This window comes from Ensifer adhaerens (assembly GCF_001270265.1).
Taxonomy (GTDB): Bacteria; Pseudomonadota; Alphaproteobacteria; order Rhizobiales; family Rhizobiaceae; genus Ensifer; species Ensifer adhaerens_B.
The window spans coordinates 1-55,788 of the sequence record NZ_LGAP01000009.1; the positions used below are offsets into that span (position 1 = coordinate 1).

General features: G+C 62.6%; 52 protein-coding genes and 1 tRNA gene (1 of these 53 only partly in view). 22 read left to right on the plus strand and 31 right to left on the minus strand.

Annotation, left to right across the window (positions count from 1 at the left end; genetic code table 11):
• Positions 1-241 precede the first annotated feature (241 nt).
• A complete protein-coding gene (locus tag AC244_RS15345) occupies positions 242-1,126 on the minus strand; it encodes a DMT family transporter (protein ID WP_053249701.1) in 885 nt (294 codons plus the stop codon).
• Between the two features lie 207 nt (positions 1,127-1,333).
• On the opposite strand from AC244_RS15345, the gene AC244_RS15350 reads away from it, so the two are divergent.
• Together AC244_RS15350 and AC244_RS15355 are read left to right on the plus strand one after the other, a co-directional pair.
• Positions 1,334-2,632, plus strand: coding sequence for an adenylosuccinate synthase (locus tag AC244_RS15350; protein ID WP_053249702.1), 1,299 nt, complete (start codon positions 1,334-1,336; stop codon positions 2,630-2,632).
• A 63-nt stretch (positions 2,633-2,695) separates the two neighbouring features.
• Positions 2,696-4,924 carry a hypothetical protein gene (locus tag AC244_RS15355; RefSeq protein WP_053249703.1) on the plus strand — a complete coding sequence of 743 codons (2,229 nt, stop codon included), beginning with the start codon at positions 2,696-2,698 and terminating at the stop codon, positions 4,922-4,924.
• Between the two features lie 85 nt (positions 4,925-5,009).
• Here the strand turns inward: AC244_RS15355 and rpoH are convergent, their stop codons facing one another.
• Positions 5,010-5,915, minus strand: a complete 906-nt coding sequence (rpoH, locus tag AC244_RS15360; RefSeq protein WP_053249704.1) for an RNA polymerase sigma factor RpoH — start codon at positions 5,913-5,915, stop codon at positions 5,010-5,012.
• Positions 5,916-6,112: 197 nt separating this feature from the next.
• Entirely contained in the window at positions 6,113-7,153 is a 1,041-nt protein-coding gene (locus AC244_RS15365) for an RluA family pseudouridine synthase (protein WP_053249705.1), read from the minus strand.
• A gap of 29 nt (positions 7,154-7,182) precedes the next feature.
• On the opposite strand from AC244_RS15365, the gene AC244_RS15370 reads away from it, so the two are divergent.
• Together AC244_RS15370 and AC244_RS15375 are read left to right on the plus strand one after the other, a co-directional pair.
• Positions 7,183-7,566: a hypothetical protein gene (locus AC244_RS15370; RefSeq protein WP_053249706.1), complete on the plus strand. Its 384-nt coding sequence runs from the start codon at positions 7,183-7,185 to the stop codon at positions 7,564-7,566.
• A 4-nt stretch (positions 7,567-7,570) separates the two neighbouring features.
• A complete protein-coding gene (locus AC244_RS15375) occupies positions 7,571-8,407 on the plus strand; it encodes a TrmH family RNA methyltransferase (RefSeq protein WP_053249707.1) in 837 nt (278 codons plus the stop codon).
• A gap of 122 nt (positions 8,408-8,529) precedes the next feature.
• Here AC244_RS15375 and AC244_RS15380 read toward each other — a convergent pair whose 3' ends face one another.
• Both AC244_RS15380 and AC244_RS15385 read right to left on the minus strand, forming a co-directional pair.
• Positions 8,530-9,711 carry a hypothetical protein gene (locus AC244_RS15380; protein ID WP_053249708.1) on the minus strand — a complete coding sequence of 394 codons (1,182 nt, stop codon included), beginning with the start codon at positions 9,709-9,711 and terminating at the stop codon, positions 8,530-8,532.
• A 261-nt stretch (positions 9,712-9,972) separates the two neighbouring features.
• Complete coding sequence (locus AC244_RS15385; RefSeq protein WP_053249709.1) at positions 9,973-10,560, minus strand: DUF1134 domain-containing protein; 588 nt, start codon at positions 10,558-10,560, stop codon at positions 9,973-9,975.
• Between the two features lie 277 nt (positions 10,561-10,837).
• Between AC244_RS15385 and chpT the strand changes: the two genes are divergently transcribed.
• Positions 10,838-11,491 carry a histidine phosphotransferase ChpT gene (gene chpT, locus AC244_RS15390; protein ID WP_053249710.1) on the plus strand — a complete coding sequence of 218 codons (654 nt, stop codon included), beginning with the start codon at positions 10,838-10,840 and terminating at the stop codon, positions 11,489-11,491.
• 265 nt (positions 11,492-11,756) lie between these two features.
• A complete protein-coding gene (locus AC244_RS15395; RefSeq protein ID WP_025424707.1) occupies positions 11,757-12,119 on the plus strand; it encodes a response regulator in 363 nt (120 codons plus the stop codon).
• Between the two features lie 307 nt (positions 12,120-12,426).
• On the opposite strand, the gene ctrA is transcribed toward AC244_RS15395, so the two are convergent.
• A complete protein-coding gene (gene ctrA, locus AC244_RS15400; RefSeq protein ID WP_025424706.1) occupies positions 12,427-13,128 on the minus strand; it encodes a response regulator transcription factor CtrA in 702 nt (233 codons plus the stop codon).
• Between the two features lie 441 nt (positions 13,129-13,569).
• Here ctrA and AC244_RS15405 point away from each other — a divergent pair, with 441 nt between their 5' ends.
• Positions 13,570-13,920 carry a hypothetical protein gene (locus tag AC244_RS15405; RefSeq protein ID WP_053249711.1) on the plus strand — a complete coding sequence of 117 codons (351 nt, stop codon included), beginning with the start codon at positions 13,570-13,572 and terminating at the stop codon, positions 13,918-13,920.
• Positions 13,921-14,085: 165 nt separating this feature from the next.
• Here the strand turns inward: AC244_RS15405 and AC244_RS15410 are convergent, their stop codons facing one another.
• Positions 14,086-14,367, minus strand: coding sequence for a GNAT family N-acetyltransferase (locus AC244_RS15410; protein ID WP_053249712.1), 282 nt, complete (start codon positions 14,365-14,367; stop codon positions 14,086-14,088).
• A gap of 259 nt (positions 14,368-14,626) precedes the next feature.
• Positions 14,627-14,902, minus strand: coding sequence for a DUF1153 domain-containing protein (locus AC244_RS15415; protein WP_003527546.1), 276 nt, complete (start codon positions 14,900-14,902; stop codon positions 14,627-14,629).
• A gap of 487 nt (positions 14,903-15,389) precedes the next feature.
• On the opposite strand from AC244_RS15415, the gene AC244_RS15420 reads away from it, so the two are divergent.
• From AC244_RS15420 to AC244_RS15430, 3 genes are all read left to right on the plus strand, one after another.
• Positions 15,390-16,139 (plus strand): helix-turn-helix transcriptional regulator, encoded by a 750-nt coding sequence (locus AC244_RS15420; RefSeq protein ID WP_053249713.1) that lies wholly within the window; start codon positions 15,390-15,392, stop codon positions 16,137-16,139.
• A gap of 285 nt (positions 16,140-16,424) precedes the next feature.
• The gene (gene mnmA, locus AC244_RS15425) at positions 16,425-17,621 is read left to right on the plus strand and encodes a tRNA 2-thiouridine(34) synthase MnmA (RefSeq protein ID WP_053249866.1); all 1,197 of its coding nucleotides are present in this window, start codon (positions 16,425-16,427) and stop codon (positions 17,619-17,621) included.
• Positions 17,622-17,755: 134 nt separating this feature from the next.
• A tRNA-Met gene (locus AC244_RS15430) sits at positions 17,756-17,832 on the plus strand.
• 131 nt (positions 17,833-17,963) lie between these two features.
• Here the strand turns inward: AC244_RS15430 and AC244_RS15435 are convergent.
• The 5 genes from AC244_RS15435 to AC244_RS37515 all read right to left on the minus strand — a co-directional run bounded on the left by AC244_RS15435 (position 17,964) and on the right by AC244_RS37515 (position 20,672).
• The gene (locus AC244_RS15435) at positions 17,964-18,212 is read right to left on the minus strand and encodes a hypothetical protein (protein ID WP_053249714.1); all 249 of its coding nucleotides are present in this window, start codon (positions 18,210-18,212) and stop codon (positions 17,964-17,966) included.
• Positions 18,213-18,245: 33 nt separating this feature from the next.
• Complete coding sequence (locus tag AC244_RS15440) at positions 18,246-18,671, minus strand: hypothetical protein (RefSeq protein WP_053249715.1); 426 nt, start codon at positions 18,669-18,671, stop codon at positions 18,246-18,248.
• A 138-nt stretch (positions 18,672-18,809) separates the two neighbouring features.
• On the minus strand, positions 18,810-19,202 hold the full coding sequence (locus tag AC244_RS15445) for a DNA adenine methylase (RefSeq protein ID WP_053249716.1): 393 nt from the start codon (positions 19,200-19,202) through the stop codon (positions 18,810-18,812).
• Entirely contained in the window at positions 19,199-20,260 is a 1,062-nt protein-coding gene (locus AC244_RS15450) for a DMT family transporter (protein ID WP_053249717.1), read from the minus strand. The genes AC244_RS15445 and AC244_RS15450 overlap by 4 nt, the downstream gene beginning before the upstream one ends.
• 265 nt (positions 20,261-20,525) lie before the next feature.
• Positions 20,526-20,672: a hypothetical protein gene (locus AC244_RS37515; protein WP_202596076.1), complete on the minus strand. Its 147-nt coding sequence runs from the start codon at positions 20,670-20,672 to the stop codon at positions 20,526-20,528.
• Between the two features lie 420 nt (positions 20,673-21,092).
• Between AC244_RS37515 and AC244_RS15455 the strand changes: the two genes are divergently transcribed.
• On the plus strand, positions 21,093-21,533 hold the full coding sequence (locus AC244_RS15455; RefSeq protein WP_053249718.1) for an acetyltransferase: 441 nt from the start codon (positions 21,093-21,095) through the stop codon (positions 21,531-21,533).
• A gap of 33 nt (positions 21,534-21,566) precedes the next feature.
• On the opposite strand, the gene AC244_RS15460 is transcribed toward AC244_RS15455, so the two are convergent.
• From AC244_RS15460 to hutF, 6 genes are all read right to left on the minus strand, one after another.
• Complete coding sequence (locus AC244_RS15460) at positions 21,567-22,151, minus strand: HutD family protein (RefSeq protein WP_053249719.1); 585 nt, start codon at positions 22,149-22,151, stop codon at positions 21,567-21,569.
• Complete coding sequence (locus AC244_RS15465) at positions 22,148-23,635, minus strand: HAL/PAL/TAL family ammonia-lyase (RefSeq protein WP_053249720.1); 1,488 nt, start codon at positions 23,633-23,635, stop codon at positions 22,148-22,150. The genes AC244_RS15460 and AC244_RS15465 overlap by 4 nt, the downstream gene beginning before the upstream one ends.
• Complete coding sequence (locus AC244_RS15470) at positions 23,628-24,455, minus strand: quaternary amine ABC transporter ATP-binding protein (RefSeq protein ID WP_053249721.1); 828 nt, start codon at positions 24,453-24,455, stop codon at positions 23,628-23,630. The genes AC244_RS15465 and AC244_RS15470 overlap by 8 nt, the downstream gene beginning before the upstream one ends.
• A complete protein-coding gene (locus tag AC244_RS15475) occupies positions 24,448-25,305 on the minus strand; it encodes an ABC transporter permease (protein ID WP_053249722.1) in 858 nt (285 codons plus the stop codon). The genes AC244_RS15470 and AC244_RS15475 overlap by 8 nt, the downstream gene beginning before the upstream one ends.
• Positions 25,306-25,467: 162 nt before the next feature.
• Positions 25,468-26,502: an ABC transporter substrate-binding protein gene (locus AC244_RS15480; RefSeq protein ID WP_053249723.1), complete on the minus strand. Its 1,035-nt coding sequence runs from the start codon at positions 26,500-26,502 to the stop codon at positions 25,468-25,470.
• A 34-nt stretch (positions 26,503-26,536) separates the two neighbouring features.
• Positions 26,537-27,910, minus strand: a complete 1,374-nt coding sequence (hutF, locus tag AC244_RS15485) for a formimidoylglutamate deiminase (protein ID WP_053249724.1) — start codon at positions 27,908-27,910, stop codon at positions 26,537-26,539.
• A gap of 137 nt (positions 27,911-28,047) precedes the next feature.
• On the opposite strand from hutF, the gene hutC reads away from it, so the two are divergent.
• A complete protein-coding gene (gene hutC / locus AC244_RS15490; protein ID WP_053249867.1) occupies positions 28,048-28,791 on the plus strand; it encodes a histidine utilization repressor in 744 nt (247 codons plus the stop codon).
• Positions 28,792-28,854: 63 nt separating this feature from the next.
• On the plus strand, positions 28,855-31,782 hold the full coding sequence (locus AC244_RS15495; RefSeq protein WP_053249725.1) for an aminotransferase: 2,928 nt from the start codon (positions 28,855-28,857) through the stop codon (positions 31,780-31,782).
• Between the two features lie 26 nt (positions 31,783-31,808).
• On the opposite strand, the gene AC244_RS15500 is transcribed toward AC244_RS15495, so the two are convergent.
• Genes AC244_RS15500 through AC244_RS15520 form a run of 5 tightly spaced genes read right to left on the minus strand, consistent with a single transcriptional unit; the run spans position 31,809 to position 36,929 of the window.
• Positions 31,809-33,083: an aspartate aminotransferase family protein gene (locus tag AC244_RS15500; RefSeq protein WP_053249868.1), complete on the minus strand. Its 1,275-nt coding sequence runs from the start codon at positions 33,081-33,083 to the stop codon at positions 31,809-31,811.
• Between the two features lie 41 nt (positions 33,084-33,124).
• Positions 33,125-33,946, minus strand: coding sequence for an N-formylglutamate amidohydrolase (locus AC244_RS15505; RefSeq protein ID WP_053249726.1), 822 nt, complete (start codon positions 33,944-33,946; stop codon positions 33,125-33,127).
• A gap of 15 nt (positions 33,947-33,961) precedes the next feature.
• Positions 33,962-35,308 carry a glutamine synthetase family protein gene (locus AC244_RS15510; protein WP_053249727.1) on the minus strand — a complete coding sequence of 449 codons (1,347 nt, stop codon included), beginning with the start codon at positions 35,306-35,308 and terminating at the stop codon, positions 33,962-33,964.
• Between the two features lie 36 nt (positions 35,309-35,344).
• Positions 35,345-36,007, minus strand: coding sequence for an isochorismatase family cysteine hydrolase (locus tag AC244_RS15515; RefSeq protein ID WP_082366867.1), 663 nt, complete (start codon positions 36,005-36,007; stop codon positions 35,345-35,347).
• A gap of 40 nt (positions 36,008-36,047) precedes the next feature.
• Positions 36,048-36,929, minus strand: a complete 882-nt coding sequence (locus AC244_RS15520) for a MurR/RpiR family transcriptional regulator (protein WP_053249728.1) — start codon at positions 36,927-36,929, stop codon at positions 36,048-36,050.
• A 178-nt stretch (positions 36,930-37,107) separates the two neighbouring features.
• On the opposite strand from AC244_RS15520, the gene AC244_RS15525 reads away from it, so the two are divergent.
• The 4 genes from AC244_RS15525 to AC244_RS15540 all read left to right on the plus strand — a co-directional run bounded on the left by AC244_RS15525 (position 37,108) and on the right by AC244_RS15540 (position 41,938).
• Entirely contained in the window at positions 37,108-38,985 is a 1,878-nt protein-coding gene (locus AC244_RS15525; RefSeq protein ID WP_053249870.1) for an ABC transporter permease subunit, read from the plus strand.
• A 35-nt stretch (positions 38,986-39,020) separates the two neighbouring features.
• The gene (locus tag AC244_RS15530) at positions 39,021-40,184 is read left to right on the plus strand and encodes an ABC transporter substrate-binding protein (protein ID WP_053249729.1); all 1,164 of its coding nucleotides are present in this window, start codon (positions 39,021-39,023) and stop codon (positions 40,182-40,184) included.
• Between the two features lie 103 nt (positions 40,185-40,287).
• The gene (locus tag AC244_RS15535; protein WP_152975967.1) at positions 40,288-41,025 is read left to right on the plus strand and encodes an ABC transporter ATP-binding protein; all 738 of its coding nucleotides are present in this window, start codon (positions 40,288-40,290) and stop codon (positions 41,023-41,025) included.
• Positions 41,026-41,050: 25 nt separating this feature from the next.
• Positions 41,051-41,938: a branched-chain amino acid ABC transporter permease gene (locus AC244_RS15540; RefSeq protein ID WP_234716944.1), complete on the plus strand. Its 888-nt coding sequence runs from the start codon at positions 41,051-41,053 to the stop codon at positions 41,936-41,938.
• A 232-nt stretch (positions 41,939-42,170) separates the two neighbouring features.
• Here AC244_RS15540 and AC244_RS15545 read toward each other — a convergent pair whose 3' ends face one another.
• Complete coding sequence (locus tag AC244_RS15545; RefSeq protein WP_053249730.1) at positions 42,171-43,181, minus strand: amino acid ABC transporter substrate-binding protein; 1,011 nt, start codon at positions 43,179-43,181, stop codon at positions 42,171-42,173.
• 106 nt (positions 43,182-43,287) lie between these two features.
• Positions 43,288-46,344 (minus strand): aminotransferase class III-fold pyridoxal phosphate-dependent enzyme, encoded by a 3,057-nt coding sequence (locus AC244_RS15550; RefSeq protein ID WP_053249731.1) that lies wholly within the window; start codon positions 46,342-46,344, stop codon positions 43,288-43,290.
• Positions 46,345-46,424: 80 nt separating this feature from the next.
• On the opposite strand from AC244_RS15550, the gene AC244_RS15555 reads away from it, so the two are divergent.
• Complete coding sequence (locus AC244_RS15555; RefSeq protein WP_053249732.1) at positions 46,425-46,907, plus strand: Lrp/AsnC family transcriptional regulator; 483 nt, start codon at positions 46,425-46,427, stop codon at positions 46,905-46,907.
• Positions 46,908-46,919: 12 nt separating this feature from the next.
• Here AC244_RS15555 and AC244_RS15560 read toward each other — a convergent pair whose 3' ends face one another.
• On the minus strand, positions 46,920-47,861 hold the full coding sequence (locus AC244_RS15560) for an AraC family transcriptional regulator (protein WP_053249733.1): 942 nt from the start codon (positions 47,859-47,861) through the stop codon (positions 46,920-46,922).
• An 84-nt stretch (positions 47,862-47,945) separates the two neighbouring features.
• Complete coding sequence (locus AC244_RS37165) at positions 47,946-48,089, minus strand: hypothetical protein (protein WP_161807872.1); 144 nt, start codon at positions 48,087-48,089, stop codon at positions 47,946-47,948.
• On the opposite strand from AC244_RS37165, the gene AC244_RS15565 reads away from it, so the two are divergent.
• Positions 48,082-49,131: an NAD(P)-dependent alcohol dehydrogenase gene (locus AC244_RS15565; protein WP_053249734.1), complete on the plus strand. Its 1,050-nt coding sequence runs from the start codon at positions 48,082-48,084 to the stop codon at positions 49,129-49,131. The genes AC244_RS37165 and AC244_RS15565 overlap by 8 nt on opposite strands.
• Before the next feature lie 56 nt (positions 49,132-49,187).
• Here the strand turns inward: AC244_RS15565 and AC244_RS15570 are convergent, their stop codons facing one another.
• Complete coding sequence (locus tag AC244_RS15570) at positions 49,188-49,652, minus strand: Lrp/AsnC ligand binding domain-containing protein (protein ID WP_053249735.1); 465 nt, start codon at positions 49,650-49,652, stop codon at positions 49,188-49,190.
• A gap of 22 nt (positions 49,653-49,674) precedes the next feature.
• Entirely contained in the window at positions 49,675-50,838 is a 1,164-nt protein-coding gene (locus tag AC244_RS15575) for a M20 aminoacylase family protein (protein ID WP_053249736.1), read from the minus strand.
• Between the two features lie 164 nt (positions 50,839-51,002).
• On the opposite strand from AC244_RS15575, the gene AC244_RS15580 reads away from it, so the two are divergent.
• The 3 genes from AC244_RS15580 (at position 51,003) to AC244_RS15590 (ending at position 54,378) form a co-directional block, all read left to right on the plus strand.
• Positions 51,003-52,100: a D-alanyl-D-alanine carboxypeptidase family protein gene (locus AC244_RS15580; protein WP_053249873.1), complete on the plus strand. Its 1,098-nt coding sequence runs from the start codon at positions 51,003-51,005 to the stop codon at positions 52,098-52,100.
• Between the two features lie 12 nt (positions 52,101-52,112).
• On the plus strand, positions 52,113-53,267 hold the full coding sequence (locus tag AC244_RS15585) for a CobW family GTP-binding protein (protein WP_053249737.1): 1,155 nt from the start codon (positions 52,113-52,115) through the stop codon (positions 53,265-53,267).
• Positions 53,268-53,697: 430 nt separating this feature from the next.
• On the plus strand, positions 53,698-54,378 hold the full coding sequence (locus AC244_RS15590; protein ID WP_053249738.1) for a response regulator: 681 nt from the start codon (positions 53,698-53,700) through the stop codon (positions 54,376-54,378).
• Between the two features lie 99 nt (positions 54,379-54,477).
• Here the strand turns inward: AC244_RS15590 and AC244_RS15595 are convergent, their stop codons facing one another.
• Positions 54,478-55,788 carry the 3' portion of a sensor histidine kinase gene (locus AC244_RS15595; protein WP_152975968.1) on the minus strand. Its footprint extends 183 nt past the window's final position, so the window shows 1,311 of its 1,494 coding nt (coding positions 184-1,494); its start codon lies beyond the right edge, outside the window; its stop codon occupies positions 54,478-54,480.

Below are 55,788 nucleotides of genomic sequence, written 5' to 3' on the forward strand. Positions count from 1 at the left end.
GCGATATCCGCTCCCACTGCTCGTCCCGAAGGATCAGACGATCCAAAACACCCATGACTGCCTCCAAAAGACAGTCTTGAATCTGATTTGCTCACCCTTGGAAATCCCAAGAGTCCACACGACCTAGCCCCAGGAAGAAAATCTGGTCGGACAGAAACATGCATCTGCTAATCAAGCCTTAAGGGGCCTCCCCAGGTCTAGGGATTGCATTGGCAAGGCTTCACTACGCAGACGCGCACGGTCAGTGCTTGGGCCGGCCCTTTTCGGCGATGGTGATGCCGCCGAGAACAAGCAGCAGGGCGATGAAATGGAAGGTATGGAATGTCTCGCCGACCAGCATCACCGACAGCAACGTGCCGAAGACCGGGATGGCATTGATGAAGAGGCCAGCCCGGTTGGCGCCGATCATCTCGACGCCGCGCACATAAAGCACCTGCGACATCAACGACGGGAAGATGGCGGCATAGAGCACGATAACCCAGCCGGTCATATCAGGGGCGATCGCCGTGCCGTTGCCGATTTCCCAAAAGAGCAGCGGAATGGCGCTGATGAGGGCGCCAAAGGCGGGTGCGGCGATAAAACTCTGCCAATGCATCGTGGGCTTCCAGCGCAGTGCCACGGTGTAAGCGGCATAAACGATGCAGGCCGCAATCATCAGGGCGTCGCCGAAGTTGAATTCCAGCTGCAAGAGGCTGGCGATATCGCCGTGCGCGGCGGTGATCAGCACGCCGAGCAGCGTCACGGTGAAGCCGATCACCTGGGCGATCGAGGCGCGGGTCCGAAACAGCATGAAATTGAACAGGAAGATCAGCATCGGAATGCCGGCCTGCAGGATGACCGCGTTGATCGCGCTCGTATATTTCAGCGCGGAATAGAGCAGGGCGTTGAAGGTGGTGAAGCCGATCGCCCCATAGGCCAGCAGCTGCAGCCAGTGTTGCTTGATCTTGTCCCAGTCGCGACGGATCTGCGGCGTCATCAGCACGAGGATGACGAGGAGCGCAAACACCCAGCGAAGGGTTGTGAGCATCATCGGGCTCACATGCCCGACGGCCATTTTTCCGGCCACGGAATTGCCGCCCCAGAAGAGTGCTGTAACGCAGAGATAGAAATAGGCCCTGGAATTCACGGTGCTGCAACCTGCTGGGATGACGGGGATCGATTGCCGCGAGGGCGGGAGAGACGCCAGATATAGGCGCTAAATCCAGCGCTTGTCATGCAAAAAGGGCGGAACGCCCGTCATAACGGGGTCGCTTTCCCGGAGACAACACAGTATAGATGCGCGGGTTTTGAGAACAGCGCAACCCTACTTGCGCCCGTCAACAGGAAGAGAATTATGACGAATGTCGTGGTGGTCGGATCCCAGTGGGGTGATGAAGGCAAAGGCAAGATTGTAGATTGGCTCTCGGAACGCGCGGATATCGTCGTGCGCTTTCAGGGCGGTCACAACGCCGGCCATACCCTGGTGATCGACGGCGTCAGCTACAAGCTGTCGCTGCTCCCGTCCGGCGTCGTGCGTCCCGGCAAGCTCGCCGTCATCGGCAACGGCGTCGTCATCGACCCGCATGCGCTGATCGCCGAGATCGACAAGCTCGGCAAGCAGGGCGTCACGATCACCCCGGAGAACCTGCGCGTTGCCGACAACGCCACGCTCATTCTCTCGCTGCACCGCGAACTCGACGGCTTCCGCGAAGACGCCGCCTCCAACAGCGGCACCAAGATCGGCACCACCCGCCGCGGCATCGGCCCGGCCTATGAAGACAAGGTCGGTCGCCGTGCGATCCGCGTGATGGACCTTGCCGATCTCGAAACCCTGCCGGCCAAGGTCGATCGCCTGCTGACGCACCACAACGCGCTGCGTCGCGGCCTCGGCGAGCCGGAGATCAGCCATGATGCGATCATGCTCGAACTGTCTTCGGTTGCCGACAAGGTGCTGCCGTTCATGGACACCGTCTGGGTGCTGCTCGACAAGGCGCGGCGCAAGGGCGCGCGCATCCTGTTCGAAGGCGCACAGGGCACATTGCTCGACATCGACCACGGCACCTATCCGTTCGTCACCTCGTCCAACACCGTTGCCGGCCAGGCAGCTGCCGGTTCGGGCATGGGTCCTGGCTCGCTCGGCTACATCCTCGGCATCACCAAGGCCTATACGACGCGCGTCGGCGAGGGACCGTTCCCGACCGAGCTGCATGACGAGATCGGCCAGTTCCTCGGCGAACGCGGCCACGAGTTCGGCACGGTTACCGGGCGCAAGCGCCGCTGCGGCTGGTTCGATGCGGCGCTCGTGCGCCAGTCGGTTGCCGCCAACGGCATCACCGGTATCGCCCTGACCAAGCTCGACGTGCTTGATGGCCTCGATGAACTGAAGATCTGCGTCGGATATACTCTCGACGGACAGCAGATCGACCATCTTCCGGCAAGCCAGGCGCAGCAAGCTTCGGCAAAGCCAGTCTATATTACACTCGAAGGCTGGAAGGAATCGACTGTCGGCGCACGCAGCTGGGCAGATCTTCCGGCACAGGCGATCAAGTATGTTCGCCAGGTCGAAGAACTCATCGGTGCACCGGTGGCTCTTCTTTCCACCAGCCCGGAGCGGGACGACACAATACTTGTGACGGACCCCTTTGAGGACTAGTGTCGGCGGACTGACATTGCGTCGTGATCGCAAACACATGCCTGAGCGTATGAGAAAGTTCTGATGGCGGATTTTGTTGCAGTTATTCGCAGGACCGTTGACGGCCTGTCGGAAAACACACCTGAAATGCGGGATAAGGTCTACGAGAAGGCGCGCGCCGCCGTGCGTCGCCAGCTCGAGAACATGAATCCGCGTCCGTCGGACGATATGATCAATCGTCAGCTGGCGAAGCTCGAAAACGCGATCGGGGAGGTCGACAGCGAATATGCTGAGGCCCTCCCGGCGATCGACCGGGTCGAGCCAGAGGCTGAAGTTGTGGAAGCGGCCGAGCCGGTGGCGGCGGAGCCGGAACCGGTGGAAGCTGTCGAACAGGTCGCGGCTGAGAGCGAGCCGGCGCCGGAAGCCGTCAGCGATGCCGAGCCGGCTTATGCCGAGAGTGGTGAGCAGGCGGACGACTATGCCGAGCCCCTGCCGGTCGAAGCACCGGCTGACGCCGAGGTAGCAGCCGAACAGGTCGAAGCCGCCGAGGAGCAGCCCGTGACGACCTGGGAGCCGCCCGTCGAGGACGAGCTGCCGGTCGCTGCGCAGGCGCACGACGAGGAAATCGTCGCGGCCGCCGAGCCTGTGGCTGAAGATGGCTATGACCACGCTCCGGTTGCCCCGGCAATCGAGCCTGAACCCGAGCCTGTTCAGGAAGTGACGTGGGATGCGCCCGCTGCCGAACCTGCCGCAGAGACGCCGGCGCGCTCGGAATGGGAACTGCCCGACTGGGAAGACACGAAGCCCGCTCACGCGCCTGCCGCGCTGGATGCAAGACCGGCCGACGTGGTTGACGATGCCGGCACGCCTGAGCTTCTGGGCATGCATCCGGTCGAGGCAAAGCCTGTAGAAATCGAGCCGGCGGCGCCGAAGGCGGATGCCAGCCGTTCGTGGTCGTTCGACGACGACGATCCCTTTGCCTCGATTACCGAACGTCCCGCGCAGAAGGCCAGCGACGCCGAAATTTCCGATTGGTCATGGCCGGTCGAAAAGACATCGCCGGCGCCAGCCGCAGGCCCGGCCGAGACCGCAAGCCAACAGGAGCGTGCGGGTACGGCCTGGGATCACATCGACGATCTTCTCGGTCTGGAAGGTGGTGCGACCACGGCGGCGGGAGCCGCAATGGGCAAGGATGCCGATCGCGGCATCGAGATGCCAGCAGCTGCCCCTTCGCGCCCCACGTCTTACCGCACGACACCGAAGCCTTCGCGCTTCAGCGTCAAGCGCCTGGCGATTGCCGCCGGCCTGCTGCTCGTGCTCGGTGGCGGCGGATTTGCCTACTGGCAGAACCGGGAAGCGGGCAATGCCTGGATCTCCGGCATGGTGGCATCGATAACGTCGGCTGTTTCCGGCAACGGCGAGACACCCGCGGAACAGAGCACGCCCCCGGCGCAGACCGGCGAGACCGCGACGCAACAGCCCGGCGCGCATGACGACACGGCTGTCCCTGACAACGCGTCGACGAAATTTACCCAGCGCCTGCTTGCCGATGGCTCGGAAACGGATGATGGCCCAGCTGTCCTGAACGGTGAAAGTGCCGCACAGGAAGGCAAGTCCGTCGCGCCGCAGACCGAAGCTGGAAAGCCGCAGGAAAATGCTGCCGGCACGCCAGGTGCCGAAGCCGGAACGCCTGCCGCAGGCCAGCAGCCCGGCGCACAGCCGGCGCAGCCGGATGTTGCTGTTGCCAACGGCGAGAAGATGTTCCTCTATGAAGAGCGGCTCGGCCAATCCTCTCCGACGGCCATTCCGGGAACGGTCGCCTGGTCGGTCAAGGAGGAGTCTCCGGGTGGCGACGCCAAGCCGGAACCGGCAATCCAGGCTCAGATCACCGTCCCGGACCGCGGGCTGACGGCTCTGATGACGATCAAGCGCAATGCGGATCCGTCCCTGCCGGCGAGCCACGTGGTCGAGTTCGTCTTCTCGCTGCCGCAGAACTTCGAGGGCGGCGCCATCGACGGCGTGCAGCGTGTTTCGATGAAGCGGACGGAGCAGGATCGCGGCGATGCGCTGATCGCAGTGCCCGCCAAGATCACCGACGACTTCCACATGATCGCGCTCAACGACTTTGCCGAAGCCGTCGGCAGCAACACCGAGCTGCTGCGCAGCCGCGGCTGGATCGATATCCCGCTGACATACCGCAATGGCCGTCGCGCACTGCTGACGCTCGAAAAGGGCCAGAGCGGCAACGAGGCTTTCAGCCAGGCGATGCGCGCCTGGGGATCGTCAGGCAACACGGCCGCGACCGGGCAATAGCGCCGGACAGGTCGAACGGAAGACAACAAAAAAACCCGGCGAGAACCTCGCCGGGTTTTTTAGTTTCGTTTTATGCAAATCTGACTTATGCGCCTTCAACAACGCGCAAGGCTTGGGCATTCTCCAGCGCCGCCTTGCGGACGGCATCCTGGACCTTTTCAAAGGCCCTCACTTCGATCTGGCGCACGCGCTCACGGCTGATATCGAACTCGGTCGACAGGTCTTCCAGCGTCAACGGATCTTCGGTGAGGCGACGTGCTTCGAAGATGCGGCGTTCACGATCGTTGAGAACCTTCATCGCGTTTGCGAGCAACGCCTTGCGGCTGTCGAGCTCGTCCTGCTCGATCAGGATCTGCTCCTGGTTGTCGTGGTCGTCGACGAGCCAATCCTGCCATTGTCCGGATTCGCCTTCGCTCGCCTTGATCGGGGCGTTCAGCGAAGCATCGCCGGACAGGCGACGGTTCATCGAGATGACTTCGTCCTCGCTGACCTTCAAGGTCGTTGCGATTTCCCTGACATGTTCGGGCTTCAGGTCGCCTTCGTCGAGCGCCTGGATCTTGCCCTTGAGGCGACGCAGGTTGAAGAACAGCCGCTTCTGGTTGGCGGTGGTGCCCATCTTTACCAGAGACCAGGAGCGCAGGATGTATTCCTGGATCGCAGCCTTGATCCACCACATCGCGTAGGTGGCGAGGCGGAAGCCGCGATCGGGCTCGAACTTCTTGACGGCCTGCATCAGGCCGACGTTGCCTTCAGACACGACTTCGCCGATCGGCAGGCCATAGCCGCGATAACCCATCGCGATCTTGGCGACGAGGCGCAGGTGGCTGGTGACGAGCTTGTGAGCGGCATTGCGGTCGTCATGCTCCTGATACCGCTTGGCGAGCATGTACTCTTCCTGCGGCTCGAGCATGGGAAATTTGCGGATTTCGTCGAGGTAACGATTGAGGCCGCCTTCACCAGCGGCAATAGACGGCAAATTGTTTCGGGCCATGAAGCACCCCCCTTTATAGTCTCCGGCCTCCGGGCGGCAGGCCGGGCATGTGGGTCTTCGTCAAGACCCCACGAGGCTACAAAATAAGTACGGCGAAAGCATGATTCAAGGAGTCCGGTTTCACTAACATGTGACGCCGGAGGCAAGACAGATCACGAATAGAGGCGCATCTAAGATTGGAATCGCCCGGCCGAATTTCAAGGGGAGCGTTGCGCTCCACCCCGCAGGGCCTCGACCAGGGCTTCCATGTCTTCAGGCATCGGGGCCTCGAAGTGCATGGTCTCGCCGGTCGACGGATGCTCGAACTGCAGCATGAAGGCGTGCAGGGCCTGGCGATGAAACTGATTGACCACCGACTTTGCCGCCTCCGGCAGGAGATTGGCCTTGGTGCGGAAGGCTGCGCCATATTCCGGGTCGCCGATCAGCGGATGGCCGATATGGGCCATGTGCACGCGGATCTGGTGGGTGCGTCCGGTCTCGAGGTGGCATTCGACTGTTGATGCCAGGCTGGTGCCGTCGGGCTTTTCCAGATAGCGCTCGACAACTTCGTAATGGGTGATCGCCTCACGGGCGTCGTCGCTGTCCTCGCGCTTCACGGCTCGCTTGGTGCGGTCTCCTGCCCGGCCGAGAGGGGCGTCGATGGTCCCCTTCAATTGGCGCGGGCGCCCCCAGACGACCGCCCGGTAGGCGCGCTCCAAGGGGCCGGTGCGGCCGTGGTCGGCAAACTGGTCCGACAGGTGGCGGTGGGCGGCATCGTTCTTGGCGACGACCATGACCCCGCTCGTTTCCTTGTCGAGACGATGGACGATGCCGGGCCGCTTGACGCCGCCGATGCCCGAGAGGCTGTTGCCGCAATGGTGGATGAGGGCATTGACGAGCGTGCCCGTCCAGTTGCCGGCGCCGGGATGTACGACGAGGCCGGCCGGTTTGCACAGGACGATGAGATGGTCGTCCTCATAGAGCACGTCGAGCGGGATGTCCTCGCCCTTCGGCTCCGGATCTTCCGGCTCGGGCAGGTCGATCTCGAAGTGATCGCCAGGCTGGACCTTCTTCTTCGGCTCCGTCACCGGCTTGCCGTTGATCGAAACGGCACCCTGCTCGATCAGGCTCTTGATCCGGTTGCGGGAGAATTCGCCCGAAAGCGCCTCGGTCAGGAAGGAATCGAGCCGCCCTGCGGCGTCCTCGCCCGCCGTCAGGACTTTCCTATTGGCTGCTGCTTGTTTAAAGGGGTCGTTCATTCCGTTTTAAATCCGATAAAAGGCCAGCCATGACCGCGACCGCGCCCGATGACCAGGAAGACAAGCCGCTAGACCCGGCGATGGAGAATGTTCGCCGCAAGATGGTGCGGCTGCAGCTCGTCTCGGCAGGCGTGATGTTGGTCATGCTTATGGCTGTCCTCGGAACGATTGTCTACAAGCTGACCCGGACCGACGAAACGGCACAGGCGCAATCCGCGGCCATTGCCGTTCCGAGCGAGGCGCCGGTCAATGCGGTCGCAGCCCTTCCTGCCGGGTTCACGGTGACCAACGTCGCGCTGTCGGGCTCGCAGGTGCTTTTCTACGGCAATCTGCCCGGCGCCGAGCCGCGTGCCATCGTCTTCGACATCGGTGCTGGCCGCATCATTGCCGACATCACCGTCAGGACCAACTGACGGTATGGTCTCAAGCGCCTCGCCCCTGATCCGCATCGATGATCCGGCAGATCCGCGCATCGCCGGGTTCGTATCGATCAAGGAACGGGACCTGACGGGCCGGCAGGGACGTTTCATCGCCGAAGGCACGGTGGTGCTGCGCATGCTGGCGGCTGCGCATAACACCGGCCGCGGGCTTGCGGCCGAGGCCATTCTGCTTCTTGAAAGCCGCGTGGCCGGCGTAGAGGACATTCTGGCGGGATTTCCCGCGGATGTGCCCGTTTATGTCGCGGCGGCACCGGTGTTCGACGCGATCGCCGGTTTCAACATGCACCGTGGAGTGCTGGCGCTTGGGCGCCGTGACGGCATTGCCGGCCGCGACGCGCTTCTCGCCTCGCTTCCCGCTTCAAGCCTGGTGCTCGCCGCCTGCGGCATCTCCAATCACGACAATATGGGCTCGCTGTTTCGCAATGCGGCCGCCTTCGGCGTCGACGCGGTGCTGATGGACGAGACGAGCTGCGATCCGATGTACCGCAAGGCGATCCGCGTTTCCGTCGGCTCGGTGCTGACGGTGCCGTTTGCGCGCGAGGGGTCGGCGGCGTCGCTGATCGAACGGCTGCAGCACGAAGGGTTTGCGATCTGGGGCCTCTCGCCGGCCGGCGAAACCGATATCGGTGGTATACCGCCGGCCAAGCGCACCGCCTTGCTCGTCGGGACGGAAGGGGAGGGGTTGCCGCCGGCCATCCTGAAATCCGTCCGCACCGCGCGCATCCGCCAGCGGCCGGGGCTAGACAGCCTCAATGTCTCGATGGCAGCCGGCATCGCGCTGCATCAGGTCGCCTTGATCAACGACCGGATCTGAGCTGCGCGGAACGCGCGTATAAAGCGTGTCGCGATCTCTAGGATTCGCTTACTGCGCTCTAAGCTCCTTTATTTGCGCATGTCGTTATCGCAAAACCGCTGCACACTTTTGCGCGATATGCTTTATTCCCGCGGCAGGATTTCCTTCGCCCGCTTTGCCAGGCTCCTGCGGCCTGCCGCGTCGTTCTTTTCGTCAGCTGCGAGCAGGCTGAGGATCGGTGAGGCCGCACCTTCGCGTGTGGCCGTCAGCGCCACCATTCCGGCAGCGATTTCAGCAACCTCTTCGCGCAAGGCATCGTCATGGGCGGCGGTCTTGGATTTGGTCAGTCGCTCCGACAGCGCGGTTGCGCGGTTCTTGAGGTCGTCGGAAAGAGCCGCAGGTTCCAGCGGCTGTGCGGCGGGCTGATCGGCGACTTGCGCAGGGCGGGCCACAGCGCTTTCCGAAGCGTCGTTGCCGCTCGCGCGACGGTCCTTGCGCGCCGGGAAGGCGACACCTGCTGCGCGCAGCACCTTGGCTGCATCCCGCATTTCCTGGTTCACGTCTTTCACCTTGGTCTTTAGGCGCTCGATCTCATCGGCGCGCCGTTCGAGTGCGCTCTCGCGGTCGGCGCTGGTCGCCATTTCCCGCGCAAGCTTGTCCTCCAGCCGCAGCAGTCGGCTCCCGTCTCGGGCGAGGCGGAGTTCCATTTCCTTGGCGTGGGCGCTTTCCGTCTTCAAATCCGCGCGCAGCGCCTCGCGCTCGTCGCGCAGGGCCGCGATCCGGCTCTTGAGGTTCTCCATTTCGGTCTCGCGCGCGGCGAGATCGAGGCGCAGATTGTCAATATCGGTGGCCTGTTGCGCCAACTGGTTGGCGAGCGTCTTGATATTCTCGGTCTTGCTGACATTATCGCGCTCGACGCTTTCGAGCGATGCCTTCATGCGCTCCAGCCGCTGGTCGAACTGGCGGATCGCCGAACGCATGTCGGCGGCCTCGACGTTCATGTCGGCAAGCTGGGCGTGCAGGTCGGCATTCTCGCCACTCACGCGGCGGGCCTCCTGCAGCATCTTTTCGTTGGTGAGCATCAGTGACACGCCCTTGTCGCGCTCGCGCTTCAGGGCCTGAAGCGTGCGGGCGTTCTCGGCGGCATAGGTGGCGCGGGCGGCATCTTTCTGCGCCCGCACTTCCTGGGGGCTGAGCGGCATGGTCGCCTTCAGGCGATCCTCGGCAAAGCGCACGATGCGGCGGTGAATGGCCGGCGCAACGAGAAGGCCGATGATGATCGCCGTCAGGAAGCCCAGGGCAAAGAGGAGCGAGAATTCAATCACGAGCTGGCCGTTTCAAAGCTGGACCGGAAGCAAACGCCCCGCCCGACCGTTACAGCCAGGGCAAGGCGCTTCATATTACTTCGCTGCACTAAACATGACGTTTCGTGCGCTGCAAGTATTTGAGGCGGGATTTCGCCGAAGCGGACCCGCCATCTACAGCGCCGCGCGTCTTATCAGACGCGCAAAGGTCGCTGTAGCACTTTTAATTGCTGCATGATTTTATCCTTAGATCGGATAGGATTTAAGGAAACATGCAGTGGATCAGAAGGGGTTCCAGGTCGGATTCTGCGTCATCTTGAGATAGCCGACATTGATGCCGAGCCGGGCGCCGATGCCGGTGCGGATCGGAACGACGACGATCTGTTCGTCGGTCAGCACCGTCATGCCGACGCCGGCCACGACATAGGCCGAACCCGAGACGCCACCGAACCGCTTGTAGAGCGACGGCACGCTCGGCAGGTTGTAGACCAGCATCATGGCGCGGCTGCCTTGTCCGCCCCAGTCGATGCCGAGCGACGGGCCTTGCCAGAAGACATTGTGCTGACCGGCGTTCTTGGTGTTGAGCTCGCCTTCTCCGTAGGTCAGGCCGGCGATGAAGGCGCCGGAGCCTTCCTGGCCGAGAATGTAGCCGTTCGGGAGGCCGTAGCGCTCAAAGGCGCGCTCCACCACCTTGGCGAGACCGCCAGATGTTTCACCGAAGAAACCGTGACCGGCATCGACGATCTCCTGCATCGAATACTGGCTGTTTGCCTGCTGGGCCTGGGCGGCGGATATGGCGCCTGCCATCAGGAACATCGTCGCCAGGATAGCGCGGCTGGCCGTCGTGGCTGCCTTCATGATCTGCTGCATCGTTTCCTCCGTCAGGCGCGAAAATCACTCGCTTGCGGGTTTGCTATGGCCGGCATCGCCTGTGATGGCGCGGCCAGCGGGGGTCTGGACCATTTCCCTGCAATTTGAACCGATGGTCTTAACAATCGGTTTACCAAATGTGGTGTCATTATGATCCACTGATGAACGGCTGCGCCGAGCAGCCCATGGCTTGCGTCTGTGCGCCTGAGGCATTATCGGCTCTGCCCGAGCGCGTGCCTCATGTCCGCATGCCGATGGAACCGAACAAGGAAAGACGATGGCAACGAATCCGAACCTGACATTGACGGGACCCGATCTGGCCGCGCTTCTGTGCAGCCGGGTTTGCCACGACGTTATCTCGCCGGTCGGCGCCATCAACAATGGCCTGGAACTTCTCGACGAGGGCGGTGCCGACGCCGACGCCATGGACCTCATCCGCACCAGCGCACTCAACGCGTCGGTCCGCTTGAAGTTCGCGCGTCTCGCCTTCGGCGCATCCGGCTCGGTCGGTGCATCGATCGACACCGGCGAAGCGGAAAAGGCGGCCAAGGATTTTGCTGCGGCCGAGAAGAAGACCGAGGTCAACTGGCACGGGCCACGCGCCATCATCGCCAAGAACCGGGTCAAGCTGCTCTTGAACCTCTTCCTCATCGCCTATGGCGCGATCCCGCGCGGGGGCGTCATCGACATCACGCTCGAAAATCCCGAGCTCGATGCGGTGTTCACGCTGGTCTGCAGGGGCCGGATGATGCGCGTGCCGCCGCGGCTGGTCGAACTTCTGTCCGGCACGCCGGAAGAAGCGGTCGATGCGCACTCGATCCAGCCCTACTACACGGTGCTGCTCGGCGAAGAAGCCGGCATGACGATCGACGTCGTTTCCACCGGCGAGGAAATCATCTTCACCGCGCGCATGACCCCGGCTGAAGCTTAAGGCCGGCACTAGTTTTTTCTGTTTTGATACATGTCGGGCGCGGCGTGGCAATGGCCCCGCGCCGGACATTTGCGTGCCCGCAGCTTGAACGGTCCGCTTTTGCCAGCTTTTGACCCGCTCACTGAAATATTAATGTTTTCAGCGCGTTAAAAGTCTCCGGAAAGCCCGCATTAAGCAAACTCCGTAACGAAATCTTTGCCAAATTTGTATAGGGTTGTTCCAAGCGTGCGAGCACGCGTATAGGTAAGTCATGAAGGAGTTGGACATGCGGCGCTTGATGATTGCCGACGGCTCGGATGTCGTCAGGAAGGTTGGGAAACGTATCCTGTCCGGCATGGGCTTCCTTGTCTACGAAGCGCCGAGCGGCCTTGAGGCGCTGGTGCGCTGTGAGGCCGAGCTGCCGAATATTCTCGTGGTCGATGCCGGCCTGGAGGGCGCTCTGGATCTCATCGCCAATATAAGGCGGCTGCCCAATGGCGCTTCGGTTCGCATCTACTACTGCGTCGTCGAGGCGGACCTGAAGAAGATGATGGCAGGCAAGCGCGCCGGCGCTGACGATTTCCTGCTGAAGCCGTTCGATCGCAAGATCCTGACGAGCGTCTTTGCCAGCCAGTCGATGGCGGCCTGACGCGAACCGCATCTCTTTTCCGGACTGAACAAGCCGCGGCAATTGCTGCGGCTTTTTGCTGTCCCGTCGTCGCGCTTTTACGTGGTGCCAACGACCAGGGCCGAGGGGCAGGTGGGTGTGGCCACTTCCTCCGCGCTTCGCTGCCGTCCTTTGCCCGGTGACGGCCCGGTACGCGCGCCAGTGGCAAGCGAGGAGCCAAAGCCGCAACGAAAAAACCCGCCTCGAAGGGCGGGTTCGTTCAAAAAGTGTCCGTTGGCGTCATGCCTGGATATGCGGGTCCACGCCGCGCCCGGAAAAGAGCCTGAAATCAGGCAGTTTCGGCGTATTCGGCACCATCCGGCTCGCGCAGAACGTAGCCGCGGCCCCAGACAGTTTCGATGTAGTTGGCGCCACCGGCGGCATTGGCAAGCTTCTTGCGCAGCTTGCAGATGAAGACGTCGATGATCTTGAGTTCCGGCTCGTCCATACCGCCGTAGAGGTGGTTGAGGAACATTTCCTTGGTGAGCGTCGTGCCCTTGCGCAGCGAGAGCAGCTCGAGCATCTGGTATTCCTTGCCGGTGAGGTGGACGCGCTGTCCGCCGACTTCCACCGTCTTGGCATCGAGATTGACGATCAGTTCGCCGGTCGAGATGACCGACTGGGCATGACCTTTGGAACGGCGGACGATCGCATGGATGCGCGCCACCAGCTCGTCCTTGTGGAACGGCTTGGTCATGTAGTCGTCGGCGCCGAAGCCGAGACCGCGAACCTTGTCTTCAATTCCGGCCATGCCGGAGAGAATGAGGATCGGCGTCTTCACCTTGGAAAGACGCAGGGTTCTCAAGACCTCGTAACCGGACATGTCCGGAAGGTTGAGGTCGAGAAGGATGATGTCGTAGTCATAGAGCTTGCCGAGATCGACGCCTTCCTCACCGAGATCGGTGGTGTAAACGTTGAAACTCTCGGACTTGAGCATCAGCTCAATGCTTTGAGCCGTTGCGCTATCGTCTTCAATTAGTAGAACCCGCATATTCTTCCCCTTTTCCGCCGCCCAAGGTCATCGTGGCCCCCTTACGCGATACGGATCCAGTCGTTGCCTGATTTGGAGGCTGCCATTAAATGGTTAACAAATTCTGATTCACTCTGGCAAGGTGTATCGAGATTGTTAAATATTTTTAGCAGTTCCCTGATTTCAAACGTGAATCCAAAATGGCACTTTTCATGCGAAACATGAGGAAATGCCGCTATCTGACTCTTCTGACTCGTTAATGCCGGGGCCGTCATATTTCGTGCCTCAGTATTTACGGAGCCTTAAATCATCACCCCTATGATTAACGATGCCCGTAAACGAAAGGTTACCAGCGGTAGGCTTTTGTTAATATCGCTGTCGATTTTTCGTTTTCTGCCTGCTGGGCAGGCTCGACGGGCCAAATCAGTAACCGGGGTCTCGGTATCCACGGGAGTATTGCGTATGAAAGCACGTGAGAGCCTTGTCCGCCTGAAGGAATTTCAGGTCAGGGAGAAGCAGCGTCAGCTGAGCCAGCTTCAGATGATGATGGCTGAGTTCGAACGGATGACCAAGGATCTGGAAAATCAGATTGTTTTCGAGGAAAAGAAGTCGGGCATTTCCGATCCCTCGCATTTTGCCTATCCCACTTTCGCCAAGGCTGCTCGTCAAAGAGCCGACAATCTTCAGGTCTCCATTCGTGAGCTGAAGGCGCAGCAGGACGCTGCCGAACTCGCGCTCGAAGAAGTGCAGGCCGAATATGCGAAGGCGGCGGCGCTCGAGGAACGGGACACGACGACGCGTCTGCGGGCATAAGCCTGTAGGTCGTTTCGAGGCAGATGATTTTCATTCTTTGTCGGGCGATGCCGATGGCGTGGCCCGATCCGGCACGATTATCTCAAGCATGAAAAACCCGCCCGACGGCAAGCTGTCGGGCGGGTTTTCCCATTTTGACATTCGCTGAAAGCGAAGGCAGCGGTCTCAGGCCTGGATGACATCCTGCCAATCGGGATGGCGCAGCGTCTGCGCGCGCATGAACGGGCAGAGCGGGATGATCTTCCAGCCGCCTTTGCGCGCTTCGTCGATCGCATGTTTTGCCAGCGCCTGGCCGACGCCCTTGCCGCGCAGCGCGTCGGGAACCAGGGTGTGATCGACGATGATCAGTTTCGGCGATGACCGGGAATAGGTCATCTCACCGGTATGTCCCTCGACTGATGTCGAGTAGCGGCCGTGCGATCCAATTTCTTCATGCACGATATCCATGGCGGCGTCCCTTCACATTCAACGTTTGCGTGTTGCCGACGATGCTATCGCATGGCTGCAACGTTCGAAACCGGTTTGGCTGATATGGAGAGGAAACGCACTGTCGCCGAAATGCCGCTTGTGGGAAGCCGGCACAGCAACGAGGGAGCAATGCGCATCAGGTGAAGCCCGCTGACGTGGCATGCTTGGCGCGAAAACGAAGGCGGCGGCCACCGGAAACCCGGAGCCGCCGTTCAACCTATGGCCCTGTGGTGGGCTTTTAGTGGCGATATTGCTGGATGCGTGTCGTGCGCAGGCCGGCCAGACCGTGATCGTTGATGGAGGACTGCCAGGAAAGGAATTCCTCGACAGTGAGGGTATAGCGTTCGCACGCTTCCTCAAGGCTCAAAAGGCCACCGCGGACAGCGGCAACCACCTCAGCCTTCCTGCGGATAACCCAGCGCCGGGTATTCGCCGGCGGCAGATCCGCAATCGTCAGAGGACTGCCATCGGGGCCGATGACATATTTTACACGTGGTCGCATCATTTCGGTCATGGGACTCTCTACACAAACTCAAGACCATATGAGGCTGACCTTAGCCCGCCACATTTAACATTTGCCTAAGCCGTCAGTAACGATTTGCTCATAATTTTAAATACTTCCGCACACTCCCTCGATCATTTCCGCAACGTCTCGCCGGCGATCGCGACGCCTGTCGCACTCGACAATAGCCGCCCTATTGCCCGGAAAGCTCTGGATTATCGCGGAATTTACATGGGAGCCATGCAATTACCACATTTCACTTTAACTAAAATTCTTGGTAACGAGGCGCCGAAATAAAGGATGAGCGACGTTTGTGCGCTCCCGATTCATTCTTGGTGCATCGTCATATTTTCACAACCGGTCGCGTTGCTTTCGCGAGCATGCCGGCGAGGGTGGCTGTATTCTGGCTGCCGGGTGAAGTTCATGCGCCGGATGATTTTCGGGGCCGTTTGTATTCTCTCGACCAGGTGCGTTGGCACTGGTGATGTGGTGATCAGAGATGAAGGAATCGAATGAACCAGCCTTGCTGCGCGAGGCTGAGACGGCGGACATGTTTTCCGAAATCGATACGGCTGCCGTCCGCACGGAGTACGAACTTCTGCATTTGCTGCGGCGGCTGATCGCGCGTTACGGCTTCGGCCATTTCATGATTGCGCGCCTGCCGCTGGCCGAGCAGCAGAGGTTTTCCGAACGGCTGGTGCTCAGCAACTGGCCTTCAGAGCTGGTGCGCCAGTACGACGCCTGCGAGACCTTTCAGTCGAGCGTGCTGGTCGAGCGCCTGCGCGCGACCAAGCTGCCGGTAACCGGTGGCGCCGAGCTGCTCGACGTGGCCGGCAAGCCGGTCGATGAGGCGATGGTGCATCGCCTGCTGGCGCATCCGGAGATGGCTCGCCATTTCGCCGTCCAGTTGCATACCAGCAGCGGCGATCCGTTCGTCGCCATGCTCTCCGGCCGGCGCGAGGCGCCCGTCGGTGTCGAGCAGGCGACGCTTTATCTCTCCCTCGTTCAGCTGTTCGAATGCCTCGAGCGCACCTTCGATACCGGCAGCTCGGCGCGCGAAAAGCTGTCGAGCCGCGAGATCGAGTGCCTGCGCTGGGCGGCCGCCGGCAAGAGCAGCGACGAGATCGCCATCATCCTCGGCATCTCCACCTATACGGTCAGCAGCTATTTCAAGAGCGCGACCCGCAAGCTCGACGCCGTCAACCGCATGCAGGCGATCGCCCGCGCCATGCGGCTGAAACTGATCTGAAACGGATCTGCTTTGACCGGCCTGGCGCCGAGCGCCGCCCTTGCCGCGGGGCGGACAAGTTTCTATATGTCGGCGACCAGAGCATCCCGCTTTCAAGCGGAACTGCAGAAAGCGGAGGATGTTTAGGAAAATGTAGTGCTACAGCGACCCTTGCGCGACGGATTAAGACGCGCGGCGCTGTAGAAGCCGAGAGCGTGCCGTGTGCTACTGCCCGGCATTGCATCGCATGAAGCGTGAAACAGGGGCAGGTGCTATTGACGCCGCCCGAAGGCCGGATTGGATCCCGTGAATAGTCTCGATTTTGACCGCAAGCCCGAAGATACGCGTGTCGTCGTCGCCATGTCCGGCGGTGTCGATAGTTCCGTCGTCGCCGGCCTGCTCAAACGCGAGGGTTACGACGTTCTCGGTATCACGCTGCAACTCTACGATCATGGCGCTGCCGTGCACCGTGCCGGCTCCTGCTGCGCCGGCCAGGACATCGACGATGCCCGCCGCGTCTGCGAAACGCTCGGCGTTCCGCACTATGTGCTCGATTACGAAGCGCGCTTCCGCGAAACGGTGATCAATCCGTTTGCCGAAAGCTATGTCGCCGGCGAAACGCCGATCCCCTGCGTTGCCTGCAACCAGACGGTCAAGTTCGCCGATCTACTTGCGACCGCCAAGGAACTCGGTGCCGATGCGCTGGCGACCGGCCACTACATCCGTTCGCGCCCGAGCCCGAACCCGCGCTATGCCGGCCAGCGGGCGCTCTATCGCCCGACGGATGCCGATCGCGACCAGAGCTACTTTCTCTTTGCCACCACGCAGGAGCAGATCGACTATCTGCGCTTCCCGCTCGGCCACCTGTCCAAGGCCGAGACGCGGGTGCTGGCCGAAGAGATGGGCCTTGTCGTCGCCCAGAAGGCCGACAGCCAGGACATCTGCTTCGTGCCGCAGGGCAAGTACAGCGACATCGTTTCGAAGCTGAAGCCGAATGCGGCGCTTGCCGGCGAGATCGTGCATCTCGACGGCCGCGTGCTCGGCAGCCATGATGGCATTTTGCACTACACGATCGGCCAGCGCCGCGGCATCGGCATCGCCACCGGCGAGCCGCTCTACGTCGTCTATCTTGACGCCCGCTCGCGCCGCGTCATTGTCGGCCCGAAGGAAGCGCTGGAAACGCGCCGCGTTTATCTGCGCGACGTCAACTGGCTGGGCGACGAAGATCTCGAAGAGGTGGCAACGACGGGCTTCGACTGTTTCGCCAAGGTCCGCTCCACCCGCCAGCCGGCGCCCGCCATCCTGAAGCGCGACGCCGAGGGCCTTTATGTCGAGCTTGCCGAGGGCGAGGCCGGCATCGCGCCGGGCCAGGCCTGCGCGCTCTATTCCGGCGTCGGCGAAGACGCCCGCGTCTACGGCGGCGGCTTCATCCGCAAATCCGAGCGCGAGGCCGGTGCGGAGGCCGCATTGAAGGTGCTTCTGGCGGCGCCTGCGGCGGCTTGAGGCAGACATTTCCGATCGCGCGGGAAAACTTCACATTTTCCCCGCGACTTGGCTTGACACTTGGCTGAACCGGGCCTTATAAGCCGCCCGTCCAGTCAAGACGGCTTCGCCTTCGAAGCCTTGACGCGGTACCCGGCGGAGTAGCTCAGTAGGTTAGAGCAGAGGAATCATAATCCTTGTGTCGGGGGTTCGAATCCCTCCTCCGCTACCAACGTTACCACCGACAGCTCCTATTGGATCAGGCTTGAGCGATAGCCCCTGTAGCTCGCCGCGATTTTCCGGAATTTTGACACCCAAAACCGGAAAAACTGAAATTCCGCCAAGGCTGTTAAATGTCACCTCTCATAGAGCGATAATTTGTAGCTCATAAGGCCAGTGCCTCTCCACTCCGCAGTCATATAAAATCACGGCATCCAACAATAGGCAGTAAGCCTCCTCAGTCGAGATGCCGAGCACCTCGGTCATTACCGCCAGGCACATAAGCAGTTGGTCCTCGATGACGATCTGTGGCCCGCCGACAACGCGCATGGCGACGTGGATCCGTTGGTCGCTGTCCAAGCCGGGGAGGCTTTGTGAGCAAACCTCGATCATAAGGGTCTACCTAAGCGGGCTGAGAGGGCTCGGTCATCCACCACCAAGGCGCCTCCAGAGAACGATGCATGTGATCTGCGCCACAGCACCAATCGCCCCGGCAAGCAAAATGAACGTGATATCGTCTTGCAACGTAGACCCTAGCATCATCGCGTAAAGCGCCGTTGCAAGAAAGCCAGAGAGTACTGCAAGGGGTAGCCGCACGGACCACCTCTGTGAACTGATCACCACGCACCAGACCAGCAACACAGACATAATCGCGGGTACTAAACCCAGAGCGTGAGCGAAGATTGCCCCTTGTACAAAGAGGGAAACATCGAAGCCAAAATTTGCCGCCGCGGCAAAGAAGTAGCTACAAGAGTATCCAACCAAAGGACCAATAAGGAGGGTCAAAAGGAAGAGCAGCCAGACCCTCTTGGGCAGCACAAACTCTCCACGGTGATCTGTTGTCTCGCCCATCGAATTGGCCCGTTGCCCCAGCGCAGCTACTATCAGCGGTGTTGGGGTAACGTGCAACCTAGGATCCGGCTACAGCCTGAGTTTCCCGCCCTAAAGCCCTCTTGCTGGCGCCGACCCGGCCGGCGCCAGCCATTATTCTCACCCTACAATGATCAGTTCATGTGCCGGCGTGCCCCTCCCGGCGCTCACCGAATAGGTCAGCTCTGCCTCATGCAGCGCAAAGCCGGCGAAAGTTTTGCGGATCTCCGGTACGTCATTTATCGAGAGAATGAAGCGCCCTCGAAGACGCCTCAACCGTTCCGCCAAAGCTGCGAACTGGTCTCGGCCGAAGAGGGCTTTTCCATGGTCATCCTCGCTCCCAAAATAGGGCGGGTCGAGGTAGAACAGTGTCCCCGGCCGGTCGTAGCGATCGAGGAAGGCAGGTCCGTCAGGGTCGCAAGCCTTCGCGCGTTCGAGCTCGCGGCGGTTGGTGATCTGGAATTTCAGCGTACTGTGAACTGCGGATAACGCCGTCGACCAATTTTTGCTCACCCATGACTATGCCGATGATGCAGGTCCGGATAGTGCGGGTGCTTATGCCGCATCGGTTCGTGCCGGTGCCAGTGGGAATGCGGCTCGGTAATCGGGCCGTCGTGGCTGTGGGTGTGGTGTTCGTCGTGGATGTGGGCGTGTTCGTGTTCGAGCGCTTCGTGGGCATGTTCGTGGTCGTGGCGCTCTGCCAGGTGCATCCACAGGCCGAAGGCCATCAGCAGGCCGGCTGAGAGGAACTGTAGGGTGATGGCGTCGCGGAAGAGGGCGATCGAAAGAAGCGCGCCGATGAACGGGGCGAGCGAGAAATAGGCGCCCGTTCGCGCCGTGCCGAGGTGGCGGAGGCCGAGCATGAACAAAACGAGGCTGATGCCGACGCCGAGGAAGCCGACGAGGGCGGCGCTGGCGGTGAGGCCGGCGGACGGCAGCGACGCGCCGAGCGCCAGGGCAAGCACAAGGTTTGTGGCGCCGGCGGCCAGGCCCTTGATCATGGCGATCTGGACGGGATCGGCGGATGAAAGCTTGCGCGTCAGATTGTTGTCGATGCCCCAGGCAAGGCAGGCGGCCGCGATCAGCAGGCTGCCGCGATCGAGGCTCAGGCCCGCACCATTCCACGACAGGAGAACCGCGCCGCAGAAAATTGCCGCGGCACCCGAGAGCAGGCGGCGATCGACATTCTCGCGAAACACCAGCCAGGCGATGGCCATCGTCGCCAATCCTTCCAGGTTCAGGAGCAACGACCCCGAGGCGGCCGTGGTCTGGGATAGGCCGAACATCAGGAGCAGCGGGCCGAGTACGCCACCGAACAGGATGACGGTGATCAACCAGGGAATATCGGCGCGCGCCAGCGGCGCTTCGACGCCATCAAGCCCCACCCAGGCGCGGGCGCGGTGGACGATCGCGAGACCAAGCCCGGCGCCGAGATAAAGCATGCCCGCCAATAGCCAGGGATCGACGGAGCCAAGCAGAAGCTTCGAAAGCGGCGTCGAGGCGCCGAAGAGAACAGCCGAGCCCAGAGCAAGCGGAACGCCGGGCCAGAGGTGGGAGTGGTCGCTCGACATCGGAAACTTTCTGGCAGTGGGTGGGCATCGGCCATGAGGCGGCCGGTGCGTTCCATCCAAGCAGCAAAGTTTTGCCAGGGGAAGCCTTTGTTGAGGCAAAGGGAGGGATGGGCTGAGCTTCGCCCGCGTCTCGCCAGCCGATCGTTCGAGCGTTGGTGTTGGCGACAGGGTGCCATGTCGGATGGCGGAGAGGAGATGCTGCTGGTGCCGCCGGCGCTCAGGCGGCGAAGGGTGATGGTCGCCGTGCTGGCGCCCGTGGTTGCAGCTATTCGTGGATCGACGAGGTGATCACGCTGTAGTCGGGCGCGCTGATATCCGTGCGGTATTGGGACAGGGCAACATGCATGAAGGCGATCACTGCGACCGAGAAGGCCAGCACGGTGATGGAAACGCCGAAACCGGTCTTGATCATGTCCGTATCCTCCAAGCCTTACGTTTGTTGATGAGAGACTGTCAAACCGTGGCATGGAGACTATCGTGTGGCGTCGAATGCGCTGTTCCCCGGGTAACACGCCGTATGGTTACTGATTTCTGAACGGAGAATGCCGTCGCTGATCCCGTCTGCATGTCGGCAAGGCCATCGCCCGATCGGCACATGGAGATCGCAGTGGCGTGAGACGGGAACGGGGTTGGCGCGGCCGTTTGTTGAAGGCAAGAGCGGCAGCAGCTTGAAGAATTCGCTTTCGTGGCTATTGTCGCGAGCCCTTGCGCACGCGTTCCGCGATGGCGCCATTGTCTTCCATTGCTGTTTGCGCCGGTGACACTCGCCAGAAGCCTTGCCCTCGTCGGTGGTTCACGAAAGCGAACGGCCATTTCTATAGTGATTTCTCAGATGACGATTTCCATTCGTTCTTCCCGTCCGTCCGATTTTTCGCGCACGCTCGATATCTGGCGCAGCGCCGTCGTTGCGACTCATCGCTTTCTCTTAGGTGAGAATTTCGCCGCCATCGAAGAGATGGTCGCCACCCAGTACCTGCCGCAGGCGGAGCTGTGGATTGCTGCCGATGCCGACGATGTCGCCCTTGGGTTCATGGGCATGACCGAGGCGCAGATCGACAGCCTGTTCGTCCATGCCGATGCGCGTGGTGCCGGCGTCGGGCGCGCGCTGGTCGAGCATGCGGCCAAGCTGCATCCGGTGCTGACGGTTGATGTCAACGAGCAGAATCTTTCCGGCGCCGGTTTCTACGCCCGCATGGGGTTTGAAACCACCGGTCGCTCGCCGGTCGACGATGACGGCAGGCCCTATCCGCTGCTGCACCTGCGCCGGGCGTAATCCGGGCGCCAACCGCTGGCGGTGTTCCCGGTGTCAGACGCCCTGCGCCGTGTCGATCTCGATGAAAAACAACTTGCACCGTGCGGGTGCCTTTAACGTGGCGGTAAGCGGCCCGGAGAGCATCAAGGCGTCGCCGGCCGAAAGCACCATCGTCTGACCGTTGGCATCCAGCGTCACTGCGCCGCGATGGCAAAAGAGCACGGCGGTGGCTGCCTCGCTCACGAGCGAATCTTCGCCCTCGATCGCGAGCCTGCGCACGTGATGCGTGAGCTTGCCTCTGCGCGTCATGACGTTGAGGTCGACGATCGTACCGTCGATCAGGCTCGCCGATGTGGCGACGTCGGCGGGAAAGGCGAGGGGTGCATCCACCTCAGTCAATCGGGCCGGATCGCGCCCGTCGATCAGAAGCGTCATGCCGTTGCCTTCGAGGATCGACAGCGTGCGGTCGATGCCGGGAAAGGCGGAGAATGGGCCGTCGCTTGCGACGGTCGCCATGCTCACCCGCCAGTCAAATTCCGAGAGGGACGCACTCTCCGGAAAGACTGATATCTCGATGGTTTCGCCACCGCCGTTTTTCCAGGGCATGCGCTTGTGGCCGGAGGCAGGCAGGAGCTTCATGGCGTGCTTTCCTGAATGACGAGGCGCATCCGGTCGAAATCCTCGTTCATCGGCCGGTCGTCGGCATAGATGGGAATGGCGGCGCGGATGCGTTGGTAGAGCGCCTCTGTGCGTTTCGCCTTGGCGGTGGCGCGCGGCTGCAGGTCATAGGCCTGTGCGGCGGCGAGCAGTTCGATCGCGAGGATGCGTTCGAGGTTGTCGACGATGGCGAGCGCCTTCCAGGCGGCGGGCGTGGCGTGCGTCAGGATATCCTCCTGCAGCGCCGAGGTGATGCCGCCATCGAGGCTTGCGGGTGCTGCCAGCCGGCGGTTTTCCGCGGCAAGGGCGGCGGCCGTGTACTGGGCGATCATGTAGCCGGAGGAGACGCCGCTGTCGCCGGCGAGAAAGGCGGGCAGGCCGCTGACGAGCGGGTTCACCAGCCGGTCGATGCGACGCTCCGATATGGCCGCAACTTCGGCGACGGCGACCGCCAGGCTGTCCATGGCAAGGCCGAGCGCTGCTCCAACCGCATGGGCCTGCGAGTGCACCTCCGGCGCTTCCGGGGTGCCGGATACGGCCGGGTTGTCGGTGAGGCTTGCCAGTTCCCGGTTCACCACTTCCGCGACATGGTCGAAGGCGTCGCGCGCCGCGCCGTGCACATGCGGCACGGCGCGCAGGCTCAAGGGATCCTGGGTGCGCGTGCCCGCGCTTGCCGCCAGCATCGGGCTATCCGCGAGAAAATCGCGCAGCGTCTCGCCGACCGCCTGCAGTCCCGCAGATTGGCGCAGCGCCAGCGGCCCGGCGGCAAAGGCATTGGCCTGGCTGCCGAGATTTTCATAGGTCAGCGCCGCTGCCGCATCCGCCCAGGCGAAGAGTTTTTTTGCGCGCGACAGCGCCAGGGCTGCCAAGCCGGTGGCGCAAGGCGTGCCGTTGACGAGGCTCAAGCCCTCCTTGGCCTGCAGGCGCAGGGGCTGGAGGCCAAGCCGGCGCAGCGCCTCGGCGCCGCTCAAGGTTTGCTTGCCGTCGTTTACCTGGCCATGGCCGATCAGCACGAGGCCGATCGAAGCGGCATGGGTGAGATAGCCGACCGAACCACGCGACGGGATGTTGGGGATGAGACCGGCATTGAGCAGCGCCGTGAGCGCCTCGACCGTCTCGATGCGAACGCCGGAGTAGCCATGGGCAAAGTTGGCGATCTGGGCGGCCATTACCGCCCGTGCCTCAGCCCGCCCGAGCGGCTCGCCGACGCCGCAGGCATGGCTGAGGATGATGTTGCGCGACAGCGCCTCCTGGTTTTCCCTGTCGATGATGACATCGCAAAGCGCGCCGACGCCGGTGTTGATGCCGTAGCCGCGAATGCCGCGATCGACCAGCGCCTCGACCACGGCACGGGCATTGACGATGCGCGTACGGGCGGCTTCGGAAAGCGTCAGGTGTGCGCCGGTTGCGACCGCGGCGATTTCCGCCCAGTCTGCCGGTCCATCAAGGGTGATGGTTTCAGTCATGCGCTTCCGGCCTTCCCTGGCGACGTTGGACGAACCGGGCGACATAGTCGTTGGCGGGCTTGTCGAGAATATCGTCCGGCGTTCCGACCTGCACCACCTGGCCGTCCTTGAGGATGGCGATTTCCGAACCGATGCGCAAAGCCTCGTCGAGGTCATGGGTGATGAAGACGATGGTCTTCGACAGGTTCTGCTGCAGCTGCAGCAGCTGGTCCTGCATGTCGGCGCGGATCAGCGGATCGAGCGCCGAGAAGGCTTCGTCCATCAGGATGACATCGGTATCGGCGGCAAGCGCCCGGGCAAGCCCGACGCGCTGCTTCATGCCGCCCGACAGCTGATGCGGGAACTTGGCGTCGTAGCCGGAAAGACCGACGGTCTCGATCCACTTCATGCCAATGTCGCGGCTGTCTGCCTTGGAGAGGCCCCGCACGCGCTGGCCGTAGACGACATTCTGCAACACGGTGCGATGCGGCATCAGCGCGAAGCTCTGGAACACCATGCTGACGCGGTGCATGCGGAAGGTGCGAAGCGCCTTGGCGTCGAGGTCGAGGATGTTGCTGCCGTCGAAGACCACTTGGCCGCTGGTCGGTTCGATCAGCCGGTTGATGTGGCGCACCAGCGTCGACTTGCCCGAACCGGACAGGCCCATGATGACGAAGATCTTGCCGGCGCCGATCGTCAGGCTGACGTCGTTGAGGCCGACGCTGCAGCCGGAGCGGGCAAGGATCTCCGATTTATCGAGGCCGTCCTTGGCCATGGCGAGCGCGGCCTTGGCGTCTTGGCCGAAGATCTTGTAGACGTTGCGGATCTCGATATCAGCCATTGCGGGGATCCTCCGTCCGGCTCTTGCCGAAACCTTGCGTGATGCGGTCGAGTACGATTGCCAGAATGACGATGCCGATGCCGGCTTCCAGGCCCTTGCCGACGTCGAGCGTCTGGATGCCGTTCAGCACCTGCTCGCCGAGGCCGCGCGCGCCGATCATCGAGGCGACGACCACCATCGACAGCGCCATCATGATCGTCTGGTTGAGACCGGCCATGATCGTCGGGGTCGCGAGCGGCAGTTCGACGCCGAAGAGGATCTGGTTGGGGCTGCCGCCGAAGGCGGTTGCCGCTTCGACGACTTCGTGATCGACCTGGCGGATGCCAAGATCAGTGAGGCGGATCAGCGGCGGCACGGCATAGATGATGGTCGCAAGGATCGCCGGAACCTTGCCGAGGCCGAAGAGCATGAGCGCCGGGATCAGATAGACGAAGCTCGGCATGGTCTGCATCACGTCGAGCACCGGCAGCGTGATGTTGCGCACCAGCCGGCTCTTGGCGACGAGAATGCCCATGGGCACGCCGATGGCAACCGACACCAGCGTCGCCATCAGCATCAGTGCCAGCGTCTGCATGGTGAGGTCCCAGAGACCGAGCACCCCGACGAAGAACAGGAGCGCGCCGACGGCGACCGTCAGCGTCCAGCGCTTGGAACTCTGCCAGGCGAGCGCCATGAAGGCGAGGATGACGACCCACCAGGGCAGGCCGCGCAGGATCCATTCGATGAAGAGAACGGCTTTCAGGATCACCGCGCTGATCGCCTTGAAGACCCAGCCATAGCTGCTGACCAGCGTCTGGATGAACTCGTTCACCGGCGCGCGGATGGAGAGATTGAGGGAATCCGGAAACATCGGATGTCGTTCCTTGCTCGGGCCATGGACGGGCGCAATTCTGCGGCCGATGGCGCTTGCCTCGGGGTGTCGAAGGTCGGGGCCGGCGCGGATCCGATAGGACCGCCCTGTCTCAGACAGAGGCGAGGCGCATCAGAGCCGCGTCGGCCGACCGAACGGACTTTACTTCAGGCTGGCTTCGATCTTGCCGCGGGCCTCGTCGGAGACCCACTTGCCCCAGACGTCGCCCTTGGTCTGCAGGAACTCGGCCGCTGCCGCCACGGCATCGACCTTGTTGTCGGTCATGTAGGCCAGGCTGCCGTTGACGTCTTCGAGCGGGAAGGTCGCCTTTTCCAGGATGGCGATGATTTCGGGGGCTTCCTGGGCGAAGGTGCTGTTGACGCCGTAGGAGACGTCTACGGACGGGAAGGCGCAGCCCTGGTCGCGCTTGCCGGTGGCGCTCGAAAGCTCCTTCCAGCAGGCTTCGTTGTAGGCCGGCTCTTCAAGCTGCACGAGCTTGAACTTGCCCATGATCGCCGTCGGCGACCAGTAGTAGAACAGGATCGGCTCGCCCTGCAGGTAGGCCGAGGTGATGGCGGAATCGAGCGCGGTGCCGGTGCCGGGGCGGAAGTTCACATAGGTCTCGCCGAGTTTGTAGGCATCGAGCTTGGCAGTGCTGACGCCCTCGCAGGTCCAGCCGGAGGGGCAATTGAGGAAGCGGCCCTTGGACGGCTCCTCCGGATCGGCGAAGATCTCGACGATCTTGGCGTCGGAAAGCTGCGAGACGCTCTTCAGATCCGGGGCCTTCGCCTCGATGTTGCGGCTGGCGTCGCCCTTGATGACGTATTCCGGCACGAACCAGCCTTCGCTGGCGCCGACGAAGGTCTTGCCGACGGCGACGACCTTCTTTTCCTCGACGGCCTTGTTCCAGATGTCGGAGCGGCCGAGCCATTCCTCGGCGAAGATCTGCACGTCGTTGTTGGCGGTCGCCTGTTCGAGCGTCACCGAATTGCCGGGGATCGAATCCACCTGGCAGTCGTAGCCCTTGGAGAGAATGGTTTTCATCACTTCGGTGATGAAGGCGCCGCTTTCCCAGTCGATGCCGGCGAAGGTGACGGTCTTGCCGTCGCCGCAATAGGAGGCGCTGGCGTTGCCGGCTGAAGCGCCAAGCACGAGGCCGGTGGCGGCGAGGGTGAGTTTCAGTTTGCTGATCGACATGCGTATTCCCCTTTTTTGATATTCGCTGCGATTGCTACTTCAGTTTCATAAGCACCCGCGCGAAGGCGCGGTCGATGTCTTCCTCCCGGTCGTGGCGTCCGTTGCGGATCTTCCACTGTCCGGCGACCATGACGTCGCGGACGGTCTCGCCACCGAGTGCAAACAGCCAGCGGTCGAGAATCTGATTGCCGCTTGCGGCGGCGATGTACGGATTGGAGCCGTCGAGCACGACGAAATCGGCGCGCGCGCCGACCGCGATGCCGGCGGTCTTGTGGCCGACCGCCTGGGCGCCGCCCTTGAGTGCCGCATCGAAAATAGTGTGGCCGACCGAGGCGCCCGGGCCGGCAAGCCGGTTGCGACGGCGATCACGCAGGCGCTGGCCATATTCGAGCAGCCGCAGTTCTTCGGCAACGCTGGTTGCCACATGGCTGTCGGTGCCGATGCCGAGGCGTCCGCCTTCGGCCATGTAATCGACCGCCGGAAAAATGCCGTCACCGAGATTGGCTTCCGTTGCCGGGCAGAGGCCGGCAACCGCGCCGGATCGTGCCAGGCGCTGTCTCTCCTCGTCGGTCAGATGGGTGGCGTGGATCAAGCACCAGCGCTCGTCGACGGGCATTTCGTCGAGCAACCACTGAACCGGGCGACGACCGCTCCAGGCGAGGCTGTCCTCGACTTCCTTGGTCTGCTCAGCGACGTGAATGTGGATTGGCCCGTCGACGGGCGCGCGTTCGAGGATCGTGCGCATCTCCTCCGGCGTCGCGGCGCGCAGCGAATGGATGGCGTAGCCGAGTGTCTGGCCATTGTCGCCGCAGATCGGCGCCAGTCGCTCCAGCAGCGCGAGGAACTGATCGGGATCATGCAGGAAGGGGCGCTGGCCGGCATTCGGGGCGACGCCGCCGAAATTGGCGTGGGCGTAGAAAACCGGCAGATGCGCGAGGCCGATACCGGTCGACTGCGCGGCAGCGAGAATGCGCAGCGACATTTCGGCCGGGTCGGAATAGGGCGTGCCGTCGGCCGTGTGATGCAGGTAATGGAATTCGGCAACATGGCCGAAGCCGCCCTTCAGCATCTCCATATAGAGCTTGGCGGCGATCGCCTCGACGTCGTCGGGGTTCACCAGGCCGACGGTGCGGTACATTTCTTCCCGCCAGGTCCAGAAGCTGTCGTTGCCGCTGCCGGCGACTTCGGCAAGCCCCGCCATGGCGCGCTGGAAGGCATGGGAATGCAGGTTGGTGATGGCTGGAATGAGCGGTCCGGCAACGCGCTCGTCGCCATCGGCGATCGTCTGATCGGTCTCGATGGAGACGATGCCGCCGGACGCGTCGAGCGCAATGGCGACATTCTGCGCCCAGCCGGTCGGCAGAAGCGCATAGTCGGCGAAGAGCCGGTTGACGGGAAAAGTTGCCATGTTGCGATTTTCCTGTACGTAGTTGTATATGGAACTATAGATATTTTACGGTGGCGCGCAAGCGCGAAATGAACGAAAAGAATCATTGCCGGATACGCATGATTTGTTCGGCATCCGAAAAGACGGGGCAAAAGCCGATGACGGCACTCAGGCGAAGGAACGACATGGCCGCATTCGAGGACGGACCGGTGCCACGCTACGAGGCGGTGAAGCAGTTCATCCGCACCCGCATCGACAGCGGGGAATGGCCGGCACATCACCGCATCCCTTCCGAAAACGAGATCGTCGCCGATCTCGGCGTCAGCCGCATGACTGCCAACCGGGCGCTGCGCGAGTTGGCAACCGAGGGTGCTATTACCCGCGTCCAGGGGGTCGGGTCGTTCGTCGCTGCACACAAGGGCAGCACGGCGCTGCTTGAAGTGCGCAATATCGCCGACGAAATCCGCGAGCGCGGCCATGCGCACACCTCGCGCATGACGCTGATGCAGGAAGAGGTCGCGCCGTCGGAAATTGGCTATGCGCTTGGGCTTGTGACCGGTGCGCGGGTTTTCCATTCGATCATGGTTCACTCGGAAAACGGCCTGCCGATCCAGATTGAGGATCGCTTCGTCAACCCGGCCATCTGCCCGAAATATATGGAGCAGGATTTCCGCGACATGACGCCGAACGCCTATCTGACGGCGGTCGCACCGATCACCCGCACCGAACAGATCGTCGAGGCGGTATCGCCGCAGCCATGGGAATGCAAGCTGCTCGGCATCGATCGCAACGAGCCCTGCCTGATGATCCGGCGTCGCACCTGGTCCGACACCGCCAATGTGACGACGGCGCGCCTTCTCTACCCTGGGACGCGCTATCGCCTTGAAGGTGTGTCGCAATAGCCGGGAGACCCGCTCGGTCGATTCGGAGGTCGGCATGGTGCCGGATGTGAGGGAGGCAACACTATGGTTGAAGACGCGCTGAAGCTTCGCACGCAGCTGCCAAGGCCCGATGTGACGCCTGAGGACGTGGCGCGCATTCTTTCGGAGCATTTCGGCCTCTCCGGCGCCTTGACCGAACTGGGAAGCCAGCAGGATCGCAACTACCGGATCGACACCGACGAGGCCCGTTTCGTGCTGAAGATCTGCCAGGCGGCCTATGACCTGCAGGAGCTGCAGGCCCAGAACGCCGCCTTGCTGCATCTCGCCCGTCAGGCCGGCTCGGTGCGGGCGTCGCAGGTCGTGCGGGCGCTCGACGGCAACGACATCGTCGACGTGACGGTGCGTGGCGAGGCCTATCGCGTTCGTCTGCTCACCTATCTCGATGGCGTGCCGTTGACGCGGCGCAAGTATCTGGCGGCCGAAACCGTGGCTGCGCTTGGCGACATCGCCGGGCGGCTGGCGGTCGCGCTTCGTGATTTCGATCATCCGGGCCTTGACCGTGAACTGCAATGGGACCTGCGGCACGCCGCCCCGGTCGCACTGCACCTGCTTGCCGCCATGACCGACGAGGGCCTGAAGAAACGAATTGCCGAGGCCATGGTCGGGGCCATGCGCCGGCTGCAGCCGCTGACCGCCGATCTGCGCATCCAGGCCATCCACCACGACGTGACCGATGACAATGTCGTCGGTCAGCCGGATGCCGCCGGCCGGCCGATTCCGGATGGCGTCATTGATTTCGGCGATATTCTGAAGGGCTGGCTCGTCGCGGAACTGGCGGTAACCTGTGCCTCGCTGCTGCACCATGCCGATGGCGATCCTCTCTTCATTCTGCCGGCCGTCCGGGCCTTTCACGCGGTCTGCCCGCTTGAGGAAAGCGAACTGAAGGCGTTATGGCCGCTGATCGTCGCGCGCGCTGCGGTCCTGGTCGCCAGTTCCGAACAGCAGCTCACCATCGACCCTGATAACGCCTATGTGCAGGGTAACGCCGCGCATGAACGCGAGATCTTCGACGTTGCCGTCTCCGTGCCGCCGGCCCTGATGCAACATGCGATCCTGCGCGCCGTTGGTGCTGCACCGGAGGCGACGACGCCGGTGGTGGGCGAGGGACTGCTCATCGAGATAGAGCCGGCCGGCGTGCGCCAGATCGATCTTTCGATCCTCAGCCCCTTGCTTCCCGAGGAGCGCTGGCAGCACGGTGGCCTTCCGACCTCGCTGCTGCAGACGGCAGCGCATGCGATCGGGATGGCGTCGACCCGCTATGGCGAGTATCGGCTGACCGAGAGCGCACTTCGGGCGTCAGTGCCTACGCCAACCTTTGCCCTGCATGTCGATCTCTGCTTGCCGACCGGGACCATGGTCAGGGCACCCTTTGCCGGCCGGATCGAATGGCATGCCGAGCGGATGGCTCTGAACGGCGGGGCGGGCGTTCTCCACCTCTCCGGTCTCGAGCCGCCTGAAGATACCGATGAGACGGTCGCCGCCGGCATGCCGATAGGCGTGGTGGTCGAGGCCGGCCACGGGCTCGGCCTGATGCGGGTGCAGCTCTGCCGCGAACCGGGGCTGATGCCGCCGCTGTTTGTCCCGGCCCATCAGGCGGACGCCTGGCGCGTGCTCTGCCCGTCACCATCAGGCATTCTCGGTTTCGACTGCGATGCACAGACGCCGCATTCGACCGAGCTGCTTGATCGCCGCCAGCAGCATTTCGCCAGGCCGCAGAAGAACTACTACCGCACGCCGCCGCAGATCGAGCGCGGCTGGAAGGAACACCTGTTCGACGTCGAGGGCAGGGTCTATCTCGACATGGTCAACAACGTCACCATCCTTGGCCACGGCCATCCGCGGCTGGCGGCCGCGGTCGGCCGGCAATGGTCGCTGCTCAACACCAATTCACGTTTCCACTATGCCTCGGTCGCCGAGTTTTCCGAACGGCTTGCCGCACTGGCGCCTGATGACCTCGATACGGTCTTCCTCGTCAACAGCGGCTCGGAAGCCAACGATCTCGCCCTGCGGCTTGCCTGGGCTTTTTCCGGCCAGCGCAACGTCGTCAGCCTGCTCGAGGCCTATCACGGCTGGACGGTGGCGAGCGACGCGGTCTCGACATCGATCGCCGACAACCCGCAGGCGCTCAGCACCCGCCCGGACTGGGTGCATGCCGTGGTGGCGCCCAACACCTATCGTGGCCCGTTCCGCGGCTCCGACACGACCGACAATTATGTGCGGTCGGTGGCCACCAAGCTGCGCGAACTGGAGGATGAGGGCCAAGGGCTTGCCGGCTTCATCTGCGAGCCGGTCTATGGCAATGCCGGCGGCATCCCGTTGCCGAAAGGCTATCTCGATGCAGTCTATGCCATGGTCCGGCAGCGCGGCGGTGTCTGCATCGCCGACGAGGTGCAGGTCGGCTACGGCAGGCTCGGCGACTATTTCTGGGGTTTTGAGGAGCAGGGCGTGGTGCCCGATATCATCACCATCGCCAAGGGCATGGGCAACGGCCATCCGCTCGGAGCCGTCATCACCCGGCGCGAGATTGCCGATGCGCTGGAGAAGGAAGGCTATTTCTTCTCGTCAGCCGGTGGCAGTCCCGTGAGCTCCGTTGTTGGGCAGACGGTGCTCGACCTTATCGAAGAGGAAAAACTGCAGGAAAACGCGCGCGTCGTCGGCGGCTACCTCAAGACGAGGCTCGAAGCGCTGGAGCAGCGGTTTCCGCTCGTCGGTGCCGTGCACGGCATGGGGCTCTATCTCGGCGTCGAGTTCGTCCGCGATCGCGAAACGCTGGAGCCGGCAACGGAGGAGACCGCTGCCATCTGCGATCGGCTTCTTCAACTTGGTGTCATCATGCAGCCGACCGGCGACCATCTGAACGTCTTGAAGATCAAACCGCCGCTCTGCCTCAGCCGGGAAAGCGCCGACTTCTTCGCCGACATGCTGACGCGCGTGCTGGAAGAGGGTTGGTAGGGAACGGTCTTGCCGGCGGGCAGCCTTTACCAGCCGGCAAAGTCGGCAAGCACCGCGTCGGAAACCCGGCCGGCTGCGACATCGCCGAAGGCGCGGTCGAGAATGTCGAGCGCCTGATCGATGTCCGCGTCCGATATGGTCAGCGGCGGCGTCATTTCCAGAACGTTTGAGTTCATGCCGACATAATAGACGACGAGGCCGAGCTCATAGGCGCGGTAGATCAGCTTGGCGGTTTCCTTTGCTGCTGGCGCGCGGCTTTCGCAGTCGACAACCAGCTCCACGCCCGAGGCAAGGCCGCGTCCGCGCACGTCGCCGATCAGGGCGTGGCGCCCGGAAAGTTGCCGCAGGCCCTCGCGCAGGCGCTCGCCCTTTCGATGGGCGGCCTCGGCGAGACCCTCTCGCTCGATGGTTTCGAGCACGGCGAGGCCGGCCGCCGTCGAGACCGGGTTGCCGTGCAGGGTCTGCATCGCAAAGGCGGTGGCGCAGTCCAAAATCTCGGCCGGGCCGATCGCTGCCGAAAGCGGCAGGCCGCCGCCGAGCCCTTTGCCGATCGTCAGGATATCGGGCACGAAATCCTCGTGCTCGAAGCAATGCATCTTGCCGCTGCGGCCGAGACCGACCTTGACCTCGTCGCAGACGACGAGAATGCCGTGTTGCCTGCAGAGATCGGTGAACTTTTTGAAGAACCCCTTCGGCGGGACGATCAGCCCGCCGTCCGACTGGATCGGCTCGATGAAGGCGCAGCCGATCCGTTCCGGCGGCGCCGTCGTCGCGAACTGCTGTTTCAAGAGATCGAGGATCGCTTCGCCGCTGACGTCGCCCTGGAAGGGCCGGTAGGGGTCGGGGTAGGGCAGCAGGATCAGGCCCTCCGCCTTGGTCGCATCTGACTGGACGCTGTGCCCGGAAAAGGCCATCGAACCGATGGTGCAGCCGTGATAGGCGCCGACAAAGGAGATGACGCCGCTGCGGCCGGTAGCCTTCGCAACCGCCCGGAAGACCGCTTCGTTGGCGTCCGAGCCGGAATGGCCGAACCAGACCTTGTTGCGTCCCATGCCAGGGAAAAGGCTGAGCAGTTTTTCCGCAAGAGCGGTCGCGGGTGCATTGGCGGCGGACAGCACGCTCGCGCCCGCCGGGTTGGCGACGGCGCGCGATACCGCCTCGACCAGTGCGGGATGGCCATAGCCAAGGCTGGCAGCCCCCCACGTGCCGGAAAGATCGATCAGTTCACGACCGTTGTCCTCGACGAGGCGTGCACCATAGCCGCCGGCGATGGCAAGCGGAAAGAACCGCAGTTTTTGCATGTTGGCGATCGCTTGTCCGTCCCTCGCATAGAGGCCCTCGGTCACGGGTGGCACTCCTTGAGGCTCGTCTGGAGACAACGGGTCAGTCGTTCACCCCAGGCCTTTACGCCTACACCGGTATCGATCAGGTCATGCCTGACTTCGATCAGCACGCCCGGCAGCTTGCGCGCGTCGGCATGCACCGGCACAGTGTAGTCCTCGTCCGGATGAATATTGTAGGGCTCGTTGTCGCCGATCGTCAGCTGCTCGTCGCTGCTCAAGTCCCGGATCAAAGACTGTGCGAAAGCCTCGGCGTCGCGATAGAGAATGCCCGCCTGCCACGGCCGTGGCTTGCCGAAATAGACGGGGGTGAAGCTGTGTACGCCGACGACGAACGGCCGCTCGCCTTTCGCTTCTAGCAGGTCGAGGCGTCGTGCAACGGCATCGGCGAAGGGCTTGAACAGCGTGTCCACCCGCTGCTTTCGCTCCATCTCGCTCAGATCCCGGTTTGCCGGGATCTCCGTCGTTTCGCTCACTTCCGGAATGAAGGACGGCGCTGAAAGCGGGCGATTACAGTCGATCACCAGCCTGGAATAGTTGGTAAAGAACAGCGGCGCGTCGAGGCTGAGGCTCAAATGCTGGGCGAGCGCCAGCGCACCGATGTCCCAGGCGATATGGCGCCGGCGCTCGTGTTCGGGCAGGCCCATGTCGCCGAGTGCGCGCGGCATGCGGTTGGACGCATGCTCGCACAAGAGCAGGAACGGCGACTTGCCGTCCGGGTTGAACACCGCATAGGGCGGCGGCTCGTCGATCGCCAGAAGCGGCTGGCGCGGGTCGTGCCGTCCGTGTCGGTCGGGGCTCTTGATGGCCGTTGTCGAAGTCATGGGAGCCTATCCGTATCAGTAGACGGCCGCGTAGCGGGCGCAGAGTTCGTCGGGCGAGAGGCCGTCGACGATCTCGATTTCCTTGCGCTTCATCGCGACGTAGCAATCGAGGAAGTCCTTGGCGAACCAGCCGGTCACCACCGTGTCTTCAGCAAGCGTTTCGAGTGCTTCCGGCAGGCTGGAAGGCAGCCGGCGGATGCCGAGCTTCTTCTGGTCCTCGTCGGAAAAATTGGAAGGATCCGAGTTGATCAGCGGCGGCTGTTCGAGCCCGGCCCGGATGCCTTCGAGTCCGGCCTTGAGCAGGACGGCCAGCGACAGATGCGGGCTCGCGCAGGCGTCGGCGGCGCGGTACTCCATATTGAACTGTTTGGCCGGGTTGCTGCCGGGCAGGTCGAGCGTCGGGCAGATCCGGAGCGTCGCCTCGCGGTTCTTCTCGCCAAGGCAGGTATAGGCAGCGCTCCAGTGATGCGGCACGAGCCGCATATAGGACAGCACTGACGGGGCGGTGAAGGCGGTCAGCGCCGGCAGGTGGCGGATGACACCGGCCGCGAAAGAGCCGGCAACTTTTGACAGGCGACCCGGGCGCGACGCGTCGAAGGTGACGGGGTTGCCGCTGAGATCGGTGAAGCTGACATGCAGATGTACGCCGTTGCCGACCCCGTTGGCGCTCGTCTTCGGCGCGAAGCTGGCGTTCCAGCCGAAGAGGGCGGCCACTTCCTTGGTGATGGCGCGGATCGTCGCGCCACGGTCGGCCGCCGTCAGCGCATCCGCCGGTCGGCAGGTGATCTCGAACTGGTCCTTGCCGTATTCCGGCAGGAACATTTCCGGCTCGGCGCCCGCCTCCTGCAGCGCCGTCATCAACAGCGGGCCGAAGGGTTCGGCACGGCGCTGGGCGCGCAGGCCGAAGGACGGCGCGTCGGGCCAGTCGACGCCGAGAAGCTGGAACTCCTGCTCGACGGCGGAGATGACCTTCAGGCCGGCCTCGCGCTCGAACTCTTCAAGCGTGCGCTTGAGGAAACTGCGCACGCAGCACTCCCACGGGTCGCCTTTGAGGTCGGTGATATCGGAATGATAGAAATGCAGCGGCGTGACGTCGGGCAGGCAGGTGACGCGCGCCTTGCTGGCGGGGTCGGCCATCAGCCGCAGGTCGCCGGAAGAGCCCCAGGGATTGTTCTCGGCGATCTGGTCGAACGGCGTCAGCGCCAGATTGGCGGGCACCCAGCCGACACCCTTGCGCAGATAGTCGTCGATCTGCGCGGCGGCGAAGCTGCGGCCGCGGGTGATGCCGGCGATGTCGGTGGTGACGAAGGTCGCGAGTTCCGTCAGCGCGGAATGAGCCTTGCCGTTGTTGTTCTCGGTCATGAATTCCCCTCTTGTCTCAAGATCTTTGGCGGCGGCTCAGGCTTGACGCAGGCCCTGAAGGCGGTTGACGACGGTGTCGGTATCGGTGGTCCAGCAGTAGCCGGAGTAGGCGCGAAGGGCGCCTTCGTGGCGCTCGGGGCTGTAGGTCGCGCAGGCGTCGTTGACGACGGTGACGAGGTAGCCGCGGTCGGCAGCATCGCGCACCGCCATGTCGACGCACTGGTCGGTGATGACGCCGGCGATGATCAGGTAGCGGGTGTTGAGGTTGCGCAGGATGTAGTCGATGTTGGTGGAGTTGAAGACGCCGGACGAGGTCTTCGGCAGCACGATCTCGTTGTCTACAGGCGCCAGCTCGGGAATGACCTGGCCCTCGGGCGAGCCCTTCGGCACATGCATGTCGGACAGCTTGTGGTCGAGCGAGCGGTCGCGGCCGTCGAGCGTCAGGCTCTCGATGATGGTGTGCAGCACTTCGCAGCCGGCCTTGCGGGCAGCTTCGAGGATGCGGACCTGGTTGGGGATCACCGTCTGGCGCAGCCGCTTGTGGTAGTAGCTGTCGGCGTCCTGCGGATGGGTCGGATCGAGATTGGGTTCGCACCAGATGCGCTGCATGTCGACGAACAGCACGGAGGTGCGGCCGCGCTCGTAATCGCTGTCGCGTCTCAGCATGTCGTCCCCGACCTTGACTGTAACGGCACTCATTCGGATTCTCCTCGGTTGTGGTTTTCGCCGGGCAAGCGTGTCAGCGGCCGTCGTCGACGTTCGGGTTGAGAGCGTCTTCAGTGATGGCGTAGCCGCGGCGCAGCTCCTCCATCCGCTCGATGCGGGCGCGCGATTGGGTGGCGAGACGGGCGGTGAGCGCCGCGATCAGCGCCTCCGTCTGGGCGATCGCCGGCACCATCGTGTCATAGGGCGAGACCGTATCGACCGGCGCCGTCAGCGTGACGGTGGCGAAATCGGCGATCGGCGAAATCCACCGGTCGGTGAACAGCACGATGCGTGCGCCCTGTGCCGCCGCCTGCCGGGCGAAGCGAATGGTGTCGTTCTGGTAGCGGCGGTAATCGTAGACGAAGAGCACGTCGCGTTTGCCGAGATCGACGAGCTGGTCGACCTGGTCTGCCTGGCTGCCGTTGATCCAGCGGGTATCACCGCGCAGCTGCTTCATATGCGACCAGAGCAGGCCGGCGAGAAAGCCGCTGAAACGGCCGCCGAGGCAATGCGCGCGCGCGCTCATGTCTGCGGCTGCATCAACCGCTGCCTCGAAATCTTCCGACGGCAGCATCTGCATCGAAGCTTCGAGCGCATGGATGCTGGCGCGCAGGAAGTACTGGTAGAAATTCTCCTGCTCCAGCGACGGCCGCCGCTCATCGAGCATCGACAGCGGCGAACTCATGCGCTCCTGCACTTCGCCGAGCAGCGCCTTCTGAAACTCCGGATAACCCTCGAAACCAAGCTTGTTGGCAAAGCGCACGACGGTCGGATTGCTGACCCCCGCCGACGAGGCCAGATAGGCAACGGTATTCAGTCCCGCTGCCGGATAGTTCGACAGGAGCTGCCGCACGATCTTCAGTTCCGATCGTGTGAAGGTAATAGCCCCGTCTGTCAGTCGATCCCGGATTGCCACGATTTCCGCCTCCCAAAAATGATGGCTTGAACCCCAGTTTCTAATTTTTGTTACATAATTGCTAGCAGAGAATGTTTTTTGAAACAAGATTGACATTTGATCGAGATGGGATAACTTTCATTTCGGGAACTGGCCCGAGCCAAAAACAACGGCGGGTCGACAATTCGGGGGAATGCAGATGGTCCGCGTCAGGCGAGAAACCGTCGTCGGTATCCTTTTAACGTCATTGCCGCTTTTGGTGGCCGCTGCCGTCGCCTCGCTGGTCTTTCCGGGGAGTGGCGAGCGCCTCGTGACGCTGTTCATGATCAACGTGATCGCGGTGCTCGGCATCGGCATGTATGCCGGCAATTCGGGCATCGTTTCCTTCGGCCATGTCGGCTTCATGGCAATCGGCGCCTATGCGTCGGGCCTTCTGACCATCAACCCGATCGTCCAGAAGACGGCGCTGCCGCACCTGCCGGAATGGCTGGCAGGCATCGGCATGCCGTTCCTGCCGGCACTTGCGGTGGCGCTGGTGGTCGTGGCGCTGGTCGCCGTCCTGATCGGCATTCCCGTCGCCCGCCTTGCCGGTTCATCGGCGTCGATCGCGACGCTCGGCTTTCTCGTGATCGTCCATGTGGTGCTTGTCGCCTCGACGGATATCACCCGCGGCAGCCAGACCTTCTTCGGCATCCCGCGTGCGGTCAATCTGTGGGTGGCGCTGCCTTTTGCGGTCGCCGCAATCGCCATTGCCCGTCTCTATCGGGACTCTAGCGCGGGCCTGAAGCTCAGGGCTTCACGCGAGGACGAGATCGCCTCGACTGCCGTTGGGGTCAACGTCAAGCTCCATCGTTTTGTCGGCTGGGTGCTCGGCGCCGTTCTGGCAGGCGCTGCCGGCGCGCTGCTGGCGCATTTCCTCGGCGCCTTCTCGCCCAAGGACTTTTATTTCAATCTGACCTTCGTGCTGCTCGCCATGCTGATCCTCGGCGGCGTCACCACCGTTTCGGGTGCCGTCGGCGGAACCGCAGTGATCATGCTGATCGTCGAGCTTCTGCGCAAACTCGAAGGCGGCGTCGATCTTGGCTTCGTCACGCTGCCGACCGTTTTCGGTCTCACGGATATCGGCATCGGCGTCGCGATCCTGGTGGTGATGTACCGCCTGCAGGACGGGCTCTTCGGCGTCAGGGAGCTGGACGAGCGTCTCGGTTGGTTGAAGCGCTTTGCCTCGAAGCCTGCGGTATCGTCTGACGGCGCGCAAAAGATTGCGGCAATCCCGCCAGGCGGAACGCTGAAGGTTGAAAATCTCGGCAAGAAATTCGCTGGCCTCGTGGCGCTGGAAAACGCCAACTTCGAGATCAAGCCGGGCCTCGTTACCGGCCTGATCGGCCCGAACGGAGCCGGCAAGTCGACCCTGATCAACAGTGTCTCCGGCGTCGTTCCGCCGTCGAGCGGCCGCGTGCTGATCGACAGCAAGGATATAGCGTCGTTGCCGGTCCACGCCGTACCCGTTGCCGGCCTTGCGCGCACCTTCCAGAATATCCGCCTGTTCAAGAACCTGACGGTGCTTGAGAACGTCACGGTCGCGGCAAGCGCGCTGAACGGCAATGGCGAGGACCCGATGGAAAGCGCCCGGCTGGTGCTGGCCGAGGTTGGTCTCGACAGCTTTTCCGATCAGCTTGCCGGCACGCTTTCCTATGGCGCGCAACGCCGTCTCGAGATCGCCCGCGCACTGGCCCTGAAGCCGCGCTACCTGCTGCTCGACGAGCCGGCGGCCGGCATGAACCCTGCCGAAACGCAGGAGCTGATGCACGTGCTCGACCGCATCCGCACGAAATACCGCCTCGGCCTGCTCGTCGTCGAGCACGACCTGAAGCTGATCATGCGGCTCTGCGACATCGTCGTCGTCCTGAACAAGGGCCAGCAGATCGCCATCGGGACGCCGGCGGAGATCCAAGCCAACCCGGCTGTAATCGAAGCCTATATCGGTCGTCGCCGCTCGTCGGCGCAGGCGCAGCGCGAGGTTGTCGAGGCCGGCGGCCTCCAGCCGGGCGCGAGCGGCCTCCACAATCCAGCTTGATCAGCAAACGAAAATCAGAAAGAGGGAGCTTACCGATGAAATCCAATCTCAGGGCCCTGTGCCTCACCACCGTTCTTGGCGGCTTCATGCTGTCGCCGTTGCCGGCGCTCGCCGAAGACCTGGTCATCGGCCTTGCAACCGCTCAGACCGGCGGTCTTGCTCCCTATGACCAGCCGTCGCTGAAGGGCCTGGAAATGGCCGTCGAGGAGATCAACGCGGCCGGGGGGGCTGCCGGCAAGTTCCCGATCAAGCTCGTGGCCAAGGATACCCGCTCGGATGCGGCCCAGACGGCGCTGGTGGCGCAGGAACTGGTCGACCAGGGCGTCAAGATCATGATCACGCCCTGCGATGCCGATCCATCGATCGCCGCCGGCCAGGTGACGCAGGCCGCCCAGATCCCGGCCTTTTCGTTCTGCGCCACGACCCCGACCATGCCGCTTGCCGTCGGCGACTACATGTTCGGCAACTATCCCGCCGACAACGTCCAGGCCGCGGTGCTTGCCACCTATGCCGTCGAGAAGGGCTATAAGAAGGCCTACATCCTCAAGTCTCCGGATAGCGCCTATACGCTGAAGCTCCCGGAGTATTTCGGCGAAGCCTTCAAGGCCAAGGGCGGCGAGCTTCTCGGTGAAGGCACGTTCAGCATGGGTCAGCAGGATTTCGGCGCCGAAGTCACCAAGATCAAGGCGATGAACCCGGCGCCCGACGTCATCATGACCGCGGCCTACGAGCCCGATTTCCCGGCCTTCATCCGCCAGCTGCGCGGCGCCGGTGTGACCATCCCGATCCTCGGCAGCGACGGCATCGACTCGCCGACGACCTTCGGCCTTGGCGCGACGGTCGATGGCGTGGTCTTCACCACGGCCGGCTTTGCCAGTGAAGGCAGCCCGCTCGCCGACTTCAACGTGAAGTACAAGGAGAAGTTCGGCCAGGAGCCGGACACCGTCTACATCGCCAATGGCTATGATCTCGGCAAGGTCATCGACGCTGCTGTCACCGAAGCCAACAGCATTGACCCGGTCGCCATCCGCAACGCCATCGCCTCGCTCGAAAATGTCCAGGGCGTTACCGGCCCGATCAGCTATGCCGGCACGCAAGGCATGCCGTTGCGCTCGGTCTCGCTGGTGCGCATCGGAGGCGGAAACCGCGAACTGATCAGCCAGGGCGTTCCGGCCGCGGCCGACATTCCGGCCCCCTGAACCGTCGCTACTTGAGACCTCCGGCGAGGGCGCCGGAGATCGCCCGGCCGCAACCGACTCCTCGCAATGCCGTATCGCAATCCATGGCAAGGACTTTGCCCCGATGATGCACAGTGAAATTCCCGCTCAGAAGCCCTTGCTCGAAGTCAGCGGTCTCAAGGTCGCCTATGGTGCCGTCGAGGCGCTGAAGGGTGTCGATCTCACCGTCGGCAAAGGGCAAATCGTCACGCTGCTCGGGGCCAACGGTGCCGGCAAGAGCTCGACGCTGAATGCGCTGGTGGGGCTGGCGGCAAAGAAGGCGGGGCGGGTCTCCTTCAACGGCCAGGATATTTCCGGCCTGCCGCCGGAGCAGATCGTCCGGCTCGGCATGACGCTGACGCCGGAAGGCCGACGCATCTTTCCAAGCCTGACGGTGGACGAACATCTGCTGCTCGGCGGCGCCATGCACAAGGCACGCGGTGCGATCTCCGAGGTGCGGGACGACATGCTGTCGCGCTTCCCGATCCTGAAAGAACGTCTTGGCCAGAAGGCCGGTTCGCTTTCCGGCGGTGAGCAGCAGATGCTGGCGATCGCCCGCTCGATGATGTCGTCGCCCGACCTGCTGCTGCTCGACGAACCTTCGCTTGGCCTTGCGCCACAGATCGTTGACCTGATCTTCGACCTGATTGCCGGCCTGCGCCAGAAGGGGCTGACGATCCTGCTCGTCGAGCAGAACGTCGCCCTTTCGCTCGAAATCGCCGACGCCGGCTATGTCATGGCGAACGGACGCATCGTGCTCTCCGGTACCGCGGCCGAGCTTCGCAACTCAACCGAAATCCAGGGCGCCTATCTCGGCGCTTGAGGCCGGAGGCAAAGAGGTCATAACGATGGACATGTTCCTGCAGCAGCTGGTCAATGCGCTGAGCCTCGGCGGCACCTATGCGCTTCTCGCACTTGGGCTTGCGGTCGTCTTCTCGATCATGGGGCTGATCAATTTCGCCCATGGCGAACTGATGACGGCGGCCGGCTACGGGCTGTGCTTCGCCCTTTTGCTGGGGCTGCCCTTTCCGCTCGCCATCTTCGGCGCGCTGATGATCGCCGTAGTGCTTGCCATGCTGATGGAGCGTGTCGCCTTCCGGCCGGTGCGGGGTGCCAGCGGCACGACGCTGCTTCTCACCAGCTTTGCCGTCAGCGCCATCCTGCGCGTCATCTTCCAGAACTTCATTTCGGCGCGGCCGAAACCGGTGCCGATGCCGGAGAGCTTTTCCGGGGCGATCGAGATCGGCGGCCTGCATCTCGGCCTGATCCAGGGCACGTCGATCCTGGTCACCGTCATCATGCTCGTCGGGCTCAACCTCTTCCTGCGCACGACCGTTCTTGGCCGGGCGATGCGGGCGGCCTCGGAGGACTTCGCCATTGTCCGGCTGATGGGCATTCGCGCCAATGCCGTGGTGGCGACCGCCTTTGCGATTTCGGGGCTGCTCGCGGGTGTGGCAGGCATCCTCTGGGTGGCCCAGCGCGGCAGCGTCGATCCGCTGATGGGCTTCCTGCCGGTGTTGAAGGCTTTCATCGCCGCAATCATCGGCGGGCTCGGCAGCCTCTCCGGCGCGGTTGCCGGCGGCTTCCTGCTCGGCTTCATCGAGGTGTTCCTGCAGGCCTATCTGCCGGAAAGCCTGCTCAGCTACCGCGATGCCTTCACCATCCTGCTCGTCATCGGTGTGCTTCTCTTTGCGCCGCAGGGGCTGCTTGCGCGCAAGACGATCGTCAAGCTCTGATCGCCAGAGCGATCATTTCAGATCGAATGCAAAGCCGCGAGGGTTTCCCTCGCGGCCTTTGCTTTTGTTTGAAATCTTCCTTCCGGCGAATGTCCTGTGCGGGACGAGCCGGCCCAAAGAATGCAGGCGCGGGGCAGTGGACCGCTTGCCGTCGCCGACGGTTGCGCCGAGCGCTAAAACAAAAACGCCGCGGGGAGGAGCCCGCGACGTTCGATGGTGTGGAGCTGTGCGGTCAGCGTGCCGGCGGCGCGTACATCAGGCCGCCCTGGCTCCACAGCTTGTTGAGGCCGCGGTCGATCTTGAGTGCGCTGTCCTTGCCCAAGTGTTTTTCGAAAACCTCGCCGTAGTTGCCGACGGCGGAGATTGCCTGGAAGGCCCATGTCGGGCCGAGGCCCAGCGCCTTGCCGGCTTCGTTGTCGATGCCGAGGAAACGCCTCTGGCCGACGGTGCCGCTTTCCTGCATCTTGGCCGCATTCTCCTTGGTGATGCCAAGCTCTTCGGCTTCGATCATCGCGAACAATGTCCAGCGCACGACCTTGAACCACTGCTCGTCGCCCTGGCGCACGGCCGGTCCGAGCGGCTCCTTGGATATGACTTCGGGCAGGACGACGAAGCGCTCCGGGTCGTTCAGGGTCAGGCGCTGGGCGTAGAGCGCCGAGGCATCGGTCGAGTAGACGTCGCAACGTGCGGTGTTGAAGGCCTGGATCGTCTGGTCGGGTTTCTCGAAAGCGATGACCTGGTACTGGATGTTGTTGGAGCTGAAGTAGTCGGCCATGTTCTGCTCGGTCGTCGTGCCGGTTTCCGTGCAGACGGAGGCGCCCGAGAGTTCCTTGACGCTCTTCACGCCGAGGTCGTTGCGCACCATGAACGCCTGGCCGTCATAATAGTTGACGCCGACGAAGCTCATGCCGAGATCGCTGTCGCGCGACAGCGTCCAGGTGGTCTGGCGCGACAGAAGATCGACTTCGCCCGACTGCAACGCGGTGAAGCGCTCCTTGGTCGAGAGCGGCACGTATTTCACCTTGTCCGGGTTGCCGAGCGTGGCAGCGGCGGCCGCCCGGCAGAAGTCGATGTCGAAGCCGCTCCACTCGCCCTTGTCGTTCGGCGCGGAAAAGCCGAGCACGCCCTGGCTGACGCCGCAGCGAAGCTCGCCCCGTTCCTTCACGACATCGAGCGTGGCGGCGCTGGCGGCCGTTCCAGCGAGAAATGCCGCACTTGCAAGTGCTAGAATTCCTGATTTCATTGTCCTGTTCTCCTCTTGTTATGCAGTTATAAGGCACGCGTCATCGCTGCCGGGGCGCGCGCGTCCCGGCCAACTGGCTATCGTTTCGGCGGTATCGGGCCCGGTCCTAACCGAGCTTCTTGCTCACATCCGCAAAGGTCTCTTCGAGAACCGCGAGCAGATGATCGGCGTCGCGTTTCGAGAAGATCATCGGCGGTCGCATCTTCAAGACGTTGTCATGCGGCCCTTCGGTTCCCATCAGCACGCCGCGCTGGCGCGCACCGTTGGAAACGGCACGGGCAAATTCGGTGGCGGGTGCCTTGGTCTTCCGGTCGCTGACCAACTCTATGCCGAGGAACAGGCCCATGCCACGCACGTCGCCGATCACTTCGTAACGCGCCTGCATCGCCTTGAAGGAGGAGATGAGATAGTTGCCTATGGAAAGTGCGTTGCCGCGCAGATCCTGCCCCTCGATGACATCGAGCACGGCAAGGCCGACGGCGCAGGAAACCGGGTTTCCGCCGAAGGTGTTGAAGTACTCCATGCCGTTGTTGAAGCTGTCGGTGACCTCGCGGGTGGTGACGACGGCGGCCAGCGGATGCCCGTCTCCGATCGGTTTGCCCATGGTGACGATATCGGGAACCACGCCTTGGGCCTCGAACGCCCACCAGTGGCTGCCGACACGGCCGAAGCCGACCTGGACCTCGTCGGCGATGCAGACGCCGCCGGCTTCGCGCACCAGGCGATAGACTTCCTTGAGATAGCCGTCCGGCAGGAACACCTGGCCGGCGACGCTCGGGATCGATTCCGCGATGAAGAAGCCCGGGCCTTCGCCCTTCGCCTGCATGGCCGCGATCAGTTCGGCGACGCTTTCAGCAAAACGCCTGCCGTGTTCCTCGGCCGGCCAGTCGGCGGGGGCACGATAGCTGTCGGGAACATCAGCGACGTGGATGTGCGGCTTCGGTCCCTTGCCGCCCTTGCGACGGAACTTGTAGGGGCTGATATCGATCAGCTCTTGCGTCGTGCCGTGATAGGACCAGTCGAGCGTGATGGCGTTTTCGCGGCCGGTATGGGCGCGCATCAGGCGCAGCGCCAGGCTGTTTGCCTCCGAGCCGCTGTTGACGAAACCGGCTACCGTCAATTCCCCAGGCAGCGTCGCCGTCAGCCGTTCCGCATAGGCGACGATGTTGTCGTGCAGGTAGCGGGTATTGGTATTGAGCGTCGCCGCCTGCTTCGCCATCGCCTCGACGACTGCCGGATGGGCATGGCCGATGTGGCAGACATTGTTGAAGCAGTCGAGATAGGCGCGGCCGCTGTCGTCGATCAGCCAGACGCCTTCGCCGCGCACGAACTTGATCGGCTTCTCGTAGGAGATCGACAGGTTCGGCAGCAGCAATTCCTTGCGCAGCTTGACGATCTCGTCATGCGCGCGTCCGCTTTTCGCGTAAAACTCGTCGGCAATGCCGGCAAAGGTGCGCGCGTCGGGGAAGAGCTCGGCCCAGACGTCGAGATATTGCGGTTCGCCGACGCCGAGGATTTCTGTTGCCGAGAGGCTGGTATCGACGGAGAGCTGCAGGTGAAGATGCGGCGCCCAGCCGCCGTTTTCCTTCGGCGCTCCCATTTCGCCGACGAGCGCACCGGCTTCGAGCCGGTCGCCGGCCTTGATCCGGTCCATCGCCTCGTGGGCCAGATGGCCCCAGAGCGACACGAAGGGAGGGCAGCCCTCGGGCTCGTGGCGAAGCGAAATCAGGCAGCCGTAACCGAGCGGGTCCTTTTCGATCTCGACGCTGACCACCGTGGCGGCGATCGGCGTGAAAACCTTGGTTCCGGCCGCCATGAACAGGTCGAGGCCGAGATGGCGGGTGCGGCGGGTATCCTCGATCAGTCGCGAGACGAACATCTCGCCGGAATAGACAGTGCGGGCTTCACCCCATGGGCCGATGCCGAGATCGATGCCGTTCTCGCGGCAATAGTCTTCCCAGATCGCCTGTGCTTCATCCGGCTGTTCGCCGGCGGATTTGACCGTCATCGGATGGTTCGGGTCGCCATAGGGCACGAGTGCTGCCGGATAGGTCGCGGCCGGGCGTTCGAGCAACGGTGCAAGCGTCTTGCGGTTGCCGGCAATCCAGGCGGTAACGCCGTCCGCGCCGGGTGCTGCGGCAAAGCCGCAGGCCTTGCGCAGGATCGCGGTGGCGAAGCGCCGATTCATCCGGTCGAGCTTGCGCAGCAGCGTCCAGGCCGGCTTTTCGCTGATCGCGAGATAGGGGTTATCGGCCGTGTGGGCGCGGCGCGAGGCCGAGATCGTCACTGAGGTGACGAGCCGCATGGCGACAAGGTCGAAGAGAAGATCGACTTCTTCCTCAAGCAGCGGATACTCGGCGTGGTAGCCGCGGGCGATGGCGGCCGTGGCGCCGATCGGATCGGGATGGTCGAGGCCGGCATAGGCGGCGGCGATAGCGACTTCGGCGATGACAGGCGCATAGAGCGCGTCGCCGAAATCGATCAGGCCGGAGATACGGTCATGATCCGCCTTGTCGACCAGCACGTTCCAGTCGTTGGCGTCATTGTGGATTACAGCCGAACGTAGCGTCGCCAGTTTCGGCTCGACCGTCTTTGCAAAGCGGGCAAGGAAACGCTCGAGCAGCGCCCGGTCTTCCGGTTCGGAGACATGGTCCAGCCTGTCCCTGGAGCGGCCGGCCTTGCGGATGTCCCAGTCGAGATCGCGCAGCGCCCCCGGATGCATGAAGCCTTTCAGCGAGGCGTCGAAGCGGCCGAGCATTTGGCCGAGCGATTGGAGCGCGCCGGCGCTGCGGCCGGTTTCGGCAAGCGGAAGACCCGAGACCCAGCTGACGAGACGCAGCCTGTGGCGGGCTCCGTGGGTGCTGGTGGTTTCGGCAAGGCTGGCGCCCGTCAATGTCGTCCGGATGTGCGGCACCGGCAATTCGGCGGCGAAAGTACTGACATGGCTGAGCAGCGCCGTCTGGAAGTCGCTTTCGATCTCCGGCTCGGCGCCATTGACTACCTTCAGGATATAGGTGGCACCGTCTGCTGCCTCGACCTTGAAGTTCTGGTCGCGTTCGCTGGCGAGCAGCGAAAGCGTGCCGGCAAGGCCGTAATGCTGCTTCAGTAGTGCCGCTGCCTGGTCGATGGAAAAATCTGGTGTCGTCTTCAGCATGTCGTTCATTGGGAGCCCTTTGTCTTGCAGGCAGAGTTGCACGAGCGGCCGAGGCATGCATCCGGCAATATGCCGGTTGCACCGACATTATGTTTATAATAACCGTCATCTTGTCGGCGCGCTCGGAGGCGGAAACCATGCAGGACATCGACGCGATCGACCGGACGATCCTGAGCATCCTGTCTCGGGAAGCGCGCATCCCCATGAAGTCGCTGGCAGGCCGGATCGGGCTTTCCAGAAGTGCAACGACCGAGCGCGTCACCCGTCTGGAAAAGGCGGGCATCATCCGCGGCTACCGCGCCGATATCGGGCAGCTTGAAGAGGGGCAGATCCAGGCTTTCCTGCTCGTCACCTTGCAGCGCACGCCATCGATCGGCGTGCTCGATCGGCTCGCCGGCTTCTCGTCCGTACGCAAGGTTTCGTCCGTCAGCGGCCAGCTCGATCTGGTCGTCGAGGTCGAGGTCGGTTCCATCAACGCGTTGAACGAACTACGCAACGAGGTGGCGACCATGGACAATGTCGAGGATCTGACGACGTCGATCGTGCTCAGGCGGGGTATCGAAAGAAGCTGAGGTTCTGGCGCCTCAGCCTTCGCTCAGCATCTCCGCCTCACCGGAGAAGCGCTCGACCAGCGTGCGGCGCATGCGGCCGATGTCGCGCATCGGCGGCTCGCCGAAGTGGCGGGCGTATTCGCGGCTGAACTGCGACTGGCTCTCGTAGCCGACCTGATGGCCGGCATCTCCGGCGTCGAGGCGTTCTTCCAGCATCAGGCGCCGCGCCTCCTGCAGGCGCAGCTGCTTCTGGTACTGCAACGGGCTCATCGCGGTGATTGCCTTGAAATGGTGGTGCAGCGACGAAACGCTCATCGAGACGCGGCTTGCCAGGTCGTCGATGCGCAGCGGCCGGGAATAGTGCTCCTTCAGCCAGGCGACGGCGCGACCGACCTGATGTGGTTGGCTCTCGACGGTTGCCATCTGGCGAAGCCGATGGCCGTGCGGGCCGGTGACCAGCCGATAGAGAATTTCTTGCTCGACCAGCGGCAGGAGTGCCGGAATATCGTCAGGCCTGTCGAGCAGGCGCAAGAGCCGGAGCGCGGCATCTTCGAGATCGGGCGTGATCTTGCTGACGGTCATGCCACGCGACGAGGCGGAAGTCGACATGGGGCCTTGGGCCAGAAAGTCGAGCAATGCCGGGATCTTGGCCGTATCGATCTGGAAGGCGAAGCTGAGATAGGGTTCTTCGGCGGAGGCCTTGCAGACCTGCGACAGGACAGGCAGGTCGATCGACGTCAGCAGATAGTCGGATGCCCCATAGATCAGCGTCTCGTCGCCGAGCACCACGCGCTTGGCGCCCTGGACGATGATCGCCAGGCTCGGTTTGTAGGCCGCGCAGTTGACAGGCGCGTCGCCGGAATGGCGGTGGATGCTCAAACCTGGGATTGCGGTCTGGTGGTCTCCGTCTCGCTCGGCGATCCGGGCAATGACGTCGATCATGTCCTGTCTGGCGGTCTGTCGCATGGCTGTCATATTCTGTGGTCTTTCCAGCGGCTTAGCATTGTCTGAGACAACGCTCAAATAGGGCTTCGAGGCGCTATTGCCATTATGCATTTTTCAATCTTGCAGGATCGGGCAAAAACTTTGCAGGATCGCGATAACGCTTTTGTCGGTGGCGAACGCATAGTCCCTGCCTGCGATCTGCCGGTAACGCACCGGCCCTTTCGCATCTCCCAAAATGAAGGACAGACTGATGGCCATTGCAAGAGGATATGCGGCGACCGACGCGTCGAAACCGCTTACGCCCTTCACCTTCGAACGTCGCGAGCCGCGCGACGACGACGTGGTGATCGACATCAAATATTGCGGCGTCTGCCACTCCGACATTCACCAGGCACGCAACGAATGGGGCAACTCGGTCTTCCCGATGGTCCCCGGCCACGAAATCGTCGGCATCGTCACCGCCGTCGGCTCCAAGGTCACCAAGTTTAAGGTGGGTGATCGCGCCGGCGTCGGCTGCTTCGTCGATTCCTGCACCACCTGCGCGACCCGCGACCTCGACCTGGAACATTACCTGCCGGGTCTGGTGGTGACGTATAACGGCGTCGAGGCGGACGGCAAGACCGCAACGCAGGGCGGATACTCCGACAGCATCGTCGTGAGGGAAGGCTATGTGCTGTCGATCCCGGAAAACCTGCCGCTCGATGCGGCAGCACCACTGCTGTGCGCCGGCATCACGCTCTATTCGCCGCTTCGCCACTGGAAGGCCGGTCCCGGCAAGAAGGTCGCGATCGTCGGCATGGGCGGCCTCGGCCACATGGGCGTGAAGATCGCCCACGCCATGGGTGCAGAGGTGACGGTGCTGAGCCAGAGCCTGTCGAAGAAGGAAGACGGGCTGAAACTCGGCGCCGACCACTACTTCGCCACCAACGATCCGGAAACCTTCAAGACGCTTCAGGGCCATTTCGACCTGATCATCTGCACGGTTGCGGCCGAGATCGACTGGAACGCTTACCTCAACCTGCTGAAGGTCGACGGCGATTTCGTGCTGGTCGGCATTCCGGAAAATGCCGTGCCGGTGCATGCCTTCGCGCTGGTTCCTGCCCGCCGCAGCATTTCCGGATCGATGATCGGCTCGATCAAGGAAACCCAGGAAATGCTCGACTTCTGCGGCGAGCACAACATCGTCTCGGAGATCGAAACGATCAAGATCCAGCAGATCAACGAAGCCTATGAGCGGGTCGTCAAGAGCGACGTGCGTTACCGCTTCGTCATCGACATGGCGTCGCTCGACGCGGCGTAAACTTGTCAGAAATGGCCCCGGGATCCCACCGGCCCCCGGGGCCATTTTCTTTGGTCTCAGACGAGGGGCAGCGGCCCGTCGTTCTTGATCTCTTCCATCACCGCATAGGTGCGGGTTTCCTTGACCCCCGGCAGCGTCCAGAGCACCTGACCGAGGAAGTTGCGGTAGGCCGCCATGTCCTCGAAGCGGGTCTTGACGAGATAGTCGAAGCCGCCGGCGACCATGTGACATTCCAGAACAGCCGGTGCCTGCTTGATCGCGATCGCGAACTGGTGGAAGACATCGGGCGTCGTCTTGTCGAGCATGACCTCGATGAAGACGAGCAGGCCGAAACCGAGCTTCTGCGGATCGAGGCGGGCGCCGAAGCCCGAAACATACCCTTCCTTCAACAGCCGGCGCAGCCTTTCGCTGGTCGCCGTCGGCGACAGGCCGATGCGATCGGCAAGCTCCAGATTGGTGATCCGGCCATCCGCCTGCAGGATGTTGAGGATTCTACGGTCTATTTTGTCGATCTGATGCATCGTGCCGCCTCCCGCTCGCGCCTCAGGCGGCAAGTCGCGTTTCCGCGAGTTTCACCCAATAGGAAATCCCGTGCGGGATCGCCTCGTCGTTGAAGTCATAGGCCGGGTGGTGCAGCCCGGCGGTGTCGCCGTTGCCCATGAAGATGAAGGCGCCCGGGCGGGCGAGCAGCATGTAGGAGAAATCCTCGCCGCCCATCATCGGGTCGAGCGACGGCCTGACATTGCCTTCGCCGGCAATGTCCGCCGCGGCCTTCAGCGCGTAGGCCGTCTCGTCCTCATGATTGACGGTCACCGGATAGTTGCGGCTGTACCAGACGTCGACGGTCGCGCCATAGACGTCGGCGATGCCTTCGGCGATCAACCGGATGCGGGTCTCGCCGATATCGCGCACTTCCGGCTTCAGCGTGCGCACCGTGCCGCCGAGCACCGCCTCTTCCGGGATGACGTTGTGGGCGAAGCCGGCGTTGAACGTGGTGACCGAGACCACGACGGATGCGAGCGGATCGACCGTTCTCGACGCGATCGTCTGCAGCGCGGTGACGATCTGCGTGCCGATGACGATCGGGTCGATCGTCTTGTGCGGCTGGGCCGCATGGCCGCCGCGGCCCTTGATGGTGATGGTGAACTCGTCGGTCGAGGCCATGATCGGGCCGACGCGGCTGCCGAAATGACCGATGGGCATGCCCGGCATATTGTGCATGCCGTAGACTTCGGCGATGTCGAAGCGCTCCATCATGCCGTCCTTGACCATCTCGTTGCCGCCGCCGCCGCCTTCTTCGGCCGGCTGGAAGATGACGGCGACGCTGCCGGCGAAGTTGCGGGTCTCGGCAAGGTACTTTGCCGCTCCGAGCAGCATCGCGGTGTGGCCGTCATGGCCGCAGGCGTGCATCTTGCCTGAGGTTTCCGATGCCCAGGGCTTGCCGGTCGTTTCGGTGATCGGCAGTGCATCCATGTCGGCGCGAAGGCCGATCGTGCGGCCGGCACCGAGATTGCCCTTGATCAGACCGACGACGCCGGTCTGCCCAAGCCCGGTCACGATTTCGTCAACGCCGAACTCCTTCAGTTTCAATTCGACGAAGGCTGCCGTATTTTCGACCGCGAACAGGAGCTCGGGGTTCTTGTGCAGATGACGCCGCCATTCGGTGACTTCGTTCTGGAGTTCGGCGGCTCGGTTGAGAATCGGCATGAGTTAAGTCCTGTCGGTCTGTTCGATCACATCTATCTGCGGTGGAATGGCGCAGCAGCCAATGAATGGGCTTTGCCATCTCCTTGCCATATAGGCTAAATAGCCGGACGAGACGAGGCAACAGCGGAATTTCGAGGACTATGGTGGTGACAGCAGGATTTTTCATGCGTGGCAAGGCAAGGGCAGTGGGTGTCGTGGCCGGTGCCTGCGCGAGCCTTCTCATGGCATTGCCGGCGGTTGCCAATCCGCGGCTTGTCGTCGACGTCAATACGCTGAAGGTCTACGAGCACCAGGACATCTTCCAGAAATGGTATCCGGCGTCGCTGACCAAGCTGATGACGGCCTATACGACCTTCCGCGCGATCAAGTCGGGACAACTGGCGCTGACAAGCCCTGTTGTGATGACCAAGAACGCCGCCTCCGAGCCGCCGAGCAAGATGTTCTACAAGCCCGGCCAGGCGATGACGCTCGACAGCGCGCTGAAGATGATGCTGGTGAAGTCGGCAAACGACGTGGCGGTGGCGATCGCCGAAGCCGTCGGCGGTTCCGAGCCCGCCTTCATCGACCGGATGAATTCCGAGGCGCGCCGCATCGGCATGACGTCGTCGCATTTCATCAATGCCAACGGCCTGCCGGGTCCCGGGCAGTACACCACCGCGCGCGACCTCGCCGTGCTGGCGATCACGCTGAAGCGCGAGTTTCCCGAATACGCATCCTATTTCTCGCTGGAAGGATTTACCACCGGCAAGAAGGACTATCCGAACTACAACATGCTGATCGGCCGCTTCGAAGGCGCTGATGGCATGAAGACCGGTTTCATCTGCGCGTCCGGTTTCAACCAGGTCTCATCGGCGACGCGCGATGGCCGCAGCGTTGTTTCCGTCGTGCTCGGCGAAGACAGTCTCGGCGCACGTGCCGACGAATCCGCACGCCTGCTGCAGACGGCGCTGACAACATCCGGAACGGCCAAGCCGTCGCTGGTGCAGATTGCGCCCTATGGCGAAACGCGCGATCTGGTTGCCGATGTCAGCAAACAGATCTGCTCGAAGGCTGCCGCCAAGGTGCGCAGCGAAGGTCGAGATGAAGCCGGGCGGCAGAAGCTGCTCTCGCCGTTTATCCACGAGATCAACCGTCCGCTGAAGCTGGCCTTTGCCGGTCTCATCCCCGGCAGCGGCGACAAGCTGGCCAAGGCGGGCGCTGATCCGGCCGGCCAGGGCGATGCCGCCAACGTGCCGATCCCGGTGCCGCGGCCGAGCCTCTGATCGGAGTTTCCAATGGTTAGTCCACTGCCGGCGGTGCCGGTCTCGATCCTGACCGGTTTTCTCGGTGCGGGCAAAACGACGCTGCTCAACCGGCTTCTGAAGGACCCGGATCTCTCGGATACGGCCGTCATCATCAACGAATTCGGCGATGTCTCGATCGATCACCTGCTGGTTGAGGCCTCGAGCGACGGTGTCATCGAGCTTTCCGACGGTTGCCTGTGCTGCACGGTGCGCGGCGAACTGGTGGATACGCTTGCCGACCTTATGGACCGGATGCAGACCGGGCGCATCAAGCCGCTGAAGCGCGTCGTCATCGAAACGACCGGGCTTGCCGACCCGGCGCCGGTGCTGCAATCGGTGATCGGCAATCCTGTGATCGCCCAGAGCTTTCGTCTCGACGGCGTGGTGACCGTGGTGGATGCGGTCAACGGATTGCAGACGCTTGCCAACCACGAGGAAGCGGTAAAGCAGGTCGCGGTCGCCGATCGCATCGTCGTCAGCAAGGCGGGGCTCGCCGATCAGGCCCAATTGGATGAACTGCGGCTGCGTCTGAAGGCGCTCAATCCGCGTGCGCCGTTTGTCGACGGCGACAGTCCCGAAGCGGGACGGGGAGCGCTTTTTGCCTGCGGTCTTTACGACCCGGCGTCGAAGATCGCCGATGTCGGCCGCTGGCTGCAGGACGAGGCCGATCACGGGCATCATCACCACGATCACCATCATCATGACGGCGATCACGACCACCATCACGATCACGATCATCACCACCATCACCACGATGCAACGCGCCATGGGGCGGACATTCGTTCGTTCAGCATCATGCATGACAGGCCGATCGAACCGATGGCGCTCGACATGTTCATCGATCTCCTACGCTCGGCCCATGGCGAGAAGCTGTTGCGGATGAAGGCGATCGTCGCAGTCTCCGATAATCCGGACCGCCCGCTGGTTCTGCATGGCGTGCAGAACGTTTTTCACACGCCGGAGCGGCTTTCCGCCTGGCCGGATCCGGCCGATCGGCGCACGCGCATGGTGCTGATCACCAAGGGTCTGAGCGAAGCTTTCGTGCGCGACCTTTTCGATGCCTTCACGGGAAAACCACGCATCGATCGCCCCGACGCTCAGGCGCTTTCTGATAACCCTCTGGTTGTACCCGGTATGAAGTTCTAGAATTGTTTGCCTGCGGTCGACCGCCTGTTGCTGCAGATGCCGTGAAAAAGGGTTAAAATCCGTAGTACTTTCGGGTGATGTTTCGCGGATCGGCCAAACATTTTTGGGCTAATATTTCGGCTTTACTTCCCATCGCCGCAAGCGTTCGAAAAATGCTGCCGCGTGTGCCGCACACGCAGGATGGTGTCGGTCGACACTCAGGGTTAATCCTATAAGTATTTGATAATATTGCTGTATCCTGGAATTTTTCTGCTCCTTTGTATGCAGAGCTTATTGCTCTTCTAAATCATAGCGCGAATATTTGCGCTGCGGCACGGGACATTCTGTCGTGTACTTCGTGCCCTTGCTAAATTAACTAGAAGTTAAGCGTCTTCTTTAAAACCGGAGGCCGATGAACTAGCATGTTTGTTGCGGAGGGAGAGCAACGACCATGTCGATATCAGTTGCATTTGTTGACGACCATCCGATCCTTCTGGAAGGGCTGGTCAGTTTATATTCTGGAAAAAGTGACCTCGAAATCGTCGCGAAGGGCGAAAACGCGGTTGATGCTTTGAAAATAGTTGAAGAATTTTCACCTGAAGTTCTCGTGCTCGATTTGAGCATGCCCGGCGATGCCATTGCGGCTATCGAGCTGGTTGCGCAAAAATACAAAGACACGCGGATCATCGTCTTCACCGCAAATTCAAGCATTGAAACCGCGATACAAGTCCTGAACTACGGGGTCTCCGGCTATGTGCTGAAAGGCAGCAGCGCCAGCGACCTGCACGAGGCCATACGCACGGTCTATGACGGCGAGACGTTCATCACGGCGGGGTTCGCGACCAAGGTCATCATGGCGATGAAGACTGCGGAAATCCGTCGGCGGTCCCAGGCACAACGACGCCTGAGCCTGCGCGAAGAACAGATCGTTCGCCATCTCATGCGTGGCAGCACGAACCGCGAAATAGCGGCCTGTCTTGATATCAGCGAAAAGACCGTCAAGCATTACATGACGGTCTTGATGCAGAAACTCGACGTCAGGAACCGCGTGGAAGTGGTGCTGGCAGCGCAGCGGCTGGATGTGTTGCCGGACGGCTCGGCCGAACGCAGCGCATCACGGCGCATCAATTAGGCGATCGGATTCGATCGCTTAAGAACGCCGCATTCCGCGCGAATGCGGCGTTCAAGGCATTTCGGCCATTGCCGCCTGCGCGTGAGGTTTCATCCAAGCCTATTGGGGATCAAGCGAACCGCCGCTCTGATCGAGCGGCAGGACCGCCGTCACCACGGTCCCGTTCGGTCGACGGATCGTGCGCATGCGGCCGCCAAAGGCGCGAATGCGGCGTTTCTGCGTGATGGTGCCGAGCCCTGTGCGGCCGTTGCTGCGTGTCTTTGCTGATGCCGATGGTGCGACACCCACATCGGCCACCGTGATGAACAGGCGGTTATGGCGCGTGCCGTAACGCAGGTGCTGGCGGTTACCCGGCGCATGCCGCTCGCTGTTCATCAGGGCTTCCTGGATGAAGCGATAGACGCAGATGTTGAGGTGCGCATCGACCTTCTGCGACGCGATCAACCCGACGACGTCGATGTCGCGGCCAATGAGATCCACATGCCGCCTTACCGCAAGCAGGATCGTGTTATCGAGGGACATATCGTCGAGTTCCGGCAGCACGAGATCCGTCGAAATGTTCCTCAGTTCCTCAAGCACGGCTGTGACGGTGCTGACCATCTTGTCGATATCCTGCGGCCTCATCGGGTCCGTTGGTTGGCCGTCAGCCGGCTTCGAAGTCATGTCGCTCAGCTTCAGCTTGAGCAATGTCAGCAGTTGCACCGGACCGTCGTGCAGATCCGTACCGATCTGGTCGAGGATCATCTCATTGAGCTTGCCGGCTTCGAGCCGTGCGGTCTCAGCAGCCCCGCGCAGCCGTCGGTTCTGATTGGAAAGTTCGAGTGCCCGTCCAAGGCTATGGCGGATGGCGGCATGCTGACGATCAATGAGCCGGCTGCCGCTGCGCACGATCAGGAACAGCAGTGCGAGCATCGGCACCGAGACCAGGAGTACGATGTCGATCGTCTCCCGCCAGGCCGTCGACAACTCACCTACCAGAAAATCGGGGCGTTCGTAAAATTCGCCGACAAGCAGCACCTTGCCCGCCTCGTCGCGCACGAGCGGCGCATAGACCTCGATGTACATGCCGCGCTGCTCGTCGCCGCTGTATTCGTGTTTCTCGATCATTGTGCGGGAAACGACGATCTCGCCCCTAAGGGCGCGCTGTAGCTCGTCAAAGACAATCTCTTCGTCGATCATTTGGCCCGTAGTCGAATACATCAAGCTTCCGTTTGGCTCCCAGATCTTCAGCTCGTGGACATGTTGGCCAAGTGCGCTGGTGCCGAGAAGTTGCTTCAGCTTGTCTTCGACGATCGGCGGAAGCGTTCCGCGTTTGATATCCTCATCAGAGATCAGCGGCGCAACGAATGTCTGGAGATAGGCGGCGCCGAGCGAGCCGACGCTATTGAACACGGTTCTCTCAAGGCGGTG

What these genes read in the sequence shown, in the direction of transcription:
- AC244_RS15540 (WP_234716944.1), top strand. Translation starts at nt 41,051, where the DNA reads ATGGACATGTTCCTGCAGCAGCTGGTCAATGCGCTGAGCCTCGGCGGC.
- AC244_RS37515 (WP_202596076.1), bottom strand. Translation starts at nt 20,672, where the DNA reads ATGATCAAGACCGGTTTCGGCGTTTCCATCACCGTGCTGGCCTTCTCG.
- AC244_RS15580 (WP_053249873.1), top strand. Translation starts at nt 51,003, where the DNA reads ATGCGTGGCAAGGCAAGGGCAGTGGGTGTCGTGGCCGGTGCCTGCGCG.
- AC244_RS15385 (WP_053249709.1), bottom strand. Translation starts at nt 10,560, where the DNA reads ATGCAGCAGATCATGAAGGCAGCCACGACGGCCAGCCGCGCTATCCTG.
- AC244_RS15370 (WP_053249706.1), top strand. Translation starts at nt 7,183, where the DNA reads ATGACCGCGACCGCGCCCGATGACCAGGAAGACAAGCCGCTAGACCCG.
- AC244_RS15585 (WP_053249737.1), top strand. Translation starts at nt 52,113, where the DNA reads ATGGTTAGTCCACTGCCGGCGGTGCCGGTCTCGATCCTGACCGGTTTT.
- AC244_RS15505 (WP_053249726.1), bottom strand. Translation starts at nt 33,946, where the DNA reads ATGACTTCGACAACGGCCATCAAGAGCCCCGACCGACACGGACGGCAC.
- AC244_RS15570 (WP_053249735.1), bottom strand. Translation starts at nt 49,652, where the DNA reads ATGCATCAGATCGACAAAATAGACCGTAGAATCCTCAACATCCTGCAG.
- AC244_RS15500 (WP_053249868.1), bottom strand. Translation starts at nt 33,083, where the DNA reads ATGCAAAAACTGCGGTTCTTTCCGCTTGCCATCGCCGGCGGCTATGGT.
- AC244_RS15435 (WP_053249714.1), bottom strand. Translation starts at nt 18,212, where the DNA reads ATGATCGAGGTTTGCTCACAAAGCCTCCCCGGCTTGGACAGCGACCAA.
- AC244_RS15450 (WP_053249717.1), bottom strand. Translation starts at nt 20,260, where the DNA reads ATGTCGAGCGACCACTCCCACCTCTGGCCCGGCGTTCCGCTTGCTCTG.
- AC244_RS15465 (WP_053249720.1), bottom strand. Translation starts at nt 23,635, where the DNA reads ATGACTGAAACCATCACCCTTGATGGACCGGCAGACTGGGCGGAAATC.
- AC244_RS15405 (WP_053249711.1), top strand. Translation starts at nt 13,570, where the DNA reads ATGAAAGCACGTGAGAGCCTTGTCCGCCTGAAGGAATTTCAGGTCAGG.
- AC244_RS15525 (WP_053249870.1), top strand. Translation starts at nt 37,108, where the DNA reads ATGGTCCGCGTCAGGCGAGAAACCGTCGTCGGTATCCTTTTAACGTCA.
- AC244_RS15395 (WP_025424707.1), top strand. Translation starts at nt 11,757, where the DNA reads ATGCGGCGCTTGATGATTGCCGACGGCTCGGATGTCGTCAGGAAGGTT.
- AC244_RS15495 (WP_053249725.1), top strand. Translation starts at nt 28,855, where the DNA reads ATGGTTGAAGACGCGCTGAAGCTTCGCACGCAGCTGCCAAGGCCCGAT.
- AC244_RS15550 (WP_053249731.1), bottom strand. Translation starts at nt 46,344, where the DNA reads ATGAACGACATGCTGAAGACGACACCAGATTTTTCCATCGACCAGGCA.
- AC244_RS15460 (WP_053249719.1), bottom strand. Translation starts at nt 22,151, where the DNA reads ATGAAGCTCCTGCCTGCCTCCGGCCACAAGCGCATGCCCTGGAAAAAC.
- AC244_RS15420 (WP_053249713.1), top strand. Translation starts at nt 15,390, where the DNA reads ATGAAGGAATCGAATGAACCAGCCTTGCTGCGCGAGGCTGAGACGGCG.
- AC244_RS15565 (WP_053249734.1), top strand. Translation starts at nt 48,082, where the DNA reads ATGGCCATTGCAAGAGGATATGCGGCGACCGACGCGTCGAAACCGCTT.
- AC244_RS15375 (WP_053249707.1), top strand. Translation starts at nt 7,571, where the DNA reads ATGGTCTCAAGCGCCTCGCCCCTGATCCGCATCGATGATCCGGCAGAT.
- AC244_RS15455 (WP_053249718.1), top strand. Translation starts at nt 21,093, where the DNA reads ATGACGATTTCCATTCGTTCTTCCCGTCCGTCCGATTTTTCGCGCACG.
- AC244_RS15575 (WP_053249736.1), bottom strand. Translation starts at nt 50,838, where the DNA reads ATGCCGATTCTCAACCGAGCCGCCGAACTCCAGAACGAAGTCACCGAA.
- AC244_RS15545 (WP_053249730.1), bottom strand. Translation starts at nt 43,181, where the DNA reads ATGAAATCAGGAATTCTAGCACTTGCAAGTGCGGCATTTCTCGCTGGA.
- AC244_RS15365 (WP_053249705.1), bottom strand. Translation starts at nt 7,153, where the DNA reads ATGAACGACCCCTTTAAACAAGCAGCAGCCAATAGGAAAGTCCTGACG.
- AC244_RS15590 (WP_053249738.1), top strand. Translation starts at nt 53,698, where the DNA reads ATGTCGATATCAGTTGCATTTGTTGACGACCATCCGATCCTTCTGGAA.
- AC244_RS15475 (WP_053249722.1), bottom strand. Translation starts at nt 25,305, where the DNA reads ATGTTTCCGGATTCCCTCAATCTCTCCATCCGCGCGCCGGTGAACGAG.
- AC244_RS37165 (WP_161807872.1), bottom strand. Translation starts at nt 48,089, where the DNA reads ATGGCCATCAGTCTGTCCTTCATTTTGGGAGATGCGAAAGGGCCGGTG.
- AC244_RS15515 (WP_082366867.1), bottom strand. Translation starts at nt 36,007, where the DNA reads ATGAGTGCCGTTACAGTCAAGGTCGGGGACGACATGCTGAGACGCGAC.
- ctrA (WP_025424706.1), bottom strand. Translation starts at nt 13,128, where the DNA reads ATGCGGGTTCTACTAATTGAAGACGATAGCGCAACGGCTCAAAGCATT.
- hutF (WP_053249724.1), bottom strand. Translation starts at nt 27,910, where the DNA reads ATGGCAACTTTTCCCGTCAACCGGCTCTTCGCCGACTATGCGCTTCTG.
- AC244_RS15480 (WP_053249723.1), bottom strand. Translation starts at nt 26,502, where the DNA reads ATGTCGATCAGCAAACTGAAACTCACCCTCGCCGCCACCGGCCTCGTG.
- AC244_RS15530 (WP_053249729.1), top strand. Translation starts at nt 39,021, where the DNA reads ATGAAATCCAATCTCAGGGCCCTGTGCCTCACCACCGTTCTTGGCGGC.
- AC244_RS15355 (WP_053249703.1), top strand. Translation starts at nt 2,696, where the DNA reads ATGGCGGATTTTGTTGCAGTTATTCGCAGGACCGTTGACGGCCTGTCG.
- AC244_RS15410 (WP_053249712.1), bottom strand. Translation starts at nt 14,367, where the DNA reads ATGGATATCGTGCATGAAGAAATTGGATCGCACGGCCGCTACTCGACA.
- rpoH (WP_053249704.1), bottom strand. Translation starts at nt 5,915, where the DNA reads ATGGCCCGAAACAATTTGCCGTCTATTGCCGCTGGTGAAGGCGGCCTC.
- AC244_RS15440 (WP_053249715.1), bottom strand. Translation starts at nt 18,671, where the DNA reads ATGGGCGAGACAACAGATCACCGTGGAGAGTTTGTGCTGCCCAAGAGG.
- AC244_RS15535 (WP_152975967.1), top strand. Translation starts at nt 40,288, where the DNA reads ATGATGCACAGTGAAATTCCCGCTCAGAAGCCCTTGCTCGAAGTCAGC.
- AC244_RS15415 (WP_003527546.1), bottom strand. Translation starts at nt 14,902, where the DNA reads ATGACCGAAATGATGCGACCACGTGTAAAATATGTCATCGGCCCCGAT.
- AC244_RS15560 (WP_053249733.1), bottom strand. Translation starts at nt 47,861, where the DNA reads ATGACAGCCATGCGACAGACCGCCAGACAGGACATGATCGACGTCATT.
- AC244_RS15510 (WP_053249727.1), bottom strand. Translation starts at nt 35,308, where the DNA reads ATGACCGAGAACAACAACGGCAAGGCTCATTCCGCGCTGACGGAACTC.
- hutC (WP_053249867.1), top strand. Translation starts at nt 28,048, where the DNA reads ATGACGGCACTCAGGCGAAGGAACGACATGGCCGCATTCGAGGACGGA.
- AC244_RS15470 (WP_053249721.1), bottom strand. Translation starts at nt 24,455, where the DNA reads ATGGCTGATATCGAGATCCGCAACGTCTACAAGATCTTCGGCCAAGAC.
- chpT (WP_053249710.1), top strand. Translation starts at nt 10,838, where the DNA reads ATGGCAACGAATCCGAACCTGACATTGACGGGACCCGATCTGGCCGCG.
- AC244_RS15350 (WP_053249702.1), top strand. Translation starts at nt 1,334, where the DNA reads ATGACGAATGTCGTGGTGGTCGGATCCCAGTGGGGTGATGAAGGCAAA.
- AC244_RS15555 (WP_053249732.1), top strand. Translation starts at nt 46,425, where the DNA reads ATGTTTATAATAACCGTCATCTTGTCGGCGCGCTCGGAGGCGGAAACC.